General features: G+C 56.9%; 57 protein-coding genes, 5 tRNA genes and 1 riboswitch (2 of these 63 running past the window's edge). Of the genes, 39 read left to right on the forward strand and 23 right to left on the reverse strand.

The window, feature by feature from the left end; genetic code table 11:
- The 15 genes from ybgE to pnuC form a co-directional block, all read left to right on the forward strand.
- Window positions 1-33, forward strand: the end of a protein-coding gene (gene ybgE / locus L384_RS09090) for a cyd operon protein YbgE (protein WP_003858596.1). It extends 258 nt beyond the left edge of the window; only the last 33 of its 291 coding nucleotides appear in the window; the start codon falls outside the window, past its left edge; it ends in the stop codon at window positions 31-33.
- 148 nt (window positions 34-181) lie between these two features.
- Window positions 182-586 (forward strand): tol-pal system-associated acyl-CoA thioesterase, encoded by a 405-nt coding sequence (gene ybgC / locus L384_RS09085; protein WP_003858593.1) that lies wholly within the window; start codon window positions 182-184, stop codon window positions 584-586.
- Entirely contained in the window at window positions 583-1,275 is a 693-nt protein-coding gene (gene tolQ, locus L384_RS09080) for a Tol-Pal system protein TolQ (protein WP_003858590.1), read from the forward strand. The genes ybgC and tolQ overlap by 4 nt, the downstream gene beginning before the upstream one ends.
- 3 nt (window positions 1,276-1,278) lie before the next feature.
- Window positions 1,279-1,707: a colicin uptake protein TolR gene (gene tolR, locus L384_RS09075; protein WP_003858589.1), complete on the forward strand. Its 429-nt coding sequence runs from the start codon at window positions 1,279-1,281 to the stop codon at window positions 1,705-1,707.
- A 28-nt stretch (window positions 1,708-1,735) separates the two neighbouring features.
- Entirely contained in the window at window positions 1,736-2,983 is a 1,248-nt protein-coding gene (gene tolA, locus L384_RS09070; protein ID WP_023324332.1) for a cell envelope integrity protein TolA, read from the forward strand.
- 100 nt (window positions 2,984-3,083) lie between these two features.
- Window positions 3,084-4,376 (forward strand): Tol-Pal system beta propeller repeat protein TolB, encoded by a 1,293-nt coding sequence (gene tolB, locus L384_RS09065; protein ID WP_017384962.1) that lies wholly within the window; start codon window positions 3,084-3,086, stop codon window positions 4,374-4,376.
- Window positions 4,377-4,410: 34 nt separating this feature from the next.
- On the forward strand, window positions 4,411-4,932 hold the full coding sequence (pal, locus tag L384_RS09060) for a peptidoglycan-associated lipoprotein Pal (RefSeq protein WP_003858578.1): 522 nt from the start codon (window positions 4,411-4,413) through the stop codon (window positions 4,930-4,932).
- Window positions 4,933-4,941: 9 nt separating this feature from the next.
- Complete coding sequence (gene cpoB, locus L384_RS09055) at window positions 4,942-5,730, forward strand: cell division protein CpoB (RefSeq protein ID WP_003858574.1); 789 nt, start codon at window positions 4,942-4,944, stop codon at window positions 5,728-5,730.
- 161 nt (window positions 5,731-5,891) lie between these two features.
- Window positions 5,892-5,967 (forward strand) — tRNA-Lys (locus L384_RS09050).
- Between the two features lie 27 nt (window positions 5,968-5,994).
- Window positions 5,995-6,070: transfer RNA gene (locus L384_RS09045), tRNA-Val, on the forward strand.
- Window positions 6,071-6,073: 3 nt separating this feature from the next.
- Window positions 6,074-6,149 (forward strand) — tRNA-Lys (locus L384_RS09040).
- A 41-nt stretch (window positions 6,150-6,190) separates the two neighbouring features.
- Window positions 6,191-6,266: transfer RNA gene (locus L384_RS09035), tRNA-Lys, on the forward strand.
- Between the two features lie 31 nt (window positions 6,267-6,297).
- Window positions 6,298-6,373 (forward strand) — tRNA-Lys (locus tag L384_RS09030).
- A 230-nt stretch (window positions 6,374-6,603) separates the two neighbouring features.
- A complete protein-coding gene (gene nadA, locus L384_RS09025; protein WP_003858573.1) occupies window positions 6,604-7,647 on the forward strand; it encodes a quinolinate synthase NadA in 1,044 nt (347 codons plus the stop codon).
- A gap of 22 nt (window positions 7,648-7,669) precedes the next feature.
- Window positions 7,670-8,389, forward strand: coding sequence for a nicotinamide riboside transporter PnuC (pnuC, locus tag L384_RS09020; protein WP_023324333.1), 720 nt, complete (start codon window positions 7,670-7,672; stop codon window positions 8,387-8,389).
- Here pnuC and zitB read toward each other — a convergent pair.
- Both zitB and L384_RS09010 read right to left on the reverse strand, forming a co-directional pair.
- The gene (gene zitB, locus L384_RS09015) at window positions 8,386-9,324 is read right to left on the reverse strand and encodes a CDF family zinc transporter ZitB (protein ID WP_023324334.1); all 939 of its coding nucleotides are present in this window, start codon (window positions 9,322-9,324) and stop codon (window positions 8,386-8,388) included. The genes pnuC and zitB overlap by 4 nt on opposite strands.
- 99 nt (window positions 9,325-9,423) lie before the next feature.
- Window positions 9,424-9,783, reverse strand: coding sequence for a protein YbgS (locus L384_RS09010; RefSeq protein ID WP_003858566.1), 360 nt, complete (start codon window positions 9,781-9,783; stop codon window positions 9,424-9,426).
- A gap of 304 nt (window positions 9,784-10,087) precedes the next feature.
- Between L384_RS09010 and aroG the strand changes: the two genes are divergently transcribed.
- Entirely contained in the window at window positions 10,088-11,140 is a 1,053-nt protein-coding gene (gene aroG / locus L384_RS09005) for a 3-deoxy-7-phosphoheptulonate synthase AroG (protein ID WP_003858564.1), read from the forward strand.
- Window positions 11,141-11,201: 61 nt separating this feature from the next.
- Here aroG and gpmA read toward each other — a convergent pair whose 3' ends face one another.
- The 7 genes from gpmA to modE form a co-directional block, all read right to left on the reverse strand.
- Window positions 11,202-11,954, reverse strand: a complete 753-nt coding sequence (gene gpmA, locus L384_RS09000) for a 2,3-diphosphoglycerate-dependent phosphoglycerate mutase (protein ID WP_003858562.1) — start codon at window positions 11,952-11,954, stop codon at window positions 11,202-11,204.
- Between the two features lie 265 nt (window positions 11,955-12,219).
- Window positions 12,220-13,263 carry a galactose-1-epimerase gene (gene galM / locus L384_RS08995; RefSeq protein WP_023324335.1) on the reverse strand — a complete coding sequence of 348 codons (1,044 nt, stop codon included), beginning with the start codon at window positions 13,261-13,263 and terminating at the stop codon, window positions 12,220-12,222.
- The gene (gene galK, locus L384_RS08990) at window positions 13,257-14,405 is read right to left on the reverse strand and encodes a galactokinase (protein WP_023324336.1); all 1,149 of its coding nucleotides are present in this window, start codon (window positions 14,403-14,405) and stop codon (window positions 13,257-13,259) included. The genes galM and galK overlap by 7 nt, the downstream gene beginning before the upstream one ends.
- Before the next feature lie 2 nt (window positions 14,406-14,407).
- On the reverse strand, window positions 14,408-15,454 hold the full coding sequence (gene galT, locus L384_RS08985) for a galactose-1-phosphate uridylyltransferase (RefSeq protein WP_022650627.1): 1,047 nt from the start codon (window positions 15,452-15,454) through the stop codon (window positions 14,408-14,410).
- 9 nt (window positions 15,455-15,463) lie between these two features.
- Window positions 15,464-16,480, reverse strand: coding sequence for a UDP-glucose 4-epimerase GalE (gene galE / locus L384_RS08980; protein ID WP_003858554.1), 1,017 nt, complete (start codon window positions 16,478-16,480; stop codon window positions 15,464-15,466).
- Window positions 16,481-16,681: 201 nt separating this feature from the next.
- Complete coding sequence (gene modF, locus L384_RS08975) at window positions 16,682-18,154, reverse strand: molybdate ABC transporter ATP-binding protein ModF (RefSeq protein ID WP_023324337.1); 1,473 nt, start codon at window positions 18,152-18,154, stop codon at window positions 16,682-16,684.
- A 67-nt stretch (window positions 18,155-18,221) separates the two neighbouring features.
- Complete coding sequence (modE, locus tag L384_RS08970; RefSeq protein ID WP_023324338.1) at window positions 18,222-19,010, reverse strand: molybdenum-dependent transcriptional regulator; 789 nt, start codon at window positions 19,008-19,010, stop codon at window positions 18,222-18,224.
- A gap of 127 nt (window positions 19,011-19,137) precedes the next feature.
- On the opposite strand from modE, the gene L384_RS08965 reads away from it, so the two are divergent.
- The 4 genes from L384_RS08965 (at window position 19,138) to modC (ending at window position 21,992) form a co-directional block, all read left to right on the forward strand.
- Entirely contained in the window at window positions 19,138-19,290 is a 153-nt protein-coding gene (locus tag L384_RS08965; RefSeq protein ID WP_003858549.1) for an AcrZ family multidrug efflux pump-associated protein, read from the forward strand.
- Window positions 19,291-19,468: 178 nt separating this feature from the next.
- Window positions 19,469-20,245 (forward strand): molybdate ABC transporter substrate-binding protein, encoded by a 777-nt coding sequence (modA, locus tag L384_RS08960; RefSeq protein ID WP_023324339.1) that lies wholly within the window; start codon window positions 19,469-19,471, stop codon window positions 20,243-20,245.
- Window positions 20,242-20,934: a molybdate ABC transporter permease subunit gene (gene modB, locus L384_RS08955; protein ID WP_003858545.1), complete on the forward strand. Its 693-nt coding sequence runs from the start codon at window positions 20,242-20,244 to the stop codon at window positions 20,932-20,934. The genes modA and modB overlap by 4 nt, the downstream gene beginning before the upstream one ends.
- On the forward strand, window positions 20,934-21,992 hold the full coding sequence (gene modC, locus L384_RS08950; protein WP_023303318.1) for a molybdenum ABC transporter ATP-binding protein ModC: 1,059 nt from the start codon (window positions 20,934-20,936) through the stop codon (window positions 21,990-21,992). The genes modB and modC overlap by 1 nt, the downstream gene beginning before the upstream one ends.
- Here modC and L384_RS08945 read toward each other — a convergent pair whose 3' ends face one another.
- Complete coding sequence (locus L384_RS08945) at window positions 21,993-22,811, reverse strand: pyridoxal phosphatase (RefSeq protein ID WP_023324340.1); 819 nt, start codon at window positions 22,809-22,811, stop codon at window positions 21,993-21,995. It abuts the gene before it with no gap.
- Window positions 22,812-22,930: 119 nt separating this feature from the next.
- Between L384_RS08945 and pgl the strand changes: the two genes are divergently transcribed.
- Window positions 22,931-23,926, forward strand: a complete 996-nt coding sequence (gene pgl, locus L384_RS08940) for a 6-phosphogluconolactonase (RefSeq protein ID WP_023324341.1) — start codon at window positions 22,931-22,933, stop codon at window positions 23,924-23,926.
- 102 nt (window positions 23,927-24,028) lie between these two features.
- Here the strand turns inward: pgl and L384_RS08935 are convergent, their stop codons facing one another.
- Window positions 24,029-25,312: a putative acyl-CoA thioester hydrolase gene (locus L384_RS08935; protein ID WP_003858537.1), complete on the reverse strand. Its 1,284-nt coding sequence runs from the start codon at window positions 25,310-25,312 to the stop codon at window positions 24,029-24,031.
- 223 nt (window positions 25,313-25,535) lie between these two features.
- On the opposite strand from L384_RS08935, the gene hutI reads away from it, so the two are divergent.
- The 5 genes from hutI (at window position 25,536) to hutH (ending at window position 31,781) form a co-directional block, all read left to right on the forward strand.
- The gene (gene hutI, locus L384_RS08930; RefSeq protein ID WP_023324342.1) at window positions 25,536-26,759 is read left to right on the forward strand and encodes an imidazolonepropionase; all 1,224 of its coding nucleotides are present in this window, start codon (window positions 25,536-25,538) and stop codon (window positions 26,757-26,759) included.
- Window positions 26,756-27,694 (forward strand): formimidoylglutamase, encoded by a 939-nt coding sequence (hutG, locus tag L384_RS08925; RefSeq protein ID WP_003858535.1) that lies wholly within the window; start codon window positions 26,756-26,758, stop codon window positions 27,692-27,694. Before hutI ends, hutG begins: the two co-directional genes overlap by 4 nt.
- Before the next feature lie 19 nt (window positions 27,695-27,713).
- Window positions 27,714-28,448, forward strand: coding sequence for a histidine utilization repressor (locus L384_RS08920; protein WP_003858534.1), 735 nt, complete (start codon window positions 27,714-27,716; stop codon window positions 28,446-28,448).
- Between the two features lie 127 nt (window positions 28,449-28,575).
- A complete protein-coding gene (hutU, locus tag L384_RS08915; RefSeq protein WP_003858533.1) occupies window positions 28,576-30,264 on the forward strand; it encodes a urocanate hydratase in 1,689 nt (562 codons plus the stop codon).
- Complete coding sequence (gene hutH, locus L384_RS08910) at window positions 30,261-31,781, forward strand: histidine ammonia-lyase (RefSeq protein WP_023324343.1); 1,521 nt, start codon at window positions 30,261-30,263, stop codon at window positions 31,779-31,781. The genes hutU and hutH overlap by 4 nt, the downstream gene beginning before the upstream one ends.
- A gap of 66 nt (window positions 31,782-31,847) precedes the next feature.
- On the opposite strand, the gene L384_RS08905 is transcribed toward hutH, so the two are convergent.
- Entirely contained in the window at window positions 31,848-32,324 is a 477-nt protein-coding gene (locus L384_RS08905) for a kinase inhibitor (protein WP_003858531.1), read from the reverse strand.
- 47 nt (window positions 32,325-32,371) lie between these two features.
- Window positions 32,372-33,679 carry an adenosylmethionine--8-amino-7-oxononanoate transaminase gene (gene bioA / locus L384_RS08900; RefSeq protein ID WP_023315662.1) on the reverse strand — a complete coding sequence of 436 codons (1,308 nt, stop codon included), beginning with the start codon at window positions 33,677-33,679 and terminating at the stop codon, window positions 32,372-32,374.
- Between the two features lie 68 nt (window positions 33,680-33,747).
- Here bioA and bioB point away from each other — a divergent pair, with 68 nt between their 5' ends.
- The 4 genes from bioB to bioD are packed head-to-tail and all read left to right on the forward strand — an operon-like array spanning window position 33,748 to window position 37,375.
- Complete coding sequence (gene bioB / locus L384_RS08895) at window positions 33,748-34,788, forward strand: biotin synthase BioB (RefSeq protein WP_017384942.1); 1,041 nt, start codon at window positions 33,748-33,750, stop codon at window positions 34,786-34,788.
- On the forward strand, window positions 34,785-35,942 hold the full coding sequence (bioF, locus tag L384_RS08890) for an 8-amino-7-oxononanoate synthase (RefSeq protein WP_022650640.1): 1,158 nt from the start codon (window positions 34,785-34,787) through the stop codon (window positions 35,940-35,942). Before bioB ends, bioF begins: the two co-directional genes overlap by 4 nt.
- On the forward strand, window positions 35,926-36,681 hold the full coding sequence (gene bioC / locus L384_RS08885) for a malonyl-ACP O-methyltransferase BioC (protein ID WP_023324344.1): 756 nt from the start codon (window positions 35,926-35,928) through the stop codon (window positions 36,679-36,681). Before bioF ends, bioC begins: the two co-directional genes overlap by 17 nt.
- Window positions 36,674-37,375, forward strand: coding sequence for a dethiobiotin synthase (gene bioD, locus L384_RS08880; RefSeq protein WP_072201992.1), 702 nt, complete (start codon window positions 36,674-36,676; stop codon window positions 37,373-37,375). The genes bioC and bioD overlap by 8 nt, the downstream gene beginning before the upstream one ends.
- Here bioD and L384_RS08875 read toward each other — a convergent pair.
- Window positions 37,338-38,060 carry an ABC transporter ATP-binding protein gene (locus tag L384_RS08875; protein ID WP_023324346.1) on the reverse strand — a complete coding sequence of 241 codons (723 nt, stop codon included), beginning with the start codon at window positions 38,058-38,060 and terminating at the stop codon, window positions 37,338-37,340. The two genes, bioD and L384_RS08875, sit on opposite strands and share 38 nt — an antisense overlap.
- A 749-nt stretch (window positions 38,061-38,809) precedes the next feature.
- On the opposite strand from L384_RS08875, the gene uvrB reads away from it, so the two are divergent.
- Window positions 38,810-40,825, forward strand: coding sequence for an excinuclease ABC subunit UvrB (gene uvrB, locus L384_RS08870; RefSeq protein WP_003858519.1), 2,016 nt, complete (start codon window positions 38,810-38,812; stop codon window positions 40,823-40,825).
- A 79-nt stretch (window positions 40,826-40,904) separates the two neighbouring features.
- On the opposite strand, the gene yvcK is transcribed toward uvrB, so the two are convergent.
- A complete protein-coding gene (gene yvcK / locus L384_RS08865) occupies window positions 40,905-41,813 on the reverse strand; it encodes a uridine diphosphate-N-acetylglucosamine-binding protein YvcK (protein ID WP_023299636.1) in 909 nt (302 codons plus the stop codon).
- Window positions 41,814-42,039: 226 nt separating this feature from the next.
- Window positions 42,040-42,173: riboswitch (molybdenum cofactor riboswitch) on the forward strand.
- Here yvcK and moaA point away from each other — a divergent pair.
- From moaA to L384_RS08835, 6 genes are all read left to right on the forward strand, one after another.
- Window positions 42,161-43,150 (forward strand): GTP 3',8-cyclase MoaA, encoded by a 990-nt coding sequence (gene moaA / locus L384_RS08860; RefSeq protein WP_003858516.1) that lies wholly within the window; start codon window positions 42,161-42,163, stop codon window positions 43,148-43,150. It overlaps the preceding riboswitch by 13 nt.
- Before the next feature lie 24 nt (window positions 43,151-43,174).
- The gene (moaB, locus tag L384_RS08855; protein WP_003858514.1) at window positions 43,175-43,687 is read left to right on the forward strand and encodes a molybdenum cofactor biosynthesis protein B; all 513 of its coding nucleotides are present in this window, start codon (window positions 43,175-43,177) and stop codon (window positions 43,685-43,687) included.
- 3 nt (window positions 43,688-43,690) lie between these two features.
- The gene (gene moaC / locus L384_RS08850) at window positions 43,691-44,176 is read left to right on the forward strand and encodes a cyclic pyranopterin monophosphate synthase MoaC (protein ID WP_003858511.1); all 486 of its coding nucleotides are present in this window, start codon (window positions 43,691-43,693) and stop codon (window positions 44,174-44,176) included.
- Window positions 44,169-44,414 carry a molybdopterin synthase sulfur carrier subunit gene (gene moaD / locus L384_RS08845; RefSeq protein WP_003858510.1) on the forward strand — a complete coding sequence of 82 codons (246 nt, stop codon included), beginning with the start codon at window positions 44,169-44,171 and terminating at the stop codon, window positions 44,412-44,414. Before moaC ends, moaD begins: the two co-directional genes overlap by 8 nt.
- A 1-nt stretch (window position 44,415) precedes the next feature.
- Window positions 44,416-44,868: a molybdopterin synthase catalytic subunit MoaE gene (moaE, locus tag L384_RS08840; protein ID WP_003858509.1), complete on the forward strand. Its 453-nt coding sequence runs from the start codon at window positions 44,416-44,418 to the stop codon at window positions 44,866-44,868.
- A gap of 58 nt (window positions 44,869-44,926) precedes the next feature.
- Complete coding sequence (locus L384_RS08835; RefSeq protein WP_003858508.1) at window positions 44,927-45,634, forward strand: Bax inhibitor-1/YccA family protein; 708 nt, start codon at window positions 44,927-44,929, stop codon at window positions 45,632-45,634.
- A 94-nt stretch (window positions 45,635-45,728) separates the two neighbouring features.
- Here L384_RS08835 and L384_RS08830 read toward each other — a convergent pair whose 3' ends face one another.
- The 3 genes from L384_RS08830 to L384_RS08820 are packed head-to-tail and all read right to left on the reverse strand — an operon-like array spanning window position 45,729 to window position 48,687.
- Window positions 45,729-46,691, reverse strand: coding sequence for a lysylphosphatidylglycerol synthase domain-containing protein (locus L384_RS08830; protein WP_003858505.1), 963 nt, complete (start codon window positions 46,689-46,691; stop codon window positions 45,729-45,731).
- Window positions 46,691-47,929: a cardiolipin synthase ClsB gene (gene clsB, locus L384_RS08825; RefSeq protein WP_003858503.1), complete on the reverse strand. Its 1,239-nt coding sequence runs from the start codon at window positions 47,927-47,929 to the stop codon at window positions 46,691-46,693. The genes L384_RS08830 and clsB overlap by 1 nt, the downstream gene beginning before the upstream one ends.
- The gene (locus tag L384_RS08820; protein ID WP_023315668.1) at window positions 47,926-48,687 is read right to left on the reverse strand and encodes an endonuclease/exonuclease/phosphatase family protein; all 762 of its coding nucleotides are present in this window, start codon (window positions 48,685-48,687) and stop codon (window positions 47,926-47,928) included. The genes clsB and L384_RS08820 overlap by 4 nt, the downstream gene beginning before the upstream one ends.
- Window positions 48,688-48,820: 133 nt before the next feature.
- Between L384_RS08820 and L384_RS08815 the strand changes: the two genes are divergently transcribed.
- Entirely contained in the window at window positions 48,821-49,231 is a 411-nt protein-coding gene (locus L384_RS08815; protein ID WP_003858499.1) for a YbhQ family protein, read from the forward strand.
- On the opposite strand, the gene L384_RS08810 is transcribed toward L384_RS08815, so the two are convergent.
- Genes L384_RS08810 through cecR form a run of 5 tightly spaced genes read right to left on the reverse strand, consistent with a single transcriptional unit; the run spans window position 49,193 to window position 54,833 of the window.
- On the reverse strand, window positions 49,193-50,299 hold the full coding sequence (locus L384_RS08810; RefSeq protein WP_023324347.1) for an ABC transporter permease: 1,107 nt from the start codon (window positions 50,297-50,299) through the stop codon (window positions 49,193-49,195). The genes L384_RS08815 and L384_RS08810 overlap by 39 nt on opposite strands.
- Window positions 50,300-50,308: 9 nt before the next feature.
- Window positions 50,309-51,442, reverse strand: a complete 1,134-nt coding sequence (locus L384_RS08805) for an ABC transporter permease (protein WP_023324348.1) — start codon at window positions 51,440-51,442, stop codon at window positions 50,309-50,311.
- On the reverse strand, window positions 51,432-53,171 hold the full coding sequence (locus L384_RS08800; protein ID WP_023324349.1) for an ATP-binding cassette domain-containing protein: 1,740 nt from the start codon (window positions 53,169-53,171) through the stop codon (window positions 51,432-51,434). The genes L384_RS08805 and L384_RS08800 overlap by 11 nt, the downstream gene beginning before the upstream one ends.
- Entirely contained in the window at window positions 53,164-54,159 is a 996-nt protein-coding gene (gene hlyD / locus L384_RS08795; RefSeq protein ID WP_023324350.1) for a secretion protein HlyD, read from the reverse strand. The genes L384_RS08800 and hlyD overlap by 8 nt, the downstream gene beginning before the upstream one ends.
- A complete protein-coding gene (cecR, locus tag L384_RS08790) occupies window positions 54,156-54,833 on the reverse strand; it encodes a transcriptional regulator CecR (protein ID WP_003858489.1) in 678 nt (225 codons plus the stop codon). Before cecR ends, hlyD begins: the two co-directional genes overlap by 4 nt.
- Window positions 54,834-55,037: 204 nt before the next feature.
- On the opposite strand from cecR, the gene rhlE reads away from it, so the two are divergent.
- Window positions 55,038-55,471 carry the 5' portion of an ATP-dependent RNA helicase RhlE gene (gene rhlE, locus L384_RS08785; RefSeq protein WP_003858487.1) on the forward strand. 949 nt of this gene lie beyond the right edge of the window, so only the first 434 of its 1,383 coding nucleotides appear in the window; the start codon lies at window positions 55,038-55,040; its stop codon lies beyond the right edge, outside the window.

Raw genomic sequence — 55,471 nt, forward strand, 5'->3', positions numbered from 1 at the left:
CTCCTCGCCGGTTTGATTTTCTTCTTCTTCTGAATAAGAAATGTCCGTTAACGTTATGGGCTTACCATGGCCCATAAAAATTTACTCTCCGTTTACTTTCCCCCATTCCAAACCATCATTCCCGCGCGTATAGTAGCGAAGTTTGAAAGCTCCAACTTTTCTTGTATTACCGGGATGTAAAGTGAATACAACGCTGTTTCGATGGCCGGTACGTGTCTATTACGAAGATACCGATGCCGGTGGTGTGGTCTACCACGCCAGCTACGTTGCTTTTTATGAACGGGCACGCACAGAGATGCTGCGCCATCATCACTTTAGTCAACAGGTGCTGTTGGCTGAGCGAGTTGCCTTCGTGGTACGCAAGATGACGCTTGAGTATTTTGCGCCTGCCAGACTCGACGATATGCTCGAAGTTCAAACAGAAATTACATCAATGCGCGGAACTTCACTGGTTTTCACGCAGCGGATAGTCAATGCAGAGAACACGGTACTGAACTCAGCTGAAGTCCTGATTGTCTGTGTTGATCCAACCATAATGAAGCCTCGTGCGCTTCCTAAGTCTATTGTCGCGGAGTTTAAGCAGTGACTGACATGAATATCCTTGATTTGTTCCTGAAGGCAAGCCTTCTGGTTAAACTTATCATGTTGATTTTGATTGGTTTTTCAATCGCATCCTGGGCCATCATTATCCAGAGAACGCGTATCCTTAATGCCGCCGGCCGCGAAGCCGAAGCGTTTGAAGATAAGTTCTGGTCGGGAATTGAGCTTTCTCGTCTGTACCAGGAAAGCCAGGGACGCCGTGATAACCTTTCAGGCTCCGAACAAATTTTCTACAGCGGTTTCAAAGAGTTCGCTCGCTTACATCGCGCTAACAGCCATGCGCCGGAAGCCGTGGTAGAAGGGGCGTCGCGTGCGATGCGCATCTCCATGAACCGCGAACTGGAAAATCTTGAAACGCATATTCCTTTCCTCGGAACCGTTGGCTCCATCAGCCCGTATATCGGCCTGTTTGGTACGGTGTGGGGGATCATGCACGCCTTTATCGCCCTGGGGGCGGTGAAGCAGGCAACGTTGCAGATGGTTGCACCGGGTATCGCAGAAGCACTGATCGCGACCGCAATCGGTCTGTTCGCCGCAATTCCGGCGGTAATGGCGTACAACCGTCTGAACCAGCGCGTGAACAAACTGGAACTGAACTACGACAACTTTATGGAAGAGTTCACCGCGATTCTGCATCGTCAGGCGTTTACCAGCACCGAGAGCAACAAGGGGTAAACCATGGCCAGATCGCGTGGACGAGGTCGTCGCGAGCTCAAGTCCGAAATCAATATCGTTCCGTTACTGGACGTGCTGCTGGTGCTGCTGCTGATCTTTATGGCGACAGCGCCCATCATCACCCAGAGCGTGGAAGTTGATCTGCCGGATGCGACAGAATCACAGGCGGTAAGCACCAATGACGATCCTCCGGTCATCATTGAGGTTTCCGGCGTAGGGCAGTACAGCGTGGTGGTAGAGAAAGATCGTATGGATCAGCTTCCGCCAGAGCAGGTTATTGCTGAAGCGCAACGACGTCTGGAGTCAAATCCGAAGACGGTCTTCTTAATCGGTGGTGCGAAAGACGTACCATATGATGAAATTATCAAAGCGCTGAACTTGCTACATAGCGCGGGCGTTAAGTCAGTTGGCTTAATGACTCAGCCTATTTGATCATCTGCGTAGTTTTTGGGAACCGATAGTGTCAAAGGCAACCGAACAGAACGACAAGCTTAAGCGAGCGATAATCGTCTCCGCAGTGCTGCACGTAATTCTTTTTGCAGCGCTGATCTGGAGTTCGTTCGATGAGCACCTTGATGCATCAGGCGGCGGTGGGGGCTCGTCCATCGACGCCGTCATGGTGGATCCCGGTGCGGTAGTGCAGAACTATAATCGCCAGCAACAGCAGCAGGCGAGCGCAAAACGCGCGGAAGAACAGCGTGAAAAACAGGCGCAACAGCAGGCGGAAGAGCTGCGTGAAAAGCAGGCCGCCGAGCAGGAACGTCTGAAGCAGCTTGAGAAAGAGCGTTTGCAGGCGCAGGAAGCCGCTAAAGAGCAGGCGGAGCAGCAGAAACAGGCTGAAGCCGCAGCGAAGAAAGCTCAGGAACAGCAGAAGCAGGCGGAAGAGGCGGCAGCCAAAGCCGCGGCAGACGCGAAGGCGCAGGCAGATGCTCAGGCTAAGTTAGCCGCAGAAGCCGCGAAGAAAGCGGCTGCTGATGCGCAGAAGAAAGCGGAAGCCGAAGCGGCGAAGAAAGCCGCTGCTGATGCGAAGAAGAAAGCAGAAGCCGAAGCGGCGAAAAAAGCTGCCGCTGACGCACAGAAGAAAGCCGAAGCGGAAGCCGCCAAAAAAGCTGCGCAGGAAGCAGAGAAGAAAGCGGCTGCCGATGCTGCTAAAAAAGCGGCCGCCGCCGAGAAAGCTGCGGTAGAAAAAGCCGCCGCTGCGGAAAAAGCCGCTGCTGATAAAAAAGCGGCAGCTGAGAAAGCCGCTGCTGATAAGAAAGCTGCTGCTGAAAAAGCCGCAGCTAAGAAGGCCGCTGCTGCGGAAAAAGCCGCTGCCGCAGGGGTTGACGATCTGCTGGGCGACCTGAGCTCCGGTAAGAATGCACCGAAAACGGGCGGAGGGGCGAAAGGAAGTAACGCAGCACCGGCAGGAAGTGGTAACACTAAGAACAACGGTGCTTCTGGCGCTGAGATCAACGACTATAAGAATCAGATTGCCGCGGCTATTGCCAGCAGACTTAACGATAAATCGCTCTATACCGGGAAAACGTGCCGACTGCATATTAAACTGGCTACGGATGGTATGGTGCTGAGCGTTGAGTCAGAAGGGGGAGATGAAGCGTTATGCCAGGCTGCACTTGTGGCAGTGAATCAGGCAAAACTGCCAAAACCTCCATCACAGGCTGTCTATGAAGTGTTCAAAGACGCTTCTCTGAACTTTAAGCCATAAGCAGAGCTGCTGTTATCGGGTTCTGATAGTTTTGTGTATTTGAGTTTGTTAACCTTCTGCTAAATTATCCAGGACTTATTGTTCGGATAAGGGAGATATGATGAAGCAGGCATTACGATTAGCTTTTGGTTTTTTAGTACTGTTGACGTCAGCAGTGCATGCCACAGTAAGCATCGACATTACCGACTGGAACGACTCAGCGCGTCCAATCGGTGTCGTTCCGTTCCAGTGGGCAGGCCCGGGCGCTGCGCCTGAAGATATTGGCGGCATTGTTGCAGCTGACCTGCGTAACAGCGGTAAATTTAACCCCTTAGATCGTTCTCGTCTGCCGCAGCAGCCGGGTACAGCTCAGGAAGTTCAACCTGCTGCATGGTCTGCACTGGGTATTGATGCCGTGGTTGTCGGACAGGTTACTCCTGCGCCAGACGGCGGCTATAACGTCGCTTATCAGCTGGTGGATACTGGCGGTGCGCCGGGTACCGTTCTGGCTCAAAACACGTATAAGGTGAACAAGCAGTGGCTGCGTTATGCAGGCCACACGGCGAGTGACGAAGTGTTTGAGAAGCTGACCGGTATTAAAGGTGCGTTCCGTACCCGTATCGCGTACGTAGTACAGACCAACGGCGGCCAGTTCCCTTATGAGCTGCGCGTCTCTGACTACGATGGTTACAACCAGTTCACCGTACACCGTTCACCACAGCCGCTGATGTCTCCGGCATGGTCTCCGGACGGCTCTAAGCTGGCGTACGTGACCTTCGAAAGCGGCCGTTCCGCGCTGGTCATCCAGACGCTCTCTAACGGTGCTGTGCGTCAGGTTGCGTCATTCCCACGTCACAACGGTGCGCCTGCGTTCTCTCCGGACGGTACCAAACTGGCGTTTGCCCTGTCTAAAACCGGTAGCCTGAACCTGTACGTGATGGATATTGGTTCTGGTCAGATCCGTCAGGTCACGGATGGTCGTAGCAACAACACTGAGCCAACCTGGTTCCCGGACAGCCAGAATCTGGCATTTACGTCTGACCAGGCAGGTCGTCCACAAGTTTATAAAGTGAATATCAACGGCGGAGCAGCGCAGCGTATTACCTGGGAAGGTTCTCAGAACCAGGATGCTGACGTCAGTGCCGATGGTAAAACAATGGTAATGGTCAGTACTGCGGGTGGTCAGCAGCACATTGCCAAACAAGATCTGGTAACGGGGGGCGTACAAGTACTGTCGTCAACGTTCCTGGATGAAACGCCAAGTCTGGCACCTAACGGCACCATGGTAATCTACAGCTCTTCTCAGGGGATGGGATCCGTGCTGAATCTGGTTTCTACAGATGGGCGTTTCAAAGCGCGTCTTCCGGCAACTGATGGACAGGTAAAATCACCTGCCTGGTCGCCGTATCTGTAATAATAATTAATTGATTACTAAAGGAATCTTAGAAATGCAACTGAACAAAGTGCTGAAGGGGCTGATGATCGCTCTGCCTGTTATGGCAATCGCAGCGTGTTCTTCTAACAAGAACGCAAGCAATGACCAGAGCGGCGAAGGCATGATGGGTGCCGGCACCGGTATGGACGCTAACGGCAATGGCAATATGTCTTCTGAAGAGCAAGCGCGTCTTCAGATGCAGCAGTTACAGCAGAACAACATCGTTTACTTCGATCTGGATAAATACGACATTCGTTCTGACTTCGCTGCAATGCTGGATGCGCACGCAAACTTCCTGCGTAGCAACCCGTCTTACAAAGTCACCGTAGAAGGTCATGCGGACGAACGTGGTACTCCGGAGTACAACATCTCCCTGGGTGAACGTCGTGCAAACGCTGTTAAAATGTACCTCCAGGGTAAAGGCGTTTCTGCTGACCAGATCTCCATCGTTTCTTACGGTAAAGAAAAACCAGCAGTACTGGGTCACGACGAAGCGGCTTACTCCAAAAACCGTCGTGCCGTACTCGTTTACTAAGAGAATTGCATGAGCAGTAACTTCAGACATCATCTGATGAGTCTGTCGTTACTGGTTGGAATAGCGGCCCCCTGGGCCGCTTTTGCTCAGGCACCAATCAGTAGTGTCGGCTCAGGCTCGGTAGAAGATCGAGTCACTCAACTCGAGCGTATTTCTAACGCTCACAGCCAGCTTTTAACTCAACTCCAGCAGCAGCTTTCCGATAACCAGAATGATATTGATTCCCTTCGTGGTCAGATCCAGGAGAGTCAGTATCAGCTTAATCAGGTTGTGGAGCGCCAGAAGCAAATTTTGTTGCAGATGGATAGCCTGAACAGCGGCGGAGCAGCAGCACAGCCAGCAGCAGGCGATCAAAGCGGTGCGGCGACGCCTGCACCTGCGGCAGATGCCTCCGCGTCGTCTGGTGCGCCTGTACAGAGCGGTGACGCGAATACGGACTACAACGCGGCCATTGCCCTGGTGCAGGACAAATCGCGCCAGGACGATGCTATCGTTGCGTTTCAGAACTTCGTTAAGAAGTACCCTGATTCCACTTACCAGCCAAATGCGAACTACTGGCTGGGTCAGTTGAATTACAACAAGGGTAAAAAGGATGATGCGGCGTTTTATTTTGCCTCTGTGGTGAAAAATTACCCGAAATCACCGAAAGCGCCTGATGCGATGTATAAAGTCGGCGTGATCATGCAGGACAAAGGCGACACTGCAAAAGCCAAAGCGGTTTATCAGCAGGTGGTTGCGAAATTCCCGGGTACAGACGGCGCCAAACAAGCACAAAAACGTTTGAGTTCGATGGGTTGATTATCGCATGACCAGAAATCGCGTTATTTCTGGTCGTGCAGCATGATTCCTAAGCAGTTAAGTGATCTTCATCGAAATTTTTGTTGCGCAGAATTCTTAAATCAGTAATATATGCCGCCGTTGCCACGGGATATCAAACAACGTGAAAGCAGCGCAAAAGTGGGTCGTTAGCTCAGTTGGTAGAGCAGTTGACTTTTAATCAATTGGTCGCAGGTTCGAATCCTGCACGACCCACCACTTAAAGCAGTTCCGGCAGCACAGAGTGGGTGATTAGCTCAGTTGGTAGAGCATCTCCTTTACACGGAGGGGGTCGGCGGTTCGAGCCCGTCATCACCCACCACTCGGGTCGTTAGCTCAGTTGGTAGAGCAGTTGACTTTTAATCAATTGGTCGCAGGTTCGAATCCTGCACGACCCACCAATTTTATTGGTACCGAGTGATAATTCAGGCAACACCCGAATGGGTCGTTAGCTCAGTTGGTAGAGCAGTTGACTTTTAATCAATTGGTCGCAGGTTCGAATCCTGCACGACCCACCAGCCTGAATAGATTTGAAGTACATCCCGTAAGGGGTCGTTAGCTCAGTTGGTAGAGCAGTTGACTTTTAATCAATTGGTCGCAGGTTCGAATCCTGCACGACCCACCAATGTAAAAAGGCGCCCTAAAGGCGCCTTTTTGCTATCTGTCGTTCGCCAGTGCCTTGTAGGTCGGGTAAGGCGAAGCCGCCACCCGACAGATGCTACCGGCATCAATTCCCGATGACATTCCCCCTCAAATTCGCTATCTTGTTTAGTATACAAAACACCATTGCCTCATTTTTGTTATCTCATGCAAAACAAAGGCAATATTGTTAAGCCAGTAAAACGAGAAGCCATAATGAGTGTGATGTTTGATCCCGAAACCGCAATCTATCCCTTCCCGCCAAAGCCTGCTCCGCTAAGCCGGGATGAAAAACAGTTCTATCGAGAGAAAATCAAGCGCCTGCTTAAAGAGCGTGATGCGGTGATGGTGGCGCATTACTACACCGACCCGGAAATTCAGCAGCTGGCGGAAGAGACGGGCGGCTGTATCTCAGATTCCCTGGAAATGGCGCGTTTCGGTGCTAAACATCCTGCCTCCACGCTGCTGGTTGCAGGTGTGCGCTTCATGGGCGAAACGGCAAAAATCCTCAGCCCGGAAAAAACCATACTGATGCCGACGCTGAATGCCGAATGCTCCCTTGACCTCGGTTGCCCGATTGATGAGTTCACCGCCTTCTGTGATGCCCACCCTGACCGTACCGTGGTGGTCTATGCCAACACGTCTGCGGCGGTGAAAGCCCGGGCGGACTGGGTAGTGACGTCCAGTATTGCCGTTGAGCTGATTGAACATCTGGACAGCCTGGGGGAGAAAATCATCTGGGCGCCCGATCGTCACCTGGGAAACTACGTACAAAAACAGACCGGTGCGGATGTGCTGTGCTGGCAGGGGGCCTGTATCGTCCACGATGAGTTCAAGACCCAGGCGCTGACCCGGATGAAAGGCTTATACCCGCAGGCCGCGATACTGGTGCACCCGGAATCTCCGCAGTCGATCGTCGACATGGCGGACGCCGTCGGCTCAACCAGCCAGTTAATTAACGCGGCAAAAACGCTGCCACACAAGCAGCTCATCGTGGCGACCGATCGCGGTATCTTCTACAAAATGCAACAGGCCGTGCCGGAAAAAGAGCTGCTTGAAGCGCCAACCGCCGGAGAAGGGGCGAGCTGCCGAAGCTGCGCGCATTGCCCGTGGATGGCGATGAATGGGCTCAAAGCGATTTCGGAGGCGCTTGAGAACGGTGGCGCAGCGCATGAGATCCACGTGGATGCCGCTCTGCGTGAAGGCGCGTTAATTCCACTTAACCGTATGCTGGATTTTGCGGCTACACTACGTACTTAACTTATTACGCCCCGGAGAAAAAATGGATTTTTTTAGCACACAGAACATCCTGGTTCATATCCCGATTGGTGCGGGCGGCTATGACCTGTCGTGGATTGAAGCGGTGGGTACGCTGGCCGGTTTACTCTGTATCTGGCTGGCCAGCCTTGAGAAGATCAGCAACTATGCGTTCGGGCTGATAAACGTCACGCTGTTTGCGATCATCTTCTTCCAGATCCAGCTCTACGCCAGCCTGCTTCTACAGCTGTTCTTCTTCGCGGCCAATATCTATGGCTGGTACGCCTGGTCTCGGCAAAACAGCCAGCAGGAGGCGGAGTTGCAAATCCGCTGGCTGCCGTTGCCTAAAGCCATCGCCTGGTTCGCGGCCTGCGTGGTGGCTATCGGCTTTATGACCGTCTTTATTGATCCGGTATTTGCCTTCCTGACGCGCGTGGCGGTCTCGGTGATGTCGGGACTGGGATTGAACGTGACGATGCCTGAGCTTCAGCCGGATGCCTTCCCGTTCTGGGATTCCTGCATGATGGTGCTGTCGATTGCGGCGATGATCCTGATGACCCGTAAATACGTTGAGAACTGGCTGTTGTGGGTGGTGATTAACGTGATTAGCGTGGTGATTTTTGCCCTTCAGGGCGTTTATGCCATGTCGCTGGAGTACATGCTGCTGACGGTCATTGCTCTCAACGGCAGCCGCATGTGGATTAACAGCGCGCGTGAGCGTGGCTCTCGCGCGCTTTCCCGTTAATGGTGATGTGCGTGTGAGTGGCCGGACTGCGCCTCGTTAAGGTGGCAGTCTGGCCCGCTGCAAGGCTGGTACTCCATCTGGATAGTGGAGTGCGCAATCTCATAGTGATGCTCGAGGAAATGCCGAATACGTTCAAGCAACGCATCGTGATCGTGGGGCGGAATAACCTGAACGTGCAGCGTCATCAGCGGTTTCTCACCCACCAGCCAGACGTGAACGTGGTGAACGTTACGGACTTCAGGAATGGAACGACACAGATTGCGTTTTAGCTCGCCAATATCCAGCGACGTGGGAGCGCCTTCCAGCAGCTCATTGACGCTCTCTTTCAACAGCCGCCAGGCGCTGCGTAATACAAGGCACGATACCAGCACGGAAAGAATCGGGTCGATGGGGGTCCAGCCCGTACCCATAATGATCAGCGCGGCTACGATGGCCCCTACGGAACCCAGCAGATCGCCCAGCACATGAAGCGCCGCGGCCCGTACGTTCAGATTTTTTTCACTGCTGCCGCGGTGCAATATCCAGAACGCCAGAATATTGGCGACCAACCCGGCAATGGCGATAACCATCATTGTCGTCCCGGCTATCGGTTGTGGATGCCGAAAGCGCTGAAAAGCCTCCCAGACGATAAGAATAGTAATGACCACCAGTGCAATCGCATTCACAAAGGCGGCAAGCGTGGTCAGTCTGAGCCAGCCAAAGGTGTGGCGGGTATTGGGAGGGCGACGGGCAAACTGCACGGCCAGCAGAGCAAACAGGAGCGCGGCAGCGTCGGTCAGCATATGCCCGGCATCGGCCAGCAGCGCCAGCGATCCGGATATCAGCCCGCCTGTGACCTCAATAATCATAAAGGTGGCAGTGACGCCAAAAGCCAGCAAAAGCCGTTTGGCATTTTCATCACCAGTGGAGTGGGAATGGGAGTGGGAGTGCGCCATGGTATCGTTCCTGATTTATTATTATTTTTAGTGTAGCGTTTTTAAGAGCTTAAATAAAAAAGGAGAGCATTCGCTCTCCCTGTTTTACCTTATGGAAGGTTACTGGGTAGTACCGTCCGTTTTGGTATTGGCATCGCTGCCCACTTTGTCATTCGGGTCCGGGCATTTCCCGTCTTTACAGACTGAGTTTTTATGCACCTCGTCGGTAGTCATACCCTCATGGTTCATCGTGCCTGTGTTCGTCCCGCCAGTATTGGTATTGCCCGTGTTGATATTACTGTTATCAACATTGTTTGGCGCGATATTCTGTTTTGCATCCGGCGCAACCTGGCCTGCTTCGGCAGCGGCATTCGCGTCGCCGTTGCTGCCGGATGAGCCTGCATCAGCAGCCAGTACGCTACCGCTTGCCAGGGTAAGGGTTGCCGTCAGGAAAAGCGTAGTCAGTTTCGTCATTTTCATCATGGTGCTCCTGTTCTTATCGTTACGCTGGATAACATTCTCCAACAGTGCATCTTGTTCAGTGGCGAAAGATTCCGGACTCCTGAATTATGTCAGGATGGAATCGCGTATAAATATTTAAAAACAGTCGTTACAAGTAAAAAGCTTAGGCCAGATCTCATTTTTCGCTATTTTGTTGCGTATTTTAGGCGAATTCCAGGAATTATCTGCGCGAAGTGTAAAAGCCCGTTTACACTTCGTGGCCGACAAGTTAGATTGAAAGGATTGCTTTCATTACTAAAGATATGGCAGAGCCGAAAAGAAGATGAATTATCAGAACGACGATTTACGCATTAAAGAGATCAATGAGTTATTACCTCCCGTAGCGCTCCTTGAAAAATTCCCCGCCACCGAAAATGCCGCCAACACGGTGTCTCATGCCCGCAAGGCGATCCACAAGATCCTGAAAGGTAGCGACGATCGTCTTCTGGTAGTGATCGGGCCATGCTCCATTCACGATCCTGCTGCGGCCAAAGAGTATGCGTCGCGTCTGCTCGCCCTGCGTGAAGAGCTGAAAGGCGAACTGGAAATCGTGATGCGCGTTTATTTCGAAAAACCGCGTACCACCGTGGGTTGGAAAGGGTTAATCAACGATCCGCATATGGACAACAGTTTCCAGATTAACGACGGCCTGCGCATTGCGCGTAAGCTGCTGCTGGAGATCAACGACAGCGGGCTGCCTGCTGCCGGAGAATTCCTCGATATGATCACCCCGCAGTATCTGGCTGACCTGATGAGCTGGGGCGCTATTGGTGCGCGTACGACTGAATCTCAGGTTCACCGCGAGCTGGCGTCTGGCCTGTCATGCCCGGTGGGTTTCAAAAATGGCACTGATGGCACCATCAAGGTCGCCATTGACGCCATTAATGCGGCGGGCGCGCCGCACTGCTTCCTGTCGGTGACCAAGTGGGGCCACTCGGCTATCGTGAATACCAGCGGTAATGGCGATTGCCATATCATACTGCGCGGCGGTAAAGAGCCTAACTATAGCGCTAAACACGTAGCGGAGGTAAAAGCAGGGCTGGAGAAAGCAGGTCTGGCACCGCAGGTGATGATCGATTTCAGCCATGCCAACTCCAGCAAACAGTTCAAAAAGCAGATGGAAGTCGGCGCAGATGTGTGTCAGCAAATCGCCAGCGGTGAACGCGCAGTGATTGGGGTGATGATTGAGAGCCATCTGGTTGAAGGCAACCAGAACCTGGAGGGCAGCGAGCCGCTGGTCTACGGTAAGAGCGTGACGGATGCCTGCATTGGCTGGGACGATACCGATGCGATCCTGCGTCAGCTGGCGGATGCGGTTAAAGCGCGTCGCGGCTAAGTATGTCGCGGGTAATAAAAAAGCGTGGATTTCTCCACGCTTTTTTTATGTCCGGCAAATATTACTTCGCTTTACCCTGGTTCGCCACGGCTGCCGCTTTTGCAGCGATTTCGTCGGCGTTACCCAGGTAGTAATGTTTAACTGGCTTGAAGTTTTCGTCGAACTCGTACACCAGCGGCACGCCGGTAGGGATGTTCAGCTCGAGGATTTCATCTTCACCCATGTTGTCCAGGTATTTCACCAGCGCACGCAGGGAGTTACCGTGAGCAGCGATAATGACGCGCTCGCCGCTTTTCAGGCGTGGCAGAATGGTTTCGTTCCAGTAAGGCACAACGCGGTCGATGGTCAGCGCCAGGCTTTCGGTCTGCGGCAGTTCAGCCTCAGTCAGCTTCGCGTAACGCGGATCGTGGCCCGGGTAGCGCTCGTCATCTTTGCTCAGCTCTGGAGGCGTAACCGCAAAACCACGACGCCACTGCTTAACCTGCTCGTCACCGTATTTTTCTGCGGTTTCCGCTTTGTTCAGACCTTGCAGCGCACCGTAGTGACGCTCGTTAAGTTTCCAGGATTTCTCAACCGGCAGCCAGGCCTGATCCAGCTCGTCCAGAATGTTCCACAGGGTATGGATGGCACGTTTCAGCACAGAGGTGTAAGCAAAGTCAAAGGTGAAGCCTTCTTCTTTCAGCAGTTTACCTGCCGCTTTTGCTTCGCTCACGCCTTTCTCGGACAGATCAACGTCATACCAACCGGTGAAGCGGTTTTCGTTGTTCCACTGGCTTTCGCCGTGGCGCACCAGGACAAGCTTAGTATTAGCCATTTCTTACTCCTCAAGCATTTTGAATGATAACAATTCTCATTATATTGCCGTGACTGTGCCAGCAGCAACGCTTAACCCTAACCATAGCGAAAATAGTTCGAGAGTGTAAGATGCATGTGAATCCAGGGTTATGATTTTGTCTGCGATCGCCGCTATTTTCAGCAAGGCGGAGATAAAAAAGCCCTCGCGGTGAGGGCCAGGCTTTTTTGCCGAATGGCGCTTCGCTTATCAGGCCTACATTTGTAGGCCCGTGCGCCGCCGGACATTAAGCGCGCGGAATGAAATGATACTCGGTGACGCTTACGTACTCTTCACCCGGACGTAGCACGCAGTCCGGCTGCGGCCATTCAGGATGGTTAGGACTGTCTGGCAGGAACTCGCTCTCCAGCGCCAGTCCTTGCCAGGCGCCGTAGGCGTCATGTTCGCGCGCCGTGGTACCCTCCAGATAGTTACCGGAATAGAACTGTAGGGCGGGGGCGGTGGTGTAGACCGTCATCTGTAACTTCTCATCAGCAGACCAGACCTGTGCGGCAGGTTGAGAAAGATCGCCTTTCGCCTGCAACAGGAAAGCATGGTCGTAGCCTTTCACCTTGCGCTGATCGTCATCACTCAGGAAATCCTGGGCGATGCTTTTCGGCTGACGAAAATCAAAGCTATTACCGCTTACCGGTTTCAGCCCCTGATAAGGGATACCCATCTCATCGACCGGCAGATACTCGTCCGACAGGATCTGGAGTTTGTGGCTGCGGACATCGGTCTGATTACCGTCAAGGTTGAAATAGGCGTGGTTAGTCAGGTTGACCGGGCACGGCTTATCGACGGTCGCGCGGTACTCAATGGCGATGCGATTATCTTCGGTCAGGGTGAAGCGCGCCGTTGCGGTGAGATTGCCCGGGAAGCCCTGGTCTCCATCGAGGGAGTCCAGAGAGAACCAGACCTCACCGTCATTTTGCTGCACAATCTTCCAGCGACGTTTATCAAACCCTTCCGGGCCGCCGTGCAGCTGATTTTCGCCCTGGCTGGCAAGCAGGGAATACGTTACGCCGTCCAGCGTAAACCGGCTTCTGGCGATGCGGTTAGCGTAGCGGCCTATGGATGCGCCCAGAAAAGCGGTCTGCTCGATATACTGCTCCGGCGATGCGCAGCCGAGCAGGGTTTCGCGCACGCTGCCGTCAGGCATCGGTACGCGGGCAGAAAGTAACGTTGCGCCCCAGTCCATCAGCGTAACCACCATCCCGGCGCTGTTGCGCAGGGTTAACAGGCGATACGGCAGACCATCCGGTGCGAGTGTTGGTGTTTCGTTTAGCACTGTCCGGCTCCTTGTGATGCTTTGCAGACATAGAAAGTTTCTTTGATGCCCGTTTTGGCTTCGTACTGTTTAGCCACCGCGTCCTGAATGGCAGGGACCAGCTCTTCCGGCACGAGGGCGACGACGCACCCGCCAAATCCACCGCCGGTCATACGCACGCCGCCTTTGTCGCCAATCGTGGCTTTCACAATTTCAACCAGGGTGTCGATTTGCGGCACGGTGATTTCGAAATCGTCACGCATGGAGGCATGCGATTCGGCCATCAGCTCGCCCATCCGTTTCAGGTCACCTTTCGCCAGCGCGGAGGCGGCTTCTACGGTACGGGCATTTTCGGTCAGTATATGGCGCACGCGCTTCGTGACAACCGGGTCCAGCTCGTGGGCGACCTTGTTAAATTCATCAAGTGAGACATCACGCAGGGCTGGCTGCTGGAAGAAGCGCGCGCCGGTTTCGCACTGTTCGCGACGGGTGTTGTACTCGCTGCCCACCAGGGTGCGTTTGAAGTTGCTGTTGATGATTACCACAGCCGCACCTTTAGGCAGCGGAACCGCTTTGGTCCCGAGGGAGCGACAGTCAATCAGCAAAGCGTGTTCTTTCTTGCCCAGCGCGGAAATCAGCTGATCCATAATGCCGCAGTTGCAGCCCACGAACTGGTTTTCCGCTTCCTGACCGTTCAGGGCGATCTGCGCCCCGTCCAGCGGCAGATGATAAAGCTGCTGGAACACGGTGCCGACCGCCACTTCCAGAGATGCGGAAGAGCTTAATCCCGCCCCCTGCGGCACGTTGCCGCTGATCACCAGATCGGCCCCGCCGAAATTCTTGTTACGCTTTTGCAAGTGCTTCACCACGCCGCGAACATAGTTCGACCACTGCTGGCTGTCGTGGGTCACGATCGGCGCATCGAGGGAAAATTCGTCAATTTCGTTGCCGTAATCCGCGGCGATTACTCGCACATGACGATCGTCGCGTTTCGCACAGCTGATCACCGTCTGGTAGTCGATGGCACACGGCAGGACAAAACCGTCGTTATAGTCGGTGTGCTCGCCGATCAGATTAACGCGGCCTGGCGCCTGGATAACATGGGTGGCAGGGTAGCCAAATTTTTCAGCAAACAGGGATTGTGTTTTATCTTTCAGACTCATTTTTAGACTCCTGATTCGCGGTAATGGACGTCGCTAACGGCACGCAGACGTTCTGCCGCCTGTTCCGCCGTCAGGTCGCGCTGGGTTTCCGCCAGCATTTCATAGCCCACCATGAATTTACGTACCGTTGCTGAGCGCAGCAGCGGCGGGTAGAAGTGTGCATGTAACTGCCAGTGTTGATTCTCTTCGCCGTTAAACGGCGCGCCGTGCCAGCCCATGGAGTAGGGGAAGGAGCACTGGAAGAGGTTGTCGTAGCGGCTGGTCAGTTTTTTCAGCGCCAGCGCCAGGTCGTCACGCTGGGCGTCGCTGAGTTCGGTAATGCGCTGAACATGGGCTTTCGGCAGCAGCAGCGTCTCAAATGGCCACGCCGCCCAGTAAGGGACTACCGCAAGCCAGTGTTCGGTTTCCACCACGGTACGGCTGCCATCCGCCAGCTCACGCTGGGTGTAATCCACCAGCATAGGCGAACCGTTCTGGGTGAAATACGCTTTTTGCAGTCGGTCCTCACGCTCGGCTTCGTTCGGCAGGAAGCTGTTCGCCCAGATTTGACCGTGCGGATGTGGGTTGGAGCAGCCCATCGCCGCGCCTTTATTTTCAAACACCTGCACCCACGGATAGCTCTGGCCCAGCTCCGCGGTTTGCACCTGCCAGGTGCTGACCACCTCTTTCAGGGCATCCACGCTCAGCTCCGGCAACGTTTTGCTGTGATCGGGCGAGAAGCAGATCACGCGGCTGGTGCCTCGGGCGCTTTCGCAGCGCATCAGCGGGTCATGGCTTTCCGGCGCGTCCGGCGTATCGGTCATCAGCGCGGCAAAGTCGTTAGTAAACACGAAGGTGCCTTTGTAGTCCGGGTTTTTATCGCCCGTCACGCGGGTATTGCCCGGGCAGAGGAAACAGTCCGGATCATGCTGCGGCAGCGTCTGTTTGGCAGGCGTCTCTTGCGCCCCCTGCCAGGGGCGCTTGGCGCGATGCGGTGAAACTAAAATCCATTGCCCGCTGAGCGGGTTAAAACGACGATGCGGGTGATCGACGGGATTGAATTGCGTCATGACAAATCCTTAGTCCGGATAGCCCTGCGGATGGCGTGATTGCCAGTGCCAGGTATCCTGTGCCATTTCATCGAGCGTGCGGGTGACACGCCAGTTGAGCTCTTTATCCGCTTTGGTGGCATCGGCCCAGTAAGCCGGGAGGTCGCCATCACGGCGGGGAGCGAAGTGATACTTCACCGGCTTGCCGCAGGCTTTACTGAAAGCATTCACCACATCCAGCACGCTGCTGCCAATCCCGGCGCCGAGGTTGTAAATATGCACGCCCGGTTTGTCCGCCAGTTGCTGCATCGCCGCCACGTGGCCGTCGGCCAGATCCATGACGTGAATGTAATCGCGCACGCCGGTGCCATCTTCGGTGGGATAATCGTTACCAAAAATCGCCAGGGAATCGCGACGCCCTACGGCAACCTGCGCGATATACGGCATCAGGTTGTTAGGAATGCCCTGCGGATCTTCGCCCATATCACCTGAAGGATGCGCGCCGACCGGGTTGAAGTAGCGCAGCAACGCGATGCTCCACTCAGGCTGGGCTTTTTGCAGGTCGGTCAGGATCTGCTCTACCATCAGCTTGCTTTTGCCATACGGGCTTTGCGGCGTACCGGTCGGGAAGCTTTCAACGTAAGGAATTTTTGGCTGATCGCCGTAGACGGTTGCGGAAGAGCTGAAGATAAAGTTTTTAACGTTGGCCGCACGCATGGCGGAGATCAGACGCAGGGTACCGTTGACGTTGTTGTCATAGTACTCAAGCGGTTTTGCCACCGATTCGCCAACCGCTTTCAGGCCCGCGAAGTGGATAACGGTTTCAATCGCGTGATCGTGAAGGATTTCAGTCATCAATGCTTCATTGCGGATATCGCCTTCAACGAAAGTCGGCTGTTTACCCGAAAGGCGTTCAATGACCGGCAGCACGCTGCGCTTACTGTTGCACAGGTTATCAAGAATGACAACATCGTGGCCGCTTTGCAGCAGTTGCACACAGGTATGACTCCCTATGTAACCGCTACCACCTGTTACCAGAACTCGCATTTTTCGCTCCATTAGGCTTATGGTATGAATTAACCATAGCATATCAGAGACGCGAAAAGTGTGACATGGGATAAAATAGTGGTATCGTTTACACTGGTTTTCACACGCGCTTTTTCTCAGACTGAGTGCATTGTAGATCAAAGAGATAGAGATGTATTGTTGCAGGTTGTCTGAAAAGCGGAGGGCAGCGCCCTCCGAGCGTTAATCGATTTTGTTCAGCAGGTAGCGGTATTGCTCGCCGTCAGGCACAAATTCCAGCCGATTGGTGATGCAGGACGGGGCATCCTCAGCATGGTGGGACACAAACAGCAGCTGGGTTTCACCTTCGCTAATCAGGACATCCACAAAGCGGCGGATCAGCTGACGGTTGAGCGGATCCAGCCCCTGCAACGGTTCATCCAGAATCAGCAGCGTAGGGTGCTTGACCAGCGCGCGGACGATCAATGCCAGCCGCTGCTGCCCCCACGACAGGCTGTGGAAGGGTGCATCGGCGACCCGGTTATCCATACCCAGAATATCCAGCCACTGCTGCGCCAGCTTGTGCTGCTTGTCGGATACCGCCTGATAAATACCAATGGAGTCGAAGAAGCCAGAGAGGATCACGTTTCGCACCGTGGTGCTCACCCGGTAGTCCAGATGCAGGCTGCTGCTGACATAGCCGATGTGCTTTTTGATATCCCAGATGGTTTCCCCGCTGCCGCGGCGACGGCCGAACAGGGTGAGATCGTTGCTGTATCCCTGCGGGTGATCCCCGGTGATCAGGCTCAGCAGCGTGGATTTACCCGCCCCGTTGGGGCCGACGATCTGCCAGTGCTCACCAGGATTAACCGTCCAGCTGAGGTGATTAAGAATAGGGCGATCGTCGTAAGCAACCACCCCATCGCGCAGCACAATGCGCGGCTGGTCAGGCTCCAGCCCGTGGCGCGCCGAAGGCGCATCCGGCTCCGGCAGGGCAATACCGTCCAGTTTCTCGCTGTGGGCCAGCTGTGCAATGAGCGCCTGACGGAGCAGGACGGCCTTCTCGCCGATTTCGGTCAGGCTACAGTCCGCCAGCACGCCTGCATAATGTACGAAATCCGGGATCTCATCAAAGCGGTTAAGAACCAGCACAAGCGTGTATCCCTGCTGGTTAAGCGACGCCAGCAACGCTGCCAGCTGCGCGCGGGACTGCACATCCAGTCCGTCAAACGGTTCATCCAGGATCAAGAGTTCCGGCTCGCTCATCAGCGCCTGGCACAGCAGCGTTTTGCGCGTCTCGCCGGTAGAAAGATATTTGAAACGGCGGTTAAGCAGGGCGGTAATGCCAAATTGCTCCGCCAGCTGCTGACAGCGGGCAGGATCTTTTATCTCATCCTGGATAATTTCCGCCGTCGTGCGGCCGGTATCTTCTTCGCCGGGGCTGAGCAAATCGGTATTGTTACGCTGCCACTCATCGCTGACCAGCTTTTGCAGCTGTTCGAAGGAAAGGCGCGTCAGCCGGGTAAAGGTGCACCGACGTTCACCCTTCAGTTGGGTTATTTCGCCAGCCAAAGCGCGGGCCAGCGCGGATTTTCCGCTGCCATTAGAGCCCACAAACGCCCAGCTTTCTCCGGCGCGAAGGGTTAACTCTGGCAGCGATAAGGTACGGGTATCGCTAAGACGAAACGTGCCTTGCGAAATATGCAATGATGACATGTGTTATCCCATTTTTTGCAGCAACAGATGTCAGGGATACTCAGTGTAAGCAGGGTTGTCAATGCGCTTAGCACAATGTGGCGATAATTACCCTGTCTGCATTGAAATATGCGGTCACCACAGCACCTTCGTCTAATTCGGTCGCGTCGTTCACCGGAACGGTGGCGCAGAGCAACTGTCCATCCGGCAGGGTCATCAGCACTTCACACTGTTCTGCGCCGCGCTCGATGTGGCTGATGCGTCCCCGCAGCTGGTTGTCGGCCTCTGCGGCCTGCTCAGGGTTAAGCGTGATGCTGATCCAGGGGGCTTTGAGTAATACCAGCACCTCCTGACCTTCGTTCAGCCCAAGGCGTTGACCACTTTGCGCGGTGATGGCGGCTTTAAGGCGCGTCGTGCCGTCCGCGAGCAGGATCTCAATATGCTCCTGCACCTGCGAATGATCGCGCCCCGTCACCGTACCAAACCACTGGTTACGGGCGCTGGTCTGCAAAGAGAAACGGGAGATGGCGCCCAGCAGGCTGTCCAGCGGCAGGTTGTCGTCATCGCTCAGCACATCAAATGCTTTTTGCTGGATCTGCGCCAGTAAATCGTAGAGCTGGATCAGACGTTGCCCGTAACGCGTCAACACGGCGCCGCCGCCGCCTTTCCCGCCGGTGGCGCGCTCAACCAGCGTGTGTTCACTCAGGGTGTTCATGTCGTTAATCGCATCCCAGGCACTTTTATAGCTGATGCCGGCGTTTTTTGCTCCCTGGCTAATCGAGCCAGTTTGTTCTATTTGTTTTAACAGGGCGATACGTCGCGGATCGGCGAAAAGCTTCTGCTGAAGTCGTAGGGTGAGGAGAATTTCGGCCTGCATAACAGTGTCCCGGCAAAAAGGCTATTGTGACCCAAATGCCCGGGGGCGGAAAGCGCACCGCACAAAAGGGGATGTTTTTCTTACTTTTCAGGGTAGAATAAGCCGTTCACAAGATCTGGAGAAAACCATGTTAGAGTTGTTGAAAAGTCTGGTATTCGCGGTAATCATGGTGCCAGTAGTGATGGCTATCATCCTCGGTGCCATCTACGGCCTGGGTGAAGTGTTCAACGTCTTTTCGAACATTGGTCATCGTCGTGACCAGCCTAAAAAGCAGCAATGATTTCCTCCAAAACGCCCGGCCAGCCCGGGCGTTTTGCTCTCAAGTTTATTCCTCTCCCGCCGATATCTTTTACAACGTTCCTTGAGTTTACGCATTAATGGGTACGATTTAGCGCTAGGAACGCCTGCGATATATCGTTATATTTGTTTGTATATAACGATACGCACAGGAGCTTCAAATGGCACGTTCATGGGTACGCCTTTTCGCAGGGGCAACGCTGACTCTCTCACTCACCGGCCACGCGCTGGCGGATGAAGGAAAAATCACGGTCTTTGCGGCGGCGTCGCTGACTAACGCGATGCAGGATATTGCTGCGGTATACAAAAAAGAGAAAAACGTCGAGGTGGTCTCGTCGTTTGCCTCCTCGTCCACGCTGGCCCGCCAGATTGAAGCGGGGGCGCCCGCGGATCTGTTCATCTCTGCCGATCAGAAATGGATGGATTACGCGGTGGAGAAAAAATCTGTTGATACGGCTACCCGCGAAACGCTGCTGGGAAATAGCCTTGTGGTGGTTGCACCCGCAAACAGCAAGCAGGGCAACATCGCCATCAACAAACAGACGGACTGGACCCGTCTGCTCAACGGTGGTCGTCTGGCGGTGGGCGATCCGGAGCATGTTCCTGCCGGGATTTATGCGAAAGAAGCGCTGCAAAAACTTGGCGCATGGGAAACCTTATCGCCGAAGCTGGCTCCCGCAGAAGATGTGCGTGGCGCGCTGGCGCTGGTGGAGCGTAACGAGGCGCCACTCGGGATCGTTTACGGCTCCGATGCCGTCGCCAGTAAAGGTGTGAAGGTGGTGGGCACCTTCCCGGAAGACTCGCATAAGAAAGTGGAATATCCTGTTGCGATAGTTGATGGACATAAAAATGCGAGCGTGACGGCCTTCGTTGACTACCTGAAGGGGCCTGAAGCGTCCGCTATCTTTAAACGTTACGGATTTACGACTCACGAATGATATTGACCGAACCTGAATGGCAGGCCGTGCTGCTGAGCCTGAAAGTCTCTTCCCTGGCGGTTGCGCTGAGTTTGCCCTTTGGGGTGTTCTTTGCCTGGTTACTGGTTCGCGTGAAGTTTCCAGGCAAAGCCCTGCTCGACAGTGTTCTCCATCTTCCGCTTGTCTTACCGCCTGTGGTGGTCGGATATCTGCTGCTGATCTCCATGGGGCGACGCGGTTTTATCGGCGAATGGCTGTACGACTGGTTCGGACTGACCTTTGCTTTCAGCTGGCGCGGCGCGGTTCTGGCCGCGGCAGTAATGTCCTTCCCGCTGATGGTGCGCGCTATCCGCCTGGCGCTGGAAGGGGTGGATATCCGGTTAGAACAGGCCGCCCGCACGCTGGGCGCAGGCCGCTGGCGGGTATTCCTGACCATTACGCTTCCGCTCACGTTACCGGGCATTATCGTCGGTACGGTGTTAGCCTTCGCCCGTTCGTTGGGTGAGTTTGGCGCGACCATCACCTTTGTGTCCAACATTCCCGGCGAGACGCGGACCATCCCGTCGGCCATGTATACCCTGATTCAGACCCCGGGTGGCGAAGGTGCGGCGGCCCGGCTGTGTATTATTTCGATTGTACTCGCCCTGGTCTCGCTGCTGGTGTCTGAATGGCTGGCGCGCCTCAGCCGTGAACGGATGGGGAAATCGTGATGCTGGAACTCAACTTTACGCAAACCCTGGGCAGTCACACCCTGACGCTGAACGAAACGCTGCCTGCCAGCGGTATCACCGCCATTTTTGGCGTGTCCGGGGCGGGGAAAACGTCGCTGATTAATGCGATTAGCGGCCTGACGCGTCCCCAGTCTGGCCGTATTGTGTTAAATAACCGCGTCTTGAATGACGCGGAGAAGAAGGTCTGCCTGTCACCGGACAAACGCCGTATCGGCTATGTGTTTCAGGATGCGCGCCTGTTTCCGCACTACAGCGTTCGCGGGAACCTGCGTTACGGCATGGCAAAAAGCATGGCCGGACAGTTCGATAAGCTGGTGGCGCTGCTGGGCATCGAACCGCTGCTGGATCGTCTGCCGTCGTCGCTGTCGGGTGGTGAAAAACAGCGTGTGGCGATTGGCCGCGCCCTGTTAACCGCGCCGGAACTGCTGCTGCTGGATGAGCCGCTGGCCTCGCTGGATATTCCGCGCAAGCGCGAGCTGCTGCCGTATCTGCAACGTCTGGCGCGGGAAATCAATGTGCCAATGCTCTACGTCAGCCATTCGCTGGATGAGATTTTACATCTGGCCGACAAAGTGCTGGTGCTGGAAGCGGGCAGGGTGAAGGCATTCGGCAATCTGGAGGAGGTGTGGGGCAGCAGCGTTATGCATCCATGGCTGCCAAAGGAGCAGCAGAGCAGCATTCTGAAGGTGAGCGTGCTGGAGCACCATCCGCACTACGCGATGACCGCGCTGGCGCTGGGCGATCAGCATTTGTGGGTGAATAAAATCGATACGCCGATTCAGTCCACGTTACGGATCCGCATTCAGGCGTCGGATGTCTCATTGGTCCTGCAACCGCCGCTGCAAACCAGTATCCGCAATATTTTGCGCGCAAAAGTGGCGCAGTGTTTTGATGATAACGGCCAGGTGGAAGTGCAGCTGGAAGTGGGCAGCAGAACGCTGTGGGCGCGCATCAGCCCGTGGGCCAGGGATGAGCTGGGTATCAAGCCTGGCCTGTGGCTTTACGCGCAAATCAAGAGCGTTTCCATAACCGCCTGATCACAGCAGGTGGGTATAGATATACTGCGCGATGCTGTCGGTGGTGTTATCACCAATCACCACGTCAGCGCGCGCTTTCACCGCGTCATCGGCATTACCCATCGCCACGCCCGTTCCGGCCGCTTCCAGCATGCTGATGTCGTTATAGTTATCGCCGAAAGCAATTACGTCCTGCATTGATCCGCCCTGCGATTCAACGAACTGGGTCAGACGCCTTCCTTTGCTGTTGCCTTTGCGGGCGATATCCACCTGATCGTGCCAGGACCATTCACATTCCAGACCCAGCGTATGCTCGACAAGTTTTGCGAAGGTATTCAGTTTGGCGGTGTCTTCATCGGTCAGGGCAAATTTCCAGATTGCTTCGACGTCTTCCGCCGCCTGGCGCAGGGAGGAAACCTGAGTAAACACCGGACGCTGCGCTTCCGGCAGAGACAGAGCCCAGTTGCTGGTGCGGATCACATGGCCGGTAGGGCGTTCATACACCATGGCGTTATCCACATACATCAGGCCGTGAATGGCGTGCTCATCCAGTAAATCAATCAATTGCAGCGCCTGCGTAACGGGAAGCGGATCGGAGGCTAAAACCTTTTTTGCCTGATAATCATACAAATAGGTGCCATTACAACAAATTGCAGGTGTATCTAAGCCCAGTGCCTGATAAAAAGGATGAATGGCTACGTGATGTCGACCCGTTACGATGAGAAGTTGATACCCCGCTTCCTGGGCTCGTTTGAGGGCCTCAAGAGAAGAGGGGAGCAGGGTTTTCTGAGGGGTAAGCAGTGTTCCGTCTAAATCCAGGGCAATCACTCGCGAGGTCATTTTTTCTTCCGGGTTAATGTTGAATTTAAGGTCTGTCGGGATGGTACACCGAGAGCGGAACCCTGCAAAATCCCGGACTACAATTCAGCATTCACCGTTAAAAATAATCAGGAGTATTCATGAAACAAACCGTTTATACCGCCAGTCCTGAAAGTCAGCAGATCCATGTCTGGCGTTTGAATACAGAAGGTTCGCTTACGCTGGTTCAGGTTGTTGATGTGCCAGGCCAGGTGCAGCCGATGGTCGTCAGCCCGGATAAACGTTTTCTTTATGTCGGCGTACGCCCCGAATTCCGCGTACTGGCATACCGCATCTCCCCGGATGACGGCGCGCTGACCTATACCGCAGAAGCCCCGCTGCCGGGCAGCCCGACCCATATTTCCACTGACCATAAAGGCAACTTTATCTTCAGCGGCTCCTACAATGCAGGCTCCGTGAGCGTCACCCGCCTGGAAGACGGTATTCCCGTTGAAACCGTCGACGTGGTAGAAGGGCTCGAAGGTTGCCACTCAGCCAACATTTCGCCGGATAACCGCACGCTGTGGGTGCCAGCGCTTAAGCAGGACCGCATCTGCCTGTTTACCCTGAGCGATGACGGCCATCTGGTCGCGCAGAGCCCGGCGGAAGTCACCACCGTGGAAGGCGCAGGCCCGCGCCACATGGTCTTCCACCCGAATCAGCAGTATGCCTATGTCGTTAACGAGCTGAACAGCTCGGTAGACGTGTGGGAGCTGAACGATCCTAACGGGCAGATCGAGTGCGTACAGACGCTGGACATGATGCCATCTAATTTCTCTGACACACGCTGGGCGGCAGACATTCACATCACGCCGGATGGCCGTCACCTGTATGCCTGTGACCGTACCTCCAGTCTGATCACCGTCTTCAGCGTCTCTGAAGACGGCAGCGTTCTGGCAGTTGAAGGCTTCCAGCCAACTGAAACCCAGCCGCGCGGCTTTAATGTCGACCACAGCGGCAAGTACCTGATTGCGGCGGGGCAGAAATCCCACCACATTGCGCTCTATGAAATCCAGGGCGTGCAGGGTCTACTGGAAGAGAAAGGACGCTATGCGGTCGGACAAGGGCCGATGTGGGTTGTGATTAACGCTCATTGATCCGTAGACGAAAAAAAACCTCGCAAATGCGAGGTTTTTTATGCGCGGTTAATGCATGTGGCAGGCCGGGTAAGGCGCAGCCGCCACCCGGCAGCAGGCATTTTACTGCTTCGGCTCAGCAACCACTTTGCTACCCAGACCGCGGTTGTTGTATTCCCACATGCGGTTGAAGTTAGCGTCGTTCAGGTTACGCTGCACGTTGTCTTTATCATCCACCGTGCCGGTGTTGCCGGAGAAAGGACGTTTCGAGATCGCCGCATCCGCCCACGGTTTCGCCATGTTAAAGCCTTCGTTAATCACGCTGTCGCGGATCACTACCTGGCCGTTAGTGGCGGAGTCCACGTCCAGAGAGCGACCAAGCTGCGCCACGCCATCGCCAGCAGCAGTAAAGCGACTATTCACGGCCAGGAAGCCATAGAACAGGTTAGACTGCGTGGCCGGTGCAAAGACGTAACCTTCCTGCTGCGTACGTGAATTCACCACGCGGAAGTCGGTGTTATCAAATACCACCGCGCCGCGGCCAGAGACCATATCCACGTCGCCTTCAATGTAGCTGTTGGTGACCAGAGTACGCGTCAGACGGTTGTTCTGAAGGGTATTCTGCACGCCGCTGTTGGTCACGAAGAAGGTGTTCTGGCGGCCCAGGATATTGACGTTGTTAATCTGTACCTTGTCGCCATCGCTACGCAGCGCCACGGCCTGATGATTACCTGCGTCAACGCTGTCGCCCAGGGTGTTCTGAATGGTCAGGTTTTGCAATTGCAGGCCATTGTTTTGTGACCAGAATACCGCCGAACACATCACGCCAATGGTGGCGGCACGCTTGCGCTGGCAGTTATCAAACATATACCACGCCGGTTTACCTGGCATGTATTTACCGGCCGGGTTTACCAGATGGCGCCAGGTGGTGCTGTCGATCTCTGAATCAATCGCCAGGCCAATCTTTACGTCGACCGCTTTTTCGCCCAGGCCGTAAAGTGTAATGCTTCCCGGTGCCGCCGGAACATAAACGGTTCCTTCGTATTCACCCGGCAGGATGGCAATGTACTGACGAGATGCGCTGTGTTTGGTGATTGCGGCATCAACGGCTGCCTGAATAGAGGTGTGTGTAACGCCCTGCGCCCCGGCCGGGCCGACAACGAAGTCTGGCTGTTTCGGCAGGTTAATAGAAGAAGGCGTCCACGGGGCTGCATTGGGATCCATCGCCGAGAAATAGTGCGCACGGGTGAAGTTCTTCGCTTCAGCCGCTGACAGGATCGGACGGGAAGCGGTGCCCGGAGCAACCTGCTCAGAAGGTTGCTGATCCGGTGGTGTTGAACTGCAAGCGGATAAAGTCACGCCAAAGGCGAGTGCCAACGCCAGACGGGAAATCCTGGAAATATTCAAGGTAATGCTCCTGGGTATGCAAGTCTTATCTGGATAGACGAAATAGCCTGCTTTTTTATACTAAGTTGAGCGAAACGGGAAGATAAAAACCGGAAAAGTTGCATTTTTGCCCGCAGGCGACGGGAAAGTCATCACAAATAAATAACATTTTCCCCCAATGCGGTTGACAGCAGGCGGCAGATGAAAATAAATGTCTATACAACCCATGACAAGTGGAAGGCACATGCAGCAGCTTAATCCCGATGATGTTATATGGCGAAATGCGCGACTGGCAACCCTGGCGACAGGCGAGGCGGAACCCTACGGCCTGAGAGAACAACATGCCCTCGTTGTGCGCGGCCATACGATTCTGGCCATTATTCCTGAATCCGAGATCCCCTCCGGGCATTGTCAGTGTGTCGATCTCGACGGGCGTCTGGTTACTCCCGGCCTGATCGATTGCCACACCCACCTGGTGTTCGGCGGCGATCGTGCAGCGGAATGGGAGCAACGGCTTAACGGCGTGTCATATCAGACCATTAGCGCGCAGGGCGGCGGAATTAACGCCACGGTCACGGCCACCCGCAACAGTTCGCCGGAAACGCTCCTGACGGTGGCGCAGCAGCGACTCCAGCGGCTGATGAATGAAGGCGTAACGACCGTTGAAATCAAATCAGGATACGGTCTGAATGCCGAAGCCGAAGAGAAAATGCTGCTGGTTGCCCGCCAGCTCAGCCTGAATAATCTGGTCGATATCAGCCCGACGCTGCTGGCCGCGCATGCCGTTCCTGCCGAGTACCGACAGGATCCGGATGCCTATCTGGCGCTGGTCTGTGAGCAGATCATGCCCACGCTGTGGCAAAAAGAGTTATTTGAAGCGGTGGACGTGTTTTGTGAAAACGTCGGCTTTACCCCGGCGCAAACCGAGCGCCTGTTCCGGGCCGCCGCCGCGCTCGGGATCCCGGTAAAAGGGCATGTAGAACAACTGTCGAATCTTGGCGGCGCGGCGCTGGTCAGCCAGTATAAAGGGCTGTCGGCCGATCATATTGAGTTTCTCGATGATGCAGGTATTCAGGCGATGGCGCAAAGCGGCACGGTGGCGGTATTGCTCCCCGGCGCGTTCTATTTTCTTCAGGAGCGCCAGCGTCCACCGGTGGCGCAGCTCAGAGAGCAGGGTGTGCCGATGGCGGTGGCTACCGACTACAACCCGGGCACCAGTCCGTTTGCCAGCCTGCATCTGGCAATGAACATGGCCTGCGTCCAGTTTGGCCTCACGCCGGAAGAGGCCTGGGCTGGCGTGACGCGGCATGCGGCGCAGGCGCTAGGACGTGCTGCGACGCACGGGCAGTTAAAGCCCGGTTATGTGGCTGATTTCGTCGTCTGGGAGGCGAATCATCCGGTTGAGATGGTTTACGAGCCGGGGCGGAATCCTTTGTATCAACGCGTGTTTCGGGGGCAGGTAGCATGAAACTGTGGCATCCCGTCTCCCCGCAGGTCTGGCAGGGGCGTGACGACAGCGCCGAGTCCAGCACCGCGAAACGTCTCTTCCAGACCATACAGCAGCGCGAACACTTTTCTCCCGTGCCGTCAGGCATTGCCCTGCTGGGCTTTGAATGTGATGAAGGGGTTAAGCGTAACCAGGGCAGGCCCGGTGCTGCACAGGCGCCCGATGTGTTGCGCGGCGCGCTGGCAAATATGGCGAGCCATCAGGGGCATGCGCGCCTCGTGGATATGGGTTCTGTTTATGTTGAAGGCCACGCGCTGGAGGCGGCACAGCAGGCGCTGAGCGAGGCCATAACCGCGTGCCAGCAATCCGGGATGCGTACTCTGGTTTTCGGCGGTGGACATGAAACCGCCTGGGCGCACGGGCGCGGCGTGCTGGACGCCTTTCCGAACGATCGCATTGCGGTGATCAACCTGGATGCGCACCTCGATTTACGCAAGGCTGAACGGGCAACGTCCGGCACGCCGTTCCGCCAGCTGGCGCACTACTGCGCGTCTCAGTCTCGGGTGTTTCACTACGCCTGCCTGGGGGTAAGCCGTGCGGCGAATACTCAGGCGCTGTGGGAGGAAGCTGAGCGGTTGAACGTGACGCTGGTTGAAGATCTCGATTTTCGCCGGGATGCGCTATCCGCGCTGGATAGCGTGCTTACGCAGGCAGACCGGGTTTATCTCACCGTTGACCTCGATGTGCTGCCTGCCGCAGAAATGCCCGCCGTGTCCGCCCCTGCGGCGTTGGGGATCCCGGCGCTGGATCTGTTCCCGGTGATTGAGCGTATCTGCCGAAGCGGTAAACTACAGGCGGCGGATCTGGTGGAATTTAATCCGCACTACGATCGGGACGGTCAGGGGGCGAAGCTTGCCGCCCGACTGGCCTGGCAAATTGCTCACTGGTGGGCATAACAACATTCAAGGAGTCATGATGTTTTCACGCTCGCCCCTGCCGCAGCCGAGTCCTCCCGCGCCTTTTTACGAAAAGGTGAAGCAGGCGATCAGCGAAAAAATCGCCGCCGGCGTCTGGCGCCCGCACGACCGCATTCCGTCCGAGGCCGAGCTGGTGGCGCAGTTTGGCTTTAGCCGAATGACCATCAACCGCGCACTGCGTGAACTGACCGATGAAGGGTTGCTGGTGCGCCTGCAAGGGGTCGGGACATTTGTGGCGGAGCCAAAAGGACAGTCGGCGCTGTTTGAAATCCGCAGCATTGCCGATGAAATTGCCGCCCGCAACCATCAGCACCACTGCGAGGTGCTGGTGCTTGAAGAGACGCAGGCCAGCGCCGAACAGGCCATCGAGCTGAACGTTACCGAGGGCACCCGGATTTTCCATTCGGTGATGGTGCACTATGAGAACGACATTCCGGTCCAGATTGAAGATCGCTGCGTCAACGCGGAGCGGATACCGGACTATCTGAATCAGGATTACACCCAAACCACACCGCATGCGTATCTCTCGCTCGTCGCCCCGCTGACGGAAGGGGAGCATATCGTGGAAGCCGTGCGCGCCACGCCGCAGGAATGCGAGCTGTTGCGTATTAAAGAGCACGATCCCTGCCTGCTGATCCGCCGTCGTACCTGGTCGTCCTCGCAAATTGTGTCGCATGCGAAGCTGCTGTTCCCGGGAAATCGCTACCGGTTGCAGGGCCACTTTATGTCATAAGTTTTATAAGCGTGATCGCTAACGCAATATAGCAAAATTGTATCTTTTTTGTTAAATCCGACCTTGTGTGTGCTTGTCTATACAAGTATATCTAAATGCATCATCTGTCCCTTATGAGGAACACACAATGTCGTCAGATAAATACCGCAAGCAGGATGTCCGCGCCGCGCGCGGCACCACGCTCACCGCAAAAAGCTGGCTCACCGAAGCACCGCTGCGCATGTTGATGAACAACCTTGATCCTGAGGTAGCAGAAAATCCCCACGAGCTGGTGGTCTACGGCGGCATTGGCCGCGCCGCACGCAACTGGGCGTGCTATGACGCGATTGTCGAGTCTTTGACGAATCTCGAAAACGACGAAACGCTGCTGGTGCAATCCGGCAAACCGGTTGGCGTATTCAAAACCCATAAAAATGCGCCCCGCGTGCTGATTGCCAACTCCAACCTGGTGCCGCACTGGGCGACGTGGGAACACTTCAACGAGCTGGACGCAAAAGGGCTGGCCATGTACGGCCAGATGACCGCCGGTAGCTGGATCTACATCGGCAGCCAGGGGATTGTGCAGGGCACCTATGAAACCTTCGTGGAAGCGGGCCGTCAGCACTATAACGGCTCACTGAAAGGCCGCTGGGTGCTCACCGCCGGACTGGGCGGCATGGGCGGCGCGCAGCCGCTGGCCGCGACGCTGGCGGGCGCGTGCTCCCTGAACATTGAGTGCCAGCAGAGCCGCATCGATTTCCGTCTGCGTACCCGCTATGTCGATGAACAGGCCGACAACCTCGATGACGCGCTGGCGCGCATCAAAAAGTACACCGCTGAAGGCAAAGCCGTGTCGGTTGCCCTGTGCGGCAACGCGGCGGATATTCTGCCGGAACTGGTGGCGCGCGGCGTGCGTCCGGATCTGGTCACCGACCAGACCAGCGCTCACGATCCGCTCCACGGCTATCTGCCAAAAGGCTGGACGTGGGAAGACTACCAGCAAAAAGCGGAAACCGATCCTGAGGGCACGGTACTGGCGGCTAAACGCGCCATGGCGGAACACGTCTCCGCGATGCTGGCCTTCAGTAAGATGGGTATTCCGACCTTTGATTACGGGAATAACATCCGCCAGATGGCGAAAGAAATGGGGGTGAATAACGCCTTTGACTTCCCCGGCTTCGTGCCCGCCTATATCCGTCCTCTGTTCTGCCGCGGCATTGGGCCGTTCCGCTGGGTTGCCCTGTCCGGCGATCCGGAGGATATCTACAAAACCGATGCCAGAGTGAAAGAGATTGTCGCCGATGACGAACACCTGCATCGCTGGCTGGATATGGCGCGCGAGCGCATTAACTTCCAGGGCCTGCCGGCGCGTATCTGCTGGGTCGGGCTGGAGTGGCGGCAAAAACTCGGCCTCGCCTTTAACGAAATGGTGCGCAGCGGCGAAGTCTCCGCGCCGATCGTCATTGGCCGCGACCACCTGGACTCCGGCTCTGTCGCCAGTCCGAACCGTGAAACCGAAGCCATGCGCGACGGCTCGGATGCGGTCTCCGACTGGCCGCTGCTGAATGCCCTGCTGAACACCGCCAGCGGCGCGACCTGGGTGTCGCTGCACCACGGCGGCGGCGTCGGGATGGGCTTCTCCCAGCACTCCGGGATGGTCATCGTCTGTGACGGAACTGATGAAGCGGCCGCGCGTATCGCTCGCGTGCTGCACAACGACCCGGCAACCGGCGTGATGCGTCACGCGGATGCGGGTTACGAGATTGCCATTGATTGTGCCAAAGAGCAGGGCCTGAACCTGCCGATGATCCCCGCCACACAAGGAAAGCCTGCATGAACGCGTTAACACTTACTCCCGGCTCGCTGACGCTCAAACAGCTGCGTCACGTCTGGCGTCAGCCGGTGACACTCTCCCTTGATGAAAGCGCCCACCGTGCCATTAACGACAGCGTGGCCTGCGTGGAGGCGATTGTGGCGGAGGGGCGCACCGCCTACGGCATCAATACCGGGTTTGGCCTGCTGGCGCAGACCCGCATCGCCACGCACGATCTGGAGAATTTACAGCGTTCGCTGGTGCTGTCGCACGCGGCGGGGGTTGGCCAGCCGCTGGACGATGAGATCGTCCGCCTGATGATGGTGTTGAAAATCAACAGCCTGGCGCGTGGGTTTTCCGGCATTCGTCTGAGCGTGATCCAGGCGCTGATGGCGCTGGTCAATGCGGAAGTTTATCCGTGGATCCCGGCGAAGGGCTCCGTCGGCGCCTCCGGCGATCTGGCGCCGCTGGCGCATATGTCGCTGCTCCTGCTGGGTGAAGGCCAGGCGCGCTGGCAAGGGGAGTGGCTGCCTGCGAAAGAGGCGCTGAAAAAAGCCGGTTTAACGCCGATCACCCTCGCGGCAAAAGAGGGGCTGGCGCTGCTCAACGGCACGCAGGCGTCGACCGCTTTCGCGCTGCGCGGTCTGTTTGAAGCGGAAGATCTGTTCGCCTCGGCGGTGGTGTGCGGTGCACTGACCACTGAGGCGGTGCTCGGCTCGCGTCGTCCGTTCGATGCCCGCATCCACGAGGTGCGCGGCCAGCGCGGTCAGATTGATGCCGCTGCCATGTACCGCCACGTACTTACCGATACCAGCGACATTGCCGAATCACACCATAACTGCGAGAAGGTGCAGGATCCGTATTCCCTGCGCTGCCAGCCGCAGGTGATGGGCGCATGCCTGACTCAGCTGCGCCAGGCGGCAGAAGTGCTGCTGGTGGAGGCCAATGCGGTGTCCGATAACCCGCTGGTGTTTGCCCAGGAAAACGAGGTGGTTTCTGGCGGCAACTTCCACGCCGAGCCGGTGGCGATGGCGGCAGATAATATCGCGCTGGCGATTGCCGAAATCGGGGCGCTGTCTGAGCGTCGAATCGCGCTGATGATGGATAAGCACATGTCCCAGCTGCCACCATTCCTGGTGCGTAACGGCGGCGTGAACTCGGGCTTTATGATCGCCCAGGTCACCGCCGCGGCACTGGCAAGCGAGAACAAGGCGCTGTCGCACCCGCACAGCGTGGACAGCCTGCCAACCTCAGCCAACCAGGAAGATCACGTGTCGATGGCCCCGGCTGCCGGGCGTCGTCTGTGGGAGATGGCCTCTAACACCCGCGGCGTGCTGGCGGTGGAGTGGCTGGCGGCGTGTCAGGGTATTGATTTGCGCGAAGGGCTAACATCCAGCCCGCTGCTGGAGCAGGCGCGTCATACGCTGCGCGAGCACGTTACGCACTACGATGACGACCGCTTCTTTGCGCCGGATATTGATAAGGCGATGCAGCTTCTGCAAGAAGGGCGGCTGGTGGGGTTATTGCCTTCCGTGCTGTGATTTTTACCCTCACCCTAACCCTCTCCCTGTGGGAGAGGGCCGGGGTGAGGGCATCAGCCCGCACGATTACGAATACATCGCCGTAATCGACGCGCTACCCAGCGAATGGAAATGCACGTTAAAGCCTACCATCGCGCCGCTCGCCCCTTCGTCGACCTCAATCTTGTCCACATCCAGCGCGTGCACGGTGAAGATATAGCGGTGCGTTTCCCCTTTTGGCGGCGCCGCGCCGCCGTAGCCCGCTTTGCCAAAGTCAGTGCGCGTCTGAATCGCACCGTCAGGCAGAGCAACCAGATCGGAACCGGAGCCCTGCGGTAATACGCGCGTGTCGGCGGGCAGGTTTGCCACGATCCAGTGCCACCAGCCCGACCCGGTTGGCGCATCCGGATCGTAGCAGGTCACAACAAAACTTTTGGTTCCCGCTGGCACATCGTCCCACGCCAGATGGGGAGAGATATTATCCCCCTGATAACCCATCCCGTTAAACACGTGACGTTCCGGCAGCTTTTCGCCGTCGCGCAAATCTTTACTGATGATTTTCATCCGATTTTCCTCGTTACTCACTCATTCAGAAAGTGTAACGCATGGGGTTAAATCGCGAAATGCGCTGAAGTGTTAACGGCTTCAACCACTGCCCCGGTCAGCTTGCGGAGCTGATCCGCAGAAATGCTGTACGGCGGCATGAGGTAAATCAGCTTACCGAAAGGTCGCACCCACACGCCCTGGTCAACGAAGAAGCGCTGCAACGCGGCCATGTTCACCGGATGCGTTGTCTCGATTACCCCGATGGCGCCCAGTACGCGGACGTCCGCGACGTATTCCGCCTCCGCCGCCGCGCTTAACTGCTGCTTCAGCTGCGCCTCAATCGCCGCCACCTGCGTCTGCCACGCGCCGCTCTCCAGAATGGCGAGGCTTTCGCTTGCCACGGCGCAGGCCAGCGGGTTGCCCATAAACGTCGGGCCGTGCATAAAGCAGCCCGCGTCACCGTCGCTGATGGTGTCGGCAACCTGGCGCGTGGTAAGCGTGGCGGAGAGCGTCATGGTGCCGCCGGTGAGCGCTTTCCCCAGGCACAGAATATCCGGCGCGATCCCCGCATGCTCGCAGGCAAACAGCTTCCCGGTACGGCCAAAGCCGGTGGCGATCTCATCGGCAATCAGCAAAATTCCTTCGCGGTCGCACATCTTCCGAATGCGCTTCAGCCACTCGGGGTGATAGATCCGCATTCCGCCCGCGCCCTGCACAATCGGTTCGAGAATAACGGCGGCAATCTCGTGGCGATGGGCCGCCATCAGCCGCGCGAAGCCCACCATGTCCATCTCGTCCCATTCGCCGTCGAAGCGGCTCTGCGGGGCTGGCGCAAACAGGTTTTCCGGCAGGTAGCCTTTCCACAGGCTGTGCATGGAGTTGTCCGGATCGCACACCGACATCGCCCCGAAGGTGTCGCCGTGATAGCCGTTGCGGAAGGTGAGGAACCGCTGGCGCGTTTCGCCCTTCGCATGCCAGTACTGCAACGCCATTTTCATCGCTACTTCCACGGCCACCGAGCCGGAGTCGGCCAGGAAAACACACTCCAGCGATTCAGGCGTCATCGCTACCAGGCGACGGCATAAATCCACCGCGGGCTGGTGCGTGATCCCGCCAAACATCACGTGTGACATCTGGTCAATCTGCGCTTTCATCGCCGCGTTCAGACGCGGGTGGTTGTAGCCATGGATCGCCGCCCACCAGGAGGACATCCCGTCAACAAGCCGCTCGCCGCTGGCGAGATGCAGCTCGCAGCCGTGGGCAGAGGCTACCGGATAGACGGGAAGGGGGCGGGTCGTGGAGGTGTAAGGGTGCCAGATATGCTGCTTGTCGAAGGCGAGATCGTCCTGGGTCATAATCGACTTGTAAACCATTTTGAAAAGTTTTAGGTTTACAAGTATAAACCGAACCGACAATTAACAAAACCCTTTGGAGAAGCCCGATGGCTCACCACGCACGCTGGACGATGTCGCAAGTCACTGAATTATTCAATAAACCTTTCCTGGAGCTGATGTTTGAGGCGCAACAGGTGCACCGCCAGCACTTCGATCCGCGTCATGTTCAGGTCAGCACGCTGCTGTCGATCAAAACCGGGGCTTGCCCGGAAGACTGCAAATATTGCCCGCAAAGCGCGCGCTATAAAACCGGTCTCGAATCCGAGCGCCTGATGGAAGTCGAGCAAGTGCTCGACTCCGCGCGCAAGGCCAAAAACGCTGGCTCGACCCGCTTCTGCATGGGCGCGGCGTGGAAAAATCCGCATGACCGCGACATGCCCTATCTGGAGCAGATGGTGAAGGGGGTGAAGGAGATGGGGCTTGAAGCCTGCATGACCCTGGGTACGCTGAACGAAGAGCAGGCGCAGCGTCTCTCGGCGGCGGGGCTGGATTACTACAACCACAACCTTGATACCTCGCCGGAGTTCTACGGCAACATCATCACCACGCGTACCTATCAGGAGCGTCTGGACACGCTGGATAAAGTGCGTGATGCGGGGATCAAGGTCTGTTCCGGCGGGATCGTGGGACTGGGCGAGACGGTAAAAGATCGTGCCGGCCTGCTGTTACAGCTGGCAAACCTGCCGACCCCGCCGGAAAGCGTGCCCATCAACATGCTGGTGAAGGTAAAAGGCACGCCGCTGGCGGATAACGAGGACGTGGATGCCTTCGATTTCATCCGCACCATCGCGGTGGCGCGCATCATGATGCCGACCTCTTACGTTCGCCTCTCTGCCGGTCGCGAGCAGATGAGCGAGCAGACCCAGGCGATGTGCTTCATGGCCGGGGCCAACTCCATCTTCTACGGCTGCAAACTGCTGACCACGCCAAACCCGGAAGAGGACAAAGATGTCCAGCTGTTCCGCAAGCTGGGGCTGAACCCACACCAGACCGGGGTACAGGCGGGGGATAACGAGCAACAGCAGCAGCTGGAGCAGCAGATTTTTAACGCCGACACCGACCAGTTCTACAACGCGGCAGCCGTATGACCTGGCAGGCACGTATCAGGACCGCGCTCGACGAGCGGCGGGCGGCGGATGCGTTTCGGGTGCGCAGGGTAGTGGAAAACGGTGCAGGCCGTTTTCTCACCCGGGAAGGAGAGCGGTTCTGTAATTTCTCCAGCAACGATTATCTGGGACTGAGCCAGCACCCGCAGATCGTTCGCGCCTGGCAGCAGGGCGCGGATCGTTACGGCGTGGGCAGCGGTGGCTCCGGGCACGTCAGCGGCTACACCACGGCGCATCAGGCGCTGGAGGAAGAGCTGGCCGACTGGCTGGGCTACCCGCGGGCGCTGCTGTTTATCTCCGGTTTTGCCGCGAATCAGGCGGTGATTGCCGCCCTGATGGGCAAAGACGACCGCATCATCGCGGACCGCCTGAGCCACGCGTCTCTGCTTGAAGCGGCCAGTCTCAGCCCGGCGCAGCTGCGGCGTTTTGCCCATAACGATGCCTCTCAGTTGAACGTCCTGCTGGGTAAACCCTGTTCAGGGCTTCAGCTGGCGGTGACGGAAGGGGTATTCAGCATGGACGGCGACAGCGCGCCCCTTGCCACCTTGCATGACGTCGCAAAACAGCAGAACGCCTGGCTGCTGGTCGACGATGCCCACGGCATTGGCGTCACCGGCGAGGAGGGGCGCGGAAGCGCGCACCAGCAACGCGTCAGGCCGGAACTGCTGGTGGTCACCTTCGGCAAAGGCTTCGGCGTCAGCGGCGCCGCGGTGTTGTGCAGCGAGCCGGTGGCCGATTACCTGGTGCAGTTCGCCCGTCACCTGATCTACAGCACCAGCATGCCCCCGGCGCAGGCCGTGGCGCTCTCTGCGTCGCTTGCGGTGATCCGCGGCGAAGACGGCGCTGAACGCCGGGCGCGCCTGGCCGACCATATTCAGCGTTTTCGCCGGGGGATAAGCGAGCTGTCTTACCGGCTTACCGACTCGCACAGCGCCATTCAGCCCGTGATTGTGGGTGAAAACCATCGGGCGCTGATGCTGGCACAGGCGCTACGAGAACGCGGGCAGTGGGTCACGGCGATCCGCCCACCCACCGTGCCACCAGGCACCGCGCGCTTGCGTCTGACGCTCACGGCAGCGCATGAGCCGCAGGATATCGATACGCTTCTGGAGGCACTGTATGTCTCCCGTCAATAAACAGGCCGTTGCCGCCGCGTTTGGCCGGGCAGCGCAAAGCTATTCACGGCACGATGAGCTGCAACGCCTGAGCGCCCGCGGGCTGCTGGCCGCGCTCGGTGACGGGCGTTTTGCGCAGGTGCTCGACGCAGGCTGCGGGCCAGGCGGCAATAGCCGTTACTGGCGCGCAACAGGTAGCCACGTCACGGCGCTGGATTTATCCGCGCAGATGCTGGATGAAGCCCGCCAGCAGCAGTCAGCAGACCGTTATCTGGTGGCCGATATCGAGGCCATCCCGCTGGAGGATGCGCTGTTTGACCTCGTCTGGAGCCATCTGGCGGTGCAGTGGTGCGCCAGCCTGCCGCAGGCCCTACGCGAGTTATACCGCGTGGCGCGGCCCGGCGGAGCGGTGGCCTTTACCACCCTGCTGGAAAGTTCGTTGCCGGAGCTGAATCAGGCGTGGAGGGCAGTGGATGCACAGCCTCATGCCAACCGGTTTCTCTCGCACGAACAGGTCACTCAGGCGCTGGCAGGCTGGCGCTATCGCAGCGTGGTCCAGACCGTCACCCTCGAATTTAGCGATGCGTTAAGCGCCATGCGATCGCTTAAGGGCATAGGCGCGACGCACCTGCACGCCGGACGGGAGAAGAAACCCCTTACCCGCGGCCAACTCCAGCGTCTCGAGCTGGCCTGGCCGCAGGAGCGGGGCCGGTTCCCGCTCTCTTATCATCTTTTTCATGGGATTATTGAACGTGACTGAACGTTATTTTGTTACCGGCACGGACACTGAAGTCGGTAAAACGGTTGCCAGCGCTGCGCTGTTGCAGGCGGCGCGTCTGCTGGGGAAAACAACTGCCGGGTATAAGCCCGTAGCCTCCGGCAGCGAGATGACGCCGGAAGGCTTACGCAATACCGATGCGCTGGCGCTACAGCGTAATAGCAGCCTTGCGCTGGCCTATTCTGCGGTGAACCCCTATACCTTTGCTGAACCCACCTCGCCGCACATCGTCAGCGCCGATGAAGATCGTCCGATTGATTTTTCGGTGCTCTCTTCCGGGTTACGCGACCTGGAAACGCAGGCCGACTGGGTGCTGGTGGAGGGGGCTGGCGGCTGGTTTACCCCGCTGTCCGACGAGCAGACATTTGCTGACTGGGTGCAGGCCGAGCAGCTTCCGGTCATTCTGGTGGTCGGCGTGAAGCTTGGCTGTATCAATCACGCCATGCTGACCGCTCAGGCCGTGCAGCAGGCCGGGTTGCGTCTGGCAGGGTGGATTGCCAATGACGTGGTTGCGCCGGGTAAACGTCATGCTGAGTACCTGGCGACGCTGAAGCGGGGGCTGCCTGCGCCGTTTCTCGGCGAGATCCCGTGGCTTGCCGACGGCGCAGAGCAGGCGGAAACCGGACGCTATCTTGACCTTAGCGCCTTATGTCCCGAGCCATCCAGTGCGCAATAAGGTCGTCATCCAGCTCGTTAACGTGGCCCTGTGCCACGTTACGCCCGCGATAGAGCATGCAGAAACGATCCGCTACCCGGCGGATAAACGACAGCTGTTGCTCAGCTAACAGCACCGTCATTCCCAGCTCCCGATTCAGCCGCACCAGCAACTGCCCCAGCCTGCGCGCGAAACCGTGCCCTGCGCCGCACATGGGCTCATCCAGAATCAACACGCGCGGGCGATTAACCAGCGCACTGGCGAGAGCCAGCTGATACTGGTCGTCGGGGGACAGCGCAGAGGCACGGCTCTGTCGCAGCGGATAGAGCTCCGGAAACAGGGCGTACACGTCATTTTTTGATGTCGGGTCGGATTTCCCCGTCGCCCGCATAGCGATATGCAGATTTTCATCGACGGTCAGCTGGGAAAATATCCGCCGATCCTGCGGGACGTAGCCTATCGTCGGCGGCGCCGTGAATGCTGACGCAGGGCTGAGCAAATTACGCGGCGGCGCGCCAGCCTCATGCCAGATGATGGTGCCGCTTTCAACGGGCACCTTTCCGGTAATGCAGTTCATGAGCGTGGATTTACCCATGCCAGGCAGGCCAACAATGCCCGTACAGATGCCTTGCGGGAAATCGATATTCACGTTCCATAGCGTATGTTGGCTTCCGTAAAACTGATTTACAGCACGCAGACTCAACATCTTTCTCTCCTTAAAAATGTGTGGGGGTGATGCACAGAGTGATGTCTGCAAAACGCCTGCCAGGAACTTCATAATGATTAAAAAAAGGCCATTTTTAGGAATAACTCACTATCAAAAGCTGTACGTTTATACGAAATGCACATTCCCGGTGCCGCGTATGTCGAATCGTGGTGCAGGAGAAATGACAGAATTGTGATTAAGATCTCGCCAGTTGCTTATGAAAAAATGAACGTTTTCCAGGCAAAAAAGAGTGATAAAAATTTTTTACTGCCGCTTCGTGGGAAAAACCGGGAATTTGCTGAAGTGCATGCTGTACGGGCTGGAGGCAGTTATCCACTATTCCTGTGGATAACCTTGTGCATTAGAGTTAGAAAACACGCGATAAGCGAGAGAATACGCGGGTTACGACCAAATTGATGGGAAACGCGGCTTAATAAATTAGTCTTTATTTTTTAACGAATTAGATAAAAGCAATTCCCTCAACGCCAGCGACACCTGTTGCCATAAAACTTTCATAACCGCCCTTGACAAATGTTAAAAAAGTAATAGTTCTGGGGATAACCCCCTGAGGCTGGTGTTTTATTTTGTCACAGTCGAAATTTGGCTCGCGAACGCTCTAATCCTCTCTGCGCTACGCTAAATATCCTGACACGCTACTGGTTTTTCATCCAGTGTTTTTTACTGGCAATCCTGGCCACAACGAGTAAAATTACTCACCTGCCGCTTATTCTGTCATCAGGTCGTCGCCCATGAGTAAACCGTTTAAACTGAATTCTGCTTTCCGTCCTTCCGGGGATCAGCCCGAGGCTATTCGTCGCCTGGAAGAGGGGCTGGAGGACGGGCTGGCGCACCAGACTCTGCTGGGGGTTACCGGTTCGGGCAAAACCTTCACCATTGCCAACGTCATTGCCGATCTCCAGCGTCCGACGATGGTCCTCGCGCCGAACAAAACGCTGGCGGCGCAGCTGTATGGTGAGATGAAAGAGTTCTTCCCGGAAAACGCGGTGGAGTATTTCGTCTCCTACTACGACTACTACCAGCCGGAAGCCTACGTTCCCAGCTCCGACACGTTTATCGAGAAAGATGCCTCGGTGAACGAACATATCGAGCAGATGCGTTTGTCGGCGACCAAGGCGCTGCTGGAGCGTCGTGACGTGGTGGTGGTGGCCTCGGTGTCGGCGATCTACGGCCTGGGCGATCCGGATCTCTATCTCAAGATGATGCTGCACCTGACGCAGGGGATGATCATCGATCAGCGGGCGATTTTGCGCCGTCTGGCGGAGTTGCAGTACACCCGTAACGATCAGGCGTTCCAGCGCGGGACCTTCCGCGTGCGCGGCGAGGTGATTGATATCTTCCCGGCGGAATCGGACGACATGGCGCTGCGCGTGGAGCTGTTCGACGAAGAGGTTGAACGCCTGTCGCTGTTCGATCCGTTGACCGGTCACGTCGAGTCGGTGATCCAGCGCTTCACCATCTACCCGAAAACGCACTACGTGACGCCACGCGAGCGTATCGTGCAGGCGATGGAAGAGATCAAAATTGAGCTGGCGGACCGCCGCAAGGTGCTGCTGGCGAACAATAAGCTGCTGGAAGAGCAACGCCTGAGCCAGCGTACCCAGTTCGATCTGGAGATGATGAACGAGCTGGGCTACTGCTCCGGCATCGAAAACTACTCGCGCTACCTATCCGGGCGCGGGCCGGGCGAAGCGCCGCCGACGCTGTTTGACTACCTTCCGGCGGACGGCCTGCTGGTGATCGACGAATCACACGTTACGATCCCCCAGATCGGCGGGATGTACCGCGGTGACCGCGCGCGTAAAGAGACGCTGGTTGAGTACGGGTTCCGACTGCCGTCAGCGCTGGACAACCGTCCGATGAAGTTTGAAGAATTTGAGGCGCTTGCTCCGCAGACCATCTACGTATCGGCGACGCCGGGCAACTACGAGCTGGAAAAATCCGGTGATGACGTGGTGGACCAGGTGGTGCGTCCGACCGGGCTGCTGGATCCGATTATCGAGGTGCGTCCGGTGGCGACGCAGGTGGACGATCTGCTCTCGGAAATACGTGCCCGTTCCGCCATCAACGAGCGCGTGCTGGTTACCACGCTCACCAAACGTATGGCGGAAGATTTGACGGAGTATCTGGAAGAACACGGCGAGAAGGTGCGGTATCTGCACTCGGATATCGATACCGTGGAGCGTATGGAGATCATCCGCGATCTGCGTCTGGGCGAGTTCGACGTGCTGGTAGGAATTAACCTTCTGCGAGAAGGTCTGGATATGCCGGAGGTGTCGCTGGTGGCGATTCTGGACGCGGACAAAGAGGGCTTCCTGCGTTCCGAGCGCTCGCTGATCCAGACCATTGGCCGCGCCGCGCGTAACGTCAACGGGAAGGCGATCCTGTACGGGGATAAAATCACCCCGTCGATGGCCAAAGCGATTGGCGAAACGGAACGTCGTCGCGAGAAGCAGCAGCGCTATAACGAAGAGCACGGCATCACGCCGCAGGGGCTGAACAAGAAGGTGGTGGATATCCTGGCGCTGGGTCAGAACATTGCGAAGACCAAAGCGAAAGGCCGCGGCAAGGCCCGTTCAGTGGTGGAAGAGGATACCGTCGCGCTGACGCCGAAAGCGTTGCAGCAGAAGATCCACGAGCTGGAAGGGCAGATGATGCAGCATGCGCAGAACCTGGAGTTCGAAGAGGCTGCGCAAATCCGCGATCAGCTGCATCAGCTGCGGGATCTGTTTATTGCGGCATCGTGAATTTTTTGCCCGGTGGCGTTTTCTCCCTCTCCCTGTGGGAGAGGGCCGGGGTGAGGGCATCAGGCCGCACAAAACGAACCTAACCTAATGCCTGAATCGCCTTCTCCAGCGCCTCGCGTAGCAGATGGCGGTCGTGGCGATATTTAATATCGCTGGCTTCCAGCGGCTCCTGTACCACCACGCGATCGCCAATCCCTGATACATCCACTTTCGGTCCGACCACGACACCATCGATAATTTTCTTACCAACGTACTGTTCCATCAGGTCCAGCTTATCCGCCAGCGACAGGCTTGCCGCCGCCGGGCTGAGTTCGCGGCCTAAATTACCGATATAGACCATGGGCGCAGGCGTTCTGCGCAGCGCCTGCGCCAGCTCTTTCACCAGCAGGATCGGCATCAGGCTGGTGTAAAAACTTCCCGGCCCAATCAGGATCAGATCGGCCTCGCCAATCGCTTCTACCGCTTCACGCGTTGCGGGTACGCTGGGGTAGGTCATCAGCTCTTTTGGCGGCAGAAGAAGCTGGTCGATATTCACTTCACCATACACTTCGTGATCGTCAGCATCGATCGCCATCAAATCTACCGGCTGTTCGGACATTGGGATCAGGAACGCATCCACTTTTAGCAGGTTACGAATTAAATTGATCGCTTCCAGAGGGCGCACGCTCAGGTGATCCAGCGCCTTTAACATCAGATTTCCAAGGTTATGGCCTGAAAGTTCGCCATTCCCGCCAAAACGGTACTCAAACATCGCCGAGGCCACGCTTGGCTCAGTGATGAGCTGGTTGAGGCAGTTGCGCATGTCGCCCCAGGCTATCCCGCCTTCAGCACGTCGGATCCGCCCGGTTGAGCCGCCGTTGTCCGTTGTTGTCACGATGCCCGTCAGGCGTGAGCCCAGTGACGATAACGACGACATAACCCGTCCCAGCCCGTGACCTCCGCCAAGAGCGACCACGCGGTCCAGATCCGCAAAAGTGCGATTGCGCATACCTATTCCTTATCCTGTTAAGCTTGCGTCACAGTAACGCAACTACTCCTAAAAGACGATGCCTCTCACAATCCATAATGACGTATATCAATGCGAAAGCGCTGTTTTTGCGTATTCTGTAGTGAAAATGCACGATAACATCGTTATGTATAAATTTATATAGCGAAAAGCGACAATGGCGAAGTGGCGATTTCCACGCTACTATCGCCATAACCACGTTTTCAAAACTGAAAACATACACTCTAGCCCTGGCGCCTGTGTCGAGAGATATGGCGCCCTGGCCGTGGCGGATTTGCCACCAGGGTACAGAAAGAAATGACTGTGCCTCCCGATCTGGAAAGGTGTACATGGCTTCACAACTTACTGATGCTTTCGCGCGTAAGTTTTACTACTTGCGTCTGTCGATTACCGATGTGTGCAACTTCCGTTGCACCTACTGCCTGCCCGATGGCTACAAGCCGGGCAGCGTCACCAATAATGGCTTTCTCTCCGTGGATGAAGTACGCCGCGTTACGCGTGCGTTCTCGGAACTCGGCACGGAAAAAGTGCGTCTTACCGGGGGAGAGCCCTCCCTGCGTCGTGATTTCCCTGACATTATTGCCGCCGTGCGTGAAAACGAACGTATCCGCCAGATCGCGGTGACCACCAACGGTTACCGCATGGCGCGTGACGTGGCGTACTGGCGCGATGCGGGGCTGACGGCGATCAACGTCAGCGTGGACAGCCTTGATGCCCGGCAGTTTCACGCCATTACCGGTCAGGACAAGTTCCGCCAGGTGATGGACGGCATCGATGCGGCGTTTACCGCCGGGTTCGAAAAAGTCAAAGTCAACACGGTGCTGATGCGCGACGTAAACCACCATCAGTTGGACACCTTCCTGGCGTGGATTAAATCCCGTCCCATTCAACTGCGTTTTATCGAGCTGATGGAAACGGGCGAGGGCAGCGAGCTGTTCCGCCGTCACCATATTTCCGGCATGGTGTTGCGCGACGAGCTGCTGAAACGCGGCTGGATCCATCAGATCCGCCAGCGCAGCGATGGCCCGGCGCAGGTTTTTTGTCATCCGGATTATGAAGGCGAAATCGGCCTGATCATGCCCTATGAAAAAGACTTCTGTGCCAGCTGCAACCGCCTGCGTGTCTCCTCCGTTGGCAAGCTCCATCTTTGCCTGTTCGGGGATGGCGGCGTCGATCTGCGCGATTTGCTGGAAGATGACGCTCAACAGGACGCGCTTGAAGCACGCATTTCCGAGGCGCTGACGCACAAAAAGCAGACCCATTTCCTGCATCAGGGCAACACCGGCATTACTCAGAACCTGTCCTATATCGGCGGGTAATCAGGCTTTAGAAGGAACCAGAAGATGAGTCAAGTAAGCGCGGAATTTATCCCGACACGCATTGCTATTCTTACCGTTTCCGAACGTCGTGGTGAAGAGGATGATACCTCCGGCCACTGGCTGCGCGAGGCGGCACACGAAGCCGGACACCAGATTGTTGATAAAGCGATCGTCAAAGAAAACCGTTACGCCATTCGCGCTCAGGTCTCACAGTGGATTGCGAACGATGACGTCCAGGTGGTGCTGATCACTGGCGGCACCGGCTTTACCGCAGGCGACCAGGCGCCGGAAGCGCTGCTCCCGCTGTTCGATCGCGAAGTGGAAGGCTTCGGCGAAGTGTTCCGCATGCTCTCGTTTGAAGAGATTGGTACCTCTACGCTTCAGTCCCGTGCTGTCGCGGGGGTGGCGAACAAGACGCTGATCTTCGCCATGCCGGGGTCGACCAAAGCCTGCCGCACCGCGTGGGAAAACATTATTGCCCCGCAGCTGGATGCTCGTACCCGTCCGTGTAACTTCCATCCCCATTTAAAGAAATAAACTATGTCACAACTGACCCACATAAACGCCGCTGGCGAAGCGCATATGGTGGATGTCTCCGCCAAAGCCGAAACGGTGCGCGAGGCGCGTGCTGAAGCGTTCATCACCATGCTGCCGGAGACGCTGGCGATGATTATCGACGGCAGCCATCACAAGGGTGATGTGTTTGCCACCGCCCGTATCGCTGGTATTCAGGCCGCTAAACGTACCTGGGACCTCATTCCGCTCTGCCATCCGCTGATGCTCAGCAAAGTGGAGGTAAATTTGCAGGCGCAGCCGGCGCATAATCGCGTGCGTATCGAGTCCTTGTGCCGCTTAACCGGGAAAACTGGCGTGGAGATGGAGGCGTTGACGGCGGCCTCCGTGGCGGCGCTGACCATCTACGACATGTGTAAAGCGGTGCAGAAAGATATGGTGATTGGCCCGGTGCGTCTGTTGGCAAAAAGCGGCGGCAAATCCGGCGATTTTAAGGTAGAAAGCCATGATTAAGGTGCTTTTTTTTGCCCAGGTCCGTGAGCTGGTCAATACCGACAGCCTGACGCTGGACGGCTCTTTCGAAAACGTCGCCGCCCTGCGCGCGCATCTGGCGGCGCAAGGCGACCGTTGGGCGCTGGCGCTGGATGAAGGCAAACTGCTGGCCGCCGTGAATCAGACGCTGGTGGAGTTGACCCACCCGCTGGCCGATGGGGACGAAGTGGCCTTCTTCCCGCCGGTAACAGGGGGTTAAGATGACGGAAACCCGAATTCTGGTCGGCCCTGAGCGCTTTAGCGTCGGTACCGAATACAGCTGGCTGGCAGAGCGCGATGAAGACGGCGCGGTCGTGACGTTTACCGGAAAAGTGCGTAACCACAACCTCGGCGACAGCGTAAAAGCGCTGACGCTGGAGCACTATCCGGGGATGACCGAAAAATCACTGGCGGCCATTGTCGAAGAGGCGCGAGGCCGCTGGCCGCTGGGACGCGTTACGGTTATCCATCGCATCGGCGAAATGTGGCCCGGCGAAGAGATTGTGTTTGTCGGCGTCACCAGCGCCCATCGCGGGAGTGCGTTTGCGGCGGGGGAGTTCATCATGGATTATCTTAAAACCAAAGCGCCGTTCTGGAAACGTGAAGCGACGCCGGAAGGTGAGCGCTGGGTGGAATCACGCGACAGCGATAAGCATGCCGCCAGCCGTTGGTAACAGGTTTACGTGGATGTGTTAGTCTTAACATGTGTGTTTACTTAATCAGGAGTGAATCATGGACCGATTTCCGCGTTCCGATTCGATAGTTCAGCAGACCCGTAGCGGGCTGCAAACCTACATGGCTCAGGTATATGGCTGGATGACGGTTGGCCTGCTGCTTACCGCGTTTATCGCGTGGTATGCGGCAAACACGCCTGAACTGATGATGTTTATCTTCTCCAGCAAAATCACCTTCTTTGGGCTGATTATTGCGCAACTGGCGCTGGTATTTGTGCTCTCCGGGCTGGTGCACAAGCTCAGCTCGGGTATGGCGACCACGCTGTTTATGCTCTATTCGGCGCTGACCGGGCTGACGCTTTCCAGTATTTTCATCGTTTACACCTACTCCTCCATCGCCAGCACCTTTGTGGTGACCGGCGGGATGTTCGGTGTGATGAGCCTGTACGGTTACACCACCAAACGTGACCTGAGCGGCTTCGGCAACATGCTGTTTATGGGGCTGATTGGGATTGTGCTGGCGTCGCTGGTGAACCTGTGGCTGAAAAGTGACGCGCTGATGTGGGCGGTGACCTATATCGGGGTGGTGATCTTCGTGGGCTTAACCGCCTACGACACCCAGAAGCTCAAAAACATCGGTGAACAAATTGATGTTCGTGACAGTTCAAACCTGCGCAAATACTCGATTCTGGGCGCGTTGACGCTTTATCTGGACTTCATCAACCTGTTCCTGATGCTGCTGCGTATCTTCGGCAACCGTCGTTAGTGAGGGTGGCGCTGTCTGATGCCCTCACCCTGACCCTCTCCCACAGGGAGAGGGAACAAACCCTAAAAACGGCAACGAAGTTGCCGTTTTGCTTTTATTTTGCCATTGCCTTCTCGTTCTTCGCGCGCAGCTTCTTGGCCCGACTCTCCAGCACCAGATAACAGACCGTTGCCAGCGCCAGCGGCAGGAAGTAGTAGATCATGCGGTACGCGAGCAGGGCGGCGATAATCGTCCCGTGAGACACATGCTCCCCCGCAAGCAGCGCGATAAACACCGCTTCCAGTACGCCAATACCCGCCGGAATATGCACAATCACCCCGGCAATACTGCTTACCAGCAACACGCCCAGCACAAAGAAGTAATTCACATCTTCGCCAATTAACAGCCAGATAATGGCCCCCATCGCCATCCAGTTGGCGCTGGAAACCACCATTTGCAGGACGGCAAACTTCCATGACGGCAGCACCAGCTTCTGGCCTTTAATGGTCATGTGACGACGTTTGGCAAAGGCGCAGGCCCACAGGTAGGCCGCGATGATCAGCAGCAGTACGATGCCCAGAATGCGCAGAGTGGCCTCATCGATGTACCAGTGCGCAGGCAGCTGCACCACGCCGATGGTGAAAATCACCCCGCCCAGCAGAATATACCCCAGCCAGTTGGTGGTGATGCTTAAGGAGAAAATACGCGTAATGGTGCCGCCCGGTAAGCCAAGGCGGGAGTACAGGCGATAGCGCATACCAATCCCGCCCACCCAGGTGCTCAGCGTCAGGTTAAAGGCGTAGCAGATGAATGACACCAGCATAACCTGCCGTTTGGCAAGCTTATGCCCGCAGTAGGCGCGTCCCAGCAGGTCATAGCAGCCGTACATCAGGTAGCTCACAATCACCAGCCCAACGGCACCCAGCAGGACTGTCCGGTTGTAGTTGCGAATAACTTTCCACACCTCTTCCCAGTCCACCTTCTGGGCATACACCACCAGCAGGACCGCGACGGCAATAAAGAACAGCCAGGTCAGGATTTTTTTCGCCAGCCGCCAGCGAGGATGAGATTTCGACATCAGGTTTTCCCTCCATCTTCCGCCTCTACGCGGTCCTGGGTTTCCATTTCGGGTTGCACAGGCGGATCCACCAGCGCCAGTTTCGGCGTATGCGCGGGCAGCCAGCCCACCATGGCCGGGAAGTGGCGCAGGAAGTGGAACACCACCACGCCGATGCCCACGTTCCACCAGCTCCGTTTCGGCACCATGGACTCATCCACACGCACGCAGTCTTTATTAATAAGACCCTGAAGGTTATCGCGCAGGGTGTGATTAAACTGGCGATCGTGGATGATGAGGTTCGCTTCCAGATTCAGCGATAAGCTCAGCGGATCAAGGTTGCTGGAGCCGACGGTCGCCCAGTGGTCATCCATCACGGCGACTTTGCCGTGCAGCGGGCGGCGGCGATATTCATAGATCTGCACGCCGCTTTTGACCAGATAGCGATAGAGCAGACGCGCGCCCACCTTCACAATCGGCATATCGGGCTCACCCTGCACGATAAGCTTCACGCTCACGCCGCGTCGGGCCGCGTTGCGCATGGCATGCAAAATCCGGTAACCGGGGAAGAAATAGGCGTTGGCGATAATCACCTCGCGCTTCGCGTTCGCCAGCATCTTCAGGTAATGACGCTCGATATCGTCCCGATGCTCCTCGTTATCACGCCAGACGAACAGGGCCTGCGCCTCGCCGGGCTTGCGGTTCTCCTCCGGGCGGTGACGGCGTCGCCACCAGCGGCGGACGGCCTCCTTGCCGGGTAAGTTTTCCAGCACGAACAGCTGGATGTCCTGCACTACCGGCCCTTCGATACGGATCGCGTAGTCCTGTTTCGCTTCGGGACCGTAATCCGACATATGCTCGGCGGAGTAGTTAATGCCGCCCACGAAGGCCACCGTTTCATCCACCACCACAATTTTGCGGTGCATACGGCGGAACAGGTTGGTGCGCATGCCGAACAGACGCGGGCCGGGATCGTAATAGCGGAACACCACCCCTGCGGCGGTGAGCTCGTTAACAAATTCGTCGCTGAGATCCGGCGAACCATATCCGTCGAGCAGGACCTCGATTTTTATACCGCGACGAGCGGCATGCAGCAGTGCGCTGTGCAACTGCCTGCCCACGTCATCTTCAAACCAGATAAACGTTTCCAGAAAGACTTTCTGCTGTGCGTGGCTAATCGCCTCAAAAACCGCCGGATAATAGTTATCGCCATTTTCCAGCAGCGTAATACGGTTACCTTCCTGCCATGTGCATTTCATAAGTGGATCTCCGCGCTGAGTGGGGCATGGTCGGAGAGATGTCGCCAGTTGAGCAAGGCCAGCGCCGTCGGGCTACTGGCGTGGGCATTTTTTACGTAGATGCGGTCAAGGCGCAGCAGGGGGAAGCGCACCGGAAACGTTCGCGCGGGACGACCGCGTGCGCGGGTAAAAATCTCCTCCAGCCCCGCATTCACCTTCAGCGGATGGTTGGCACGCTGTCGCCAGTCGTTGAAATCACCGGCCACCACCACGGGCTCGCCCTCCGGCAGCGCATTTGTCCAGTCTGCCAGCATCTGTAGCTGGGCCTGACGGTGGGCTTCACGCAGGCCAAGATGAACACAGCCTACATGAATGGGAAAATCGAGCTCTGGGGGGGTGATACGACAGTATAACAGCCCGCGTTTTTCACTCTCGCCAACGGAGACGTCCCGGTTCTCATAATGCTCGATAGGAAAACGCGACAGCACCGCGTTACCGTGATGCCCCTCCGGGTAGACCGCATTGCGCCCGTAGGCGTAATCGCTCCACATGGTATCCGCCAGAAACTCGTAGTGGGGCGTGTCGGGCCAGTTTTCGAAATGCATCGGGTGCACTTCATGCGCGCCCATGACCTCCTGGAGGCAGACAATATCGGCGCTGACGGTGCGCACCGCGTCGCGCAGCTCCGGTAAAATGAAGCGGCGGTTAAATGCTGTGAAGCCCTTATGAATGTTTATCGTCAGCACCTTAAGCGAGAAATGCTGCGTTTTTTTGCTCATAAACACCTTCCTGGGTGACTATCCCGATGAAAATAAAGTGTAGTAGGCGTCACAAAAAGATGCGGCGTTACGGAATTTTCCGTAAAGTGCGGTAGTCTGAATTAGCAGAGAAAAATCCTTCAGGAGAGAAGCCATGAAGTGGCAACAACGCGTTCGTGTCGCAACCGGTTTGAGTTGCTGGCAGATAATGTTGCATTTACTGGTCGTGGCCGTACTGGTGATGGGCTGGATGAGCGGCACGCTGGTGCGTGTTGGCTTAGGGTTATGCGTGGTTTACGGCGTGACCGTGCTGTCGATGCTGTTTTTACAGCGTCATCACGACGCGCGCTGGCGCGAAGTGGGAGATGTGCTCGAAGAGCTCACCACCACCTGGTATTTTGGTGCGGCAATGATCGTCCTGTGGCTGTTGTCACGCGTGCTGCAAAACAACCTGCTGCTGGCCCTGGCGGGTCTGGCTATCCTCGCAGGACCCGCGGTGGTGTCGTTGCTCACCAAAGAGAAAAAGCTACGCGATGTTTCGTCTAAACATCGCATAGGCCACTGAGCCCGTAGTGGCCGCGATGACCAGTAGCGGCCACAAACTTCCCCACACAATATCCAGACTCGCATCCTTCAGATAGATTTGCTTGGTGATATCTGTGAAGTGACGAATCGGGTTTATCCACGTCAAATCCTGTAACCACACCGGCATGTTCTCCACTGGCGAAACGTACCCAGAAAGCAAAATCGCCGGCATCATAAAGACAAACACCCCAATAAACGCCTGCTGCTGCGTTGAGCATAGTGCGGAGATCAGCAGCCCAAACCCCACCAGCGACAGCCCGTAAATCACCATCGTGAAGTAAAACAGCGCCAGCGATCCGGCGAACGGGATCTGGTAGGCCCAAATTCCCACCCCCAGCACGATGGTGGCCTGGAAGGTGGCGACAATTAGCGCCGGCACCGCTTTGCCGACGAAAATTTGCCAGGTGGCGAGCGGAGAGACCAGCAGCTGATCCAGCGTGCCCTGTTCGCGCTCGCGAGCGACGGAGAGGGAGGTGACGATCATCACCCCGATGGTGGTGATCATGGCGATCAGCGACGGCACCACAAACCACTTGTAGTCCAGATTCGGGTTATACCAGTTGCGCACCACCAGTTCGCTGTTGTTGGGTTTGGGTTTGCCCGCCATCAGCTCCTGCTGGTAATCCTTCACCACCTGCTGGAGGTAGTTGGCTGCGATCTGGGCGCTGTTGGAGTTACGCCCGTCGAGGATCAGCTGCATCGGCGCGGTCTGGAAGGTATCCAGATTGCGGGAGAAATCCGCCGGGAAGCGCACCAGCAGCAGCGCTTTTTGCGTGTCGATGGTGGGCTGAATGTCCTGCGGGCTTTTCAGCAGCAGGATGTGGGTAAAGGCTTTCGCACGCGCAAAGCGCTGCGTCAGCTCGACGGAGTGTTTGCCGTTGTCTTCGTTGTAAATGGCAATGGTGGCGTTGGTCACCTCAAGGGTGGCGGCAAACGGGAACAGTAAAACCTGGATCAGCACCGGCAGCACCAGAATGGCGCGGGTCTGCGGCTCGCGCAGTAGGGATTGCAGCTCTTTGCGTATTAACGTCCATAAACGGTGAAACATGCGCGCTCCTTAATCTAACCGCCGTTTGGTTTTCATCCACGTCAACCCGATAAACATCACCGCCGACGCCATTAAAAACAGCGTGTTGATAATCAGCACTACCGGAATATTCCCCGCCAGGAACAGGCTTTGCAGCGTGCTCACGAAGTAGCGCGCCGGGATAATGTAGGTCACGGCGCGGATGACGGCAGGCATACTGTCTATCTGGAAGATAAACCCTGAGAGCATTATTGACGGCAGGAAAGCGGCGTTCAGCGCCACCTGCGCGGCGTTAAACTGGTTGCGGGTGATGGTGGAGATGAGCAGCCCCATCCCCAGCGTGCTGAGTAAAAACAGGCTTGTGATAAAGAACAGCACCACCAGCGAGCCGCGGTACGGCACGCCGAGGATAAAGACGGACACCAGCATGCAGAGCAGCATCGCCAGCATGCCGAGGAAGTAGTAGGGGATCAGCTTGCAGAGCAGCAGCTCGACGCGCGTCACTTCGGTCGAGAGCAGCGCCTCCATGGTGCCGCGCTCCCATTCGCGGGCGATCACCAGCGAGGTCAGAATCGCGCCGATCACCGTCATAATAATCGTTACCGCGCCCGGAATAATAAAGTGCTGGCTGATGGCGGCGGGGTTAAACCAGTAGCGTGTCTGCACGTCAATCAGCGGTTCAAACTTTTCCCCCCGGTCCTCGGCGCGCTGCATCTGCCAGAGCTGCCAGATCCCCTCCGCGTAGCCCTGCACAAAGTTCGCGGTGTTCGGCTCGCTGCCGTCGGTAATCACCTGGATCGGCGCATCGGCGCCCGGGCGCGCCATGTTGGCCGCGAAATCCACCGGAATGACGATCAGGCCGCGAATTTTCCCGGCCTGCATTTTCTGGATCAATTCCTGCCGGCTGTCGCTGATGGTGGCATCGATGTAGGGCGAGCCGGTCATGGCGTGGGTGAAGTCCAGCGCCTCTTCGCTCTGCTGCTCCAGCAAAATCCCGACCCGCAGCTTGCTGGAATCGAGGTTAATCCCGTAGCCGAAAATAAACAGCAGCAGCAGGGGGATCACCACCGCAATCAGCCAGCTGCTGGGGTCGCGCACAATCTGCCGCGTCTCTTTGACGCACAGGGCGCGCACCCGGCGCCAGGAGAGGGCGTTACTGCGCATGAGTATTCTCCTTATCCCAGTTGTGAATGAGGGTGATAAACGCCTGCTCCATGGTCGGGTCTGGCTGCGCGTCGTCGGCGGCCTGCGCTTTCAGGTCATCCGGCGTGCCGTGGGCAATCAGCTTGCCGCGATAGACCAGCCCGATACGGTCGCAATACTCCGCCTCGTCCATAAAGTGGGTGGTGACCATCACGGTCACGCCTTTTTCCACCATGCTATTGATATGCAACCAGAATTCACGGCGGGTGAGGGGGTCCACGCCTGACGTAGGTTCATCAAGAAACAGGATATCCGGCTCGTGCATCAACGAGCAGGCCAGCGCCAGCCGCTGTTTGAAGCCAAGCGGCAGCGCGTCGGTCGCCTGCGAGGCGATATCGGTCAGGCCGAAGGCGTCGCACATGCGGCCGATCTTCTGGTTCTGCGCCCGTCCCCGCAGGCCATAGACGCCGGAGAAAAATCGCAGATTTTGCTCCACCGTCAGGTTGCCGTAGAGCGAAAACTTCTGCGCCATATAGCCCAGGTGCTGGCGCGCCTTGCCGGAGCTGACTTTGAGATCCATGTTCAGCACCAGCGCTTTGCCGGACGTCGGTACCAGCAGACCGCACATCATTTTAAAGGTGGTGGATTTTCCTGCGCCGTTCGGCCCGAGCAGGCCAAATATCTCGCCGCGCTTCACGGCAAAATTGACGTTATCGGTGGCGGCGAAATCGCCGAATTTTTTGGTGAGCGATTTCGCTTCAATGACCGTTTCGCCCGGCGTACCTTCCACCGTGTGCAGAATGGCGCCAAGCGGTGATTCTGAGGTTCCCGCCCCGCCCAGCAGATCGATAAACGCATCTTCAAAGCGCGGCGCGGTCTCTGTCATGTCGATCTCAGGCATCCCCTGCGCACGCCGGATATCGTCGGCGGTGGCCTCTTTTTTGAGGATCACGCGCACCGAACGGCCCTGAATCATCCCGTCGCTCACCTGGGGCAGCTTCAGCACCCGTTGCAGCAGCGTGCGGTTGGATTCCTGCGCGCTGTGCAGCAGAAAACTTCGCCCGGCCATGGTTTGCGTCAGCTCGGTGGGTTCGCCCTGATAGAGCAGTTCGCCTTCATTCATCAGCAGCACGTCGCGGCACTGTTCTGCTTCATCAAGGTATGAGGTACTCCAGAGGATCAGCATGCCGTCACCCGCCAGTTCGTGCACCATCTGCCACAGTTCACGGCGGGAAATCGGGTCCACGCCGACGCCGGGTTCATCCAGCAACAGCACCTTCGGTTCGCCCACCAGCGTGCAGGCCAGCCCCAGTTTCTGCTTCATCCCGCCGGAGAGCTTGCCCGCCAGCCGGTCGGTGAACGGGCCGAGCGAGGTAAATTCCAGCAGGCGGGCGAAGGTTTTCTCCCGGGTTTCGCCGGTGACGCTGCGCAGGTCGGCGTACAGGTTGAGGTTTTCCATTACCGTCAGATCTTCGTACAGACCAAACTTCTGCGGCATATAGCCGAGTATGCCGTGGAGCGCCGCGTCGTCTTTGATCGGATCGAGGCCAAGCACGCTGGCACTGCCTTCATCCGGCTTCAGCAATCCCGCCAGCATCCGCATCAGCGTGGTTTTACCCGCGCCGTCCGGCCCCACCAGCCCGGTCACATAGCCTTTCTGAATCGTACAATTCAGCGGTGCGACCGCCGGTTTAGCCATTCCCGGGAAGCGTTTGACCAGATTGTTGAGCTGGATAACCGCGTCATTCATGTCGTTCCCCGTCGTTTAAGGTCACGGTAACAGGCATGCCCTGACGCAGCGCGTCGTCCGCATCGGTGACGATGATGCGCAGGCGATACACCAGGTCGGTACGCAGGTCCGGGGTTTCAACGGTTTTTGGCGTGAACTCGGCGGTAGGGGAGACGAAGCCCACTTTGCCGTGATACGGCTTGTCCGGGCGACCGTCGGTATAGAGCAGCAGTTCGCGGCCCGGCTGCATCTGGCCAAGATTCGGCTCATCAATGTAAGCGCGCACCCACACCGGACGGGTTAAGGAGAGCGTTAACACGGTGCTGCCCGCGCTGAGCATGCTGCCCGGCTCCACGGCGCGGGTCATCAGCGTGCCGTCAGACGGGGCGATTAACGTGGTGTCGTGCAGATCCAGCTCCGCCTGGGCTAACTGCGCCTGCGCCTGCTCAAGGCTGGCCTTCGCCTGGTCAATGTCCTGCGCACGGTTACCGGTGCGGTACTGGCTTAGCTTATCCTGGGCAGATTTCAGCGTCGCCTGTGCCTGGTCGCGGGATGAGCGCGCGTTTTCCAGGTCGTTGGCGGAAATAGTACGGCTTTTCCATAAGCCTTGCTGACGGTTATAGAAATTCTGCGCATAGTCATAGGCGGCTTTTGCCTGCTTAACGGCAGCGGCCGCCTGGGAGATCTCTTCGTCACGATAGCCCGCCAGCATCAGGTCGTATTGCGCCTGTGCGACGGAGACGCCTGCTTTTGCCTGCATCAGCGCGTTCTCAAACGGGGCTTTGTCCAGCATCCCCAGCGTCTGCCCGGCTTTGATGGCATCGCCTTCGTCAACGTTCAGCGAGGCCAGCCGTCCGCCAACGCGGAAGCTCATGTTGACGGTGCGGATATCCACGTTGCCATACAGCGTCAGGCCACGATCCTGCTGGCTCTGATACCACAGCCAGCCGCCTGTTCCCGCGGCAAGCAAGACAACAACCACCAGAATGATGGCGACAGGTTTTTTCATGACTTCTGGCTCCTTTGCGTTAAGCCTTGCAGGATCAGATCAACGTGACAGGTAATGACCTGGCTAATTTGCGCGGCTTTATCCTCATCGAATTGTGTCCAGCCCGTACGTAACAGGATGGTCTCACGCCCCAGACGGAAGGCGAGCACTTCGCCCAGCAGGGCGTGGGTATGCAAAATGGTGTCGGTATCGCTCGCGTCCCGTCCGGTATAGGCGGCGATCAGCCGGGTCAGATGGCTGTGCATCGGGGCGATCACCTGATCGTGCACCAGCTGGTACGCGGCAGTGGGGGAGAGCTGCTCGCGGGAGATAAATTTGCTCAGGTTCAGCGTATCGTCGTGCGTCAGCAGGCGGATCATGTTGTGACAGGCGTTAAGGATCAGCTGGCGGATGGCAGCCCGGTCAGGCTCTGGCTGGCTGAACAGCGCGGTGGCTTCTTCCACGTGCGGGCGAAAGCTGGTGCCGATAAAATCCGCGATCCACTGGGCGCAGGCGAGGTATAAATCCTCTTTTGAGCCAAAATAATAGGTGATGGCCGCAATATTCTGCCCGGCCTGAGCGGCGATATCCCGCGTGGTGGCATGCAGACCATACTCGCCAAACTGCGCCAGCGCGGCGGCGATAAGCTGACTTTTCGCCTGTTCGCCTTTGGTTGTCGTTGGGGTTGTATTCATAGCAGCATTAAAAATTAATCAATCGATTGATTAAGATTATGCCTGATTTGCGCAAACGTCGAGTCATCGCCGGGGATATTTTATGCGCCACGTCACAAAAGCTGCTACACTCCGCACCTTCGCGACATTGTGGTTTTTGTCCTTCTATTCGTTATATCTCCCTGAAAACTACACCTGTGATGGTCGGGGCGGTTCGGAGTTTTTATGTCTTTTGATTCCCTTGGTCTGAACCCGGAAATTCTGCGCGCCATCGCAGAGCAGGGCTACGTTGAGCCAACCCCTATCCAGCAGCAGGCCATTCCGGCCGTTTTGCAGGGCCGTGACCTGATGGCAAGCGCGCAGACCGGTACCGGTAAGACCGCGGGCTTTACCCTGCCGCTGCTGGAGCTGTTGGTAAAAAACCAGCCGCACGCCAAAGGCCGTCGTCCGGTGCGTGCGCTGATCCTCACCCCAACCCGCGAGCTGGCGGCCCAGATTGGCGAGAACGTGCGTGAATACAGCCGCTACCTCAACATTCGTTCGCTGGTGGTTTTCGGCGGGGTAAGCATTAACCCGCAGATGATGAAGCTGCGCGGCGGCGTGGACGTGCTGGTGGCAACGCCGGGGCGTCTGCTGGATCTGGAACACCAGAACGCGGT

Origin of the sequence: Enterobacter sp. MGH 38, from assembly GCF_000492855.1 — a bacterium.
GTDB lineage: Bacteria > Pseudomonadota > Gammaproteobacteria > Enterobacterales > Enterobacteriaceae > Enterobacter > Enterobacter hormaechei_C.

Excerpts from the sequence above, each read along its gene's own strand:
- tolR (WP_003858589.1), top strand. The coding sequence starts at position 1,279 with ATGGCCAGATCGCGTGGACGAGGTCGTCGCGAGCTCAAGTCCGAAATC.
- tolB (WP_017384962.1), top strand. The coding sequence starts at position 3,084 with ATGAAGCAGGCATTACGATTAGCTTTTGGTTTTTTAGTACTGTTGACG.
- pal (WP_003858578.1), top strand. The coding sequence starts at position 4,411 with ATGCAACTGAACAAAGTGCTGAAGGGGCTGATGATCGCTCTGCCTGTT.
- cpoB (WP_003858574.1), top strand. The coding sequence starts at position 4,942 with ATGAGCAGTAACTTCAGACATCATCTGATGAGTCTGTCGTTACTGGTT.
- nadA (WP_003858573.1), top strand. The coding sequence starts at position 6,604 with ATGAGTGTGATGTTTGATCCCGAAACCGCAATCTATCCCTTCCCGCCA.
- pnuC (WP_023324333.1), top strand. The coding sequence starts at position 7,670 with ATGGATTTTTTTAGCACACAGAACATCCTGGTTCATATCCCGATTGGT.
- zitB (WP_023324334.1), bottom strand. The coding sequence starts at position 9,324 with ATGGCGCACTCCCACTCCCATTCCCACTCCACTGGTGATGAAAATGCC.
- L384_RS09010 (WP_003858566.1), bottom strand. The coding sequence starts at position 9,783 with ATGAAAATGACGAAACTGACTACGCTTTTCCTGACGGCAACCCTTACC.
- aroG (WP_003858564.1), top strand. The coding sequence starts at position 10,088 with ATGAATTATCAGAACGACGATTTACGCATTAAAGAGATCAATGAGTTA.
- gpmA (WP_003858562.1), bottom strand. The coding sequence starts at position 11,954 with ATGGCTAATACTAAGCTTGTCCTGGTGCGCCACGGCGAAAGCCAGTGG.
- galK (WP_023324336.1), bottom strand. The coding sequence starts at position 14,405 with ATGAGTCTGAAAGATAAAACACAATCCCTGTTTGCTGAAAAATTTGGC.
- galT (WP_022650627.1), bottom strand. The coding sequence starts at position 15,454 with ATGACGCAATTCAATCCCGTCGATCACCCGCATCGTCGTTTTAACCCG.
- galE (WP_003858554.1), bottom strand. The coding sequence starts at position 16,480 with ATGCGAGTTCTGGTAACAGGTGGTAGCGGTTACATAGGGAGTCATACC.
- modF (WP_023324337.1), bottom strand. The coding sequence starts at position 18,154 with ATGTCATCATTGCATATTTCGCAAGGCACGTTTCGTCTTAGCGATACC.
- modE (WP_023324338.1), bottom strand. The coding sequence starts at position 19,010 with ATGCAGGCCGAAATTCTCCTCACCCTACGACTTCAGCAGAAGCTTTTC.
- L384_RS08965 (WP_003858549.1), top strand. The coding sequence starts at position 19,138 with ATGTTAGAGTTGTTGAAAAGTCTGGTATTCGCGGTAATCATGGTGCCA.
- modA (WP_023324339.1), top strand. The coding sequence starts at position 19,469 with ATGGCACGTTCATGGGTACGCCTTTTCGCAGGGGCAACGCTGACTCTC.
- modB (WP_003858545.1), top strand. The coding sequence starts at position 20,242 with ATGATATTGACCGAACCTGAATGGCAGGCCGTGCTGCTGAGCCTGAAA.
- modC (WP_023303318.1), top strand. The coding sequence starts at position 20,934 with ATGCTGGAACTCAACTTTACGCAAACCCTGGGCAGTCACACCCTGACG.
- L384_RS08945 (WP_023324340.1), bottom strand. The coding sequence starts at position 22,811 with ATGACCTCGCGAGTGATTGCCCTGGATTTAGACGGAACACTGCTTACC.
- pgl (WP_023324341.1), top strand. The coding sequence starts at position 22,931 with ATGAAACAAACCGTTTATACCGCCAGTCCTGAAAGTCAGCAGATCCAT.
- hutI (WP_023324342.1), top strand. The coding sequence starts at position 25,536 with ATGCAGCAGCTTAATCCCGATGATGTTATATGGCGAAATGCGCGACTG.
- hutG (WP_003858535.1), top strand. The coding sequence starts at position 26,756 with ATGAAACTGTGGCATCCCGTCTCCCCGCAGGTCTGGCAGGGGCGTGAC.
- L384_RS08920 (WP_003858534.1), top strand. The coding sequence starts at position 27,714 with ATGTTTTCACGCTCGCCCCTGCCGCAGCCGAGTCCTCCCGCGCCTTTT.
- hutU (WP_003858533.1), top strand. The coding sequence starts at position 28,576 with ATGTCGTCAGATAAATACCGCAAGCAGGATGTCCGCGCCGCGCGCGGC.
- hutH (WP_023324343.1), top strand. The coding sequence starts at position 30,261 with ATGAACGCGTTAACACTTACTCCCGGCTCGCTGACGCTCAAACAGCTG.
- L384_RS08905 (WP_003858531.1), bottom strand. The coding sequence starts at position 32,324 with ATGAAAATCATCAGTAAAGATTTGCGCGACGGCGAAAAGCTGCCGGAA.
- bioA (WP_023315662.1), bottom strand. The coding sequence starts at position 33,679 with ATGGTTTACAAGTCGATTATGACCCAGGACGATCTCGCCTTCGACAAG.
- bioB (WP_017384942.1), top strand. The coding sequence starts at position 33,748 with ATGGCTCACCACGCACGCTGGACGATGTCGCAAGTCACTGAATTATTC.
- bioF (WP_022650640.1), top strand. The coding sequence starts at position 34,785 with ATGACCTGGCAGGCACGTATCAGGACCGCGCTCGACGAGCGGCGGGCG.
- bioC (WP_023324344.1), top strand. The coding sequence starts at position 35,926 with ATGTCTCCCGTCAATAAACAGGCCGTTGCCGCCGCGTTTGGCCGGGCA.
- L384_RS08875 (WP_023324346.1), bottom strand. The coding sequence starts at position 38,060 with ATGTTGAGTCTGCGTGCTGTAAATCAGTTTTACGGAAGCCAACATACG.
- uvrB (WP_003858519.1), top strand. The coding sequence starts at position 38,810 with ATGAGTAAACCGTTTAAACTGAATTCTGCTTTCCGTCCTTCCGGGGAT.
- yvcK (WP_023299636.1), bottom strand. The coding sequence starts at position 41,813 with ATGCGCAATCGCACTTTTGCGGATCTGGACCGCGTGGTCGCTCTTGGC.
- moaA (WP_003858516.1), top strand. The coding sequence starts at position 42,161 with ATGGCTTCACAACTTACTGATGCTTTCGCGCGTAAGTTTTACTACTTG.
- moaB (WP_003858514.1), top strand. The coding sequence starts at position 43,175 with ATGAGTCAAGTAAGCGCGGAATTTATCCCGACACGCATTGCTATTCTT.
- moaC (WP_003858511.1), top strand. The coding sequence starts at position 43,691 with ATGTCACAACTGACCCACATAAACGCCGCTGGCGAAGCGCATATGGTG.
- moaD (WP_003858510.1), top strand. The coding sequence starts at position 44,169 with ATGATTAAGGTGCTTTTTTTTGCCCAGGTCCGTGAGCTGGTCAATACC.
- moaE (WP_003858509.1), top strand. The coding sequence starts at position 44,416 with ATGACGGAAACCCGAATTCTGGTCGGCCCTGAGCGCTTTAGCGTCGGT.
- L384_RS08835 (WP_003858508.1), top strand. The coding sequence starts at position 44,927 with ATGGACCGATTTCCGCGTTCCGATTCGATAGTTCAGCAGACCCGTAGC.
- L384_RS08830 (WP_003858505.1), bottom strand. The coding sequence starts at position 46,691 with ATGTCGAAATCTCATCCTCGCTGGCGGCTGGCGAAAAAAATCCTGACC.
- clsB (WP_003858503.1), bottom strand. The coding sequence starts at position 47,929 with ATGAAATGCACATGGCAGGAAGGTAACCGTATTACGCTGCTGGAAAAT.
- L384_RS08820 (WP_023315668.1), bottom strand. The coding sequence starts at position 48,687 with ATGAGCAAAAAAACGCAGCATTTCTCGCTTAAGGTGCTGACGATAAAC.
- L384_RS08815 (WP_003858499.1), top strand. The coding sequence starts at position 48,821 with ATGAAGTGGCAACAACGCGTTCGTGTCGCAACCGGTTTGAGTTGCTGG.
- L384_RS08810 (WP_023324347.1), bottom strand. The coding sequence starts at position 50,299 with ATGTTTCACCGTTTATGGACGTTAATACGCAAAGAGCTGCAATCCCTA.
- L384_RS08805 (WP_023324348.1), bottom strand. The coding sequence starts at position 51,442 with ATGCGCAGTAACGCCCTCTCCTGGCGCCGGGTGCGCGCCCTGTGCGTC.
- L384_RS08800 (WP_023324349.1), bottom strand. The coding sequence starts at position 53,171 with ATGAATGACGCGGTTATCCAGCTCAACAATCTGGTCAAACGCTTCCCG.
- hlyD (WP_023324350.1), bottom strand. The coding sequence starts at position 54,159 with ATGAAAAAACCTGTCGCCATCATTCTGGTGGTTGTTGTCTTGCTTGCC.
- cecR (WP_003858489.1), bottom strand. The coding sequence starts at position 54,833 with ATGAATACAACCCCAACGACAACCAAAGGCGAACAGGCGAAAAGTCAG.